At 66.5% G+C, this 55,222-nt stretch carries 47 protein-coding genes; 26 read left to right on the forward strand and 21 right to left on the reverse strand.

Features of this window, described 5'->3' with window-relative positions:
• The 5 genes from VJ897_RS13635 to bchF form a co-directional block, all read right to left on the reverse strand.
• The coding region (locus VJ897_RS13635; protein WP_414706761.1) for an AAA family ATPase at window positions 1-466 on the reverse strand (466 nt) is incomplete at its 3' end.
• A gap of 124 nt (window positions 467-590) precedes the next feature.
• Window positions 591-4,169, reverse strand: a complete 3,579-nt coding sequence (locus tag VJ897_RS13640) for a magnesium chelatase subunit H (RefSeq protein WP_324056245.1) — start codon at window positions 4,167-4,169, stop codon at window positions 591-593.
• Window positions 4,159-5,685 carry a ferredoxin:protochlorophyllide reductase (ATP-dependent) subunit B gene (gene bchB / locus VJ897_RS13645; protein ID WP_324056246.1) on the reverse strand — a complete coding sequence of 509 codons (1,527 nt, stop codon included), beginning with the start codon at window positions 5,683-5,685 and terminating at the stop codon, window positions 4,159-4,161. Before bchB ends, VJ897_RS13640 begins: the two co-directional genes overlap by 11 nt.
• Window positions 5,682-6,968: a ferredoxin:protochlorophyllide reductase (ATP-dependent) subunit N gene (locus VJ897_RS13650; RefSeq protein ID WP_324056247.1), complete on the reverse strand. Its 1,287-nt coding sequence runs from the start codon at window positions 6,966-6,968 to the stop codon at window positions 5,682-5,684. The genes bchB and VJ897_RS13650 overlap by 4 nt, the downstream gene beginning before the upstream one ends.
• Window positions 6,965-7,453, reverse strand: a complete 489-nt coding sequence (gene bchF, locus VJ897_RS13655; RefSeq protein ID WP_324056290.1) for a 2-vinyl bacteriochlorophyllide hydratase — start codon at window positions 7,451-7,453, stop codon at window positions 6,965-6,967. The genes VJ897_RS13650 and bchF overlap by 4 nt, the downstream gene beginning before the upstream one ends.
• Window positions 7,454-7,814: 361 nt before the next feature.
• Here bchF and VJ897_RS13660 point away from each other — a divergent pair, with 361 nt between their 5' ends.
• From VJ897_RS13660 to bchJ, 7 genes are all read left to right on the forward strand, one after another.
• Entirely contained in the window at window positions 7,815-8,621 is an 807-nt protein-coding gene (locus tag VJ897_RS13660; RefSeq protein WP_324056248.1) for a cobalamin B12-binding domain-containing protein, read from the forward strand.
• 33 nt (window positions 8,622-8,654) lie between these two features.
• Window positions 8,655-10,082, forward strand: coding sequence for a transcriptional regulator PpsR (ppsR, locus tag VJ897_RS13665; protein ID WP_324056249.1), 1,428 nt, complete (start codon window positions 8,655-8,657; stop codon window positions 10,080-10,082).
• 68 nt (window positions 10,083-10,150) lie between these two features.
• Complete coding sequence (gene chlG / locus VJ897_RS13670; RefSeq protein WP_324056250.1) at window positions 10,151-11,059, forward strand: chlorophyll synthase ChlG; 909 nt, start codon at window positions 10,151-10,153, stop codon at window positions 11,057-11,059.
• The gene (locus VJ897_RS13675) at window positions 11,059-12,351 is read left to right on the forward strand and encodes a BCD family MFS transporter (RefSeq protein ID WP_324056251.1); all 1,293 of its coding nucleotides are present in this window, start codon (window positions 11,059-11,061) and stop codon (window positions 12,349-12,351) included. The genes chlG and VJ897_RS13675 overlap by 1 nt, the downstream gene beginning before the upstream one ends.
• Before the next feature lie 3 nt (window positions 12,352-12,354).
• Window positions 12,355-13,539 carry a geranylgeranyl diphosphate reductase gene (locus VJ897_RS13680; protein ID WP_324056252.1) on the forward strand — a complete coding sequence of 395 codons (1,185 nt, stop codon included), beginning with the start codon at window positions 12,355-12,357 and terminating at the stop codon, window positions 13,537-13,539.
• A gap of 282 nt (window positions 13,540-13,821) precedes the next feature.
• Window positions 13,822-15,471: a magnesium-protoporphyrin IX monomethyl ester anaerobic oxidative cyclase gene (bchE, locus tag VJ897_RS13685; protein WP_324056253.1), complete on the forward strand. Its 1,650-nt coding sequence runs from the start codon at window positions 13,822-13,824 to the stop codon at window positions 15,469-15,471.
• Between the two features lie 2 nt (window positions 15,472-15,473).
• Window positions 15,474-16,073, forward strand: coding sequence for a bacteriochlorophyll 4-vinyl reductase (bchJ, locus tag VJ897_RS13690; protein ID WP_324056291.1), 600 nt, complete (start codon window positions 15,474-15,476; stop codon window positions 16,071-16,073).
• 47 nt (window positions 16,074-16,120) lie between these two features.
• On the opposite strand, the gene VJ897_RS13695 is transcribed toward bchJ, so the two are convergent.
• From VJ897_RS13695 to VJ897_RS13745, 11 genes are all read right to left on the reverse strand, one after another.
• Window positions 16,121-17,239 (reverse strand): alanine racemase, encoded by a 1,119-nt coding sequence (locus tag VJ897_RS13695; RefSeq protein WP_324056254.1) that lies wholly within the window; start codon window positions 17,237-17,239, stop codon window positions 16,121-16,123.
• 2 nt (window positions 17,240-17,241) lie between these two features.
• Window positions 17,242-18,399 (reverse strand): amidohydrolase, encoded by a 1,158-nt coding sequence (locus VJ897_RS13700; RefSeq protein WP_324056255.1) that lies wholly within the window; start codon window positions 18,397-18,399, stop codon window positions 17,242-17,244.
• A 10-nt stretch (window positions 18,400-18,409) separates the two neighbouring features.
• A complete protein-coding gene (locus tag VJ897_RS13705; protein WP_324056256.1) occupies window positions 18,410-19,585 on the reverse strand; it encodes an acetyl-CoA C-acyltransferase in 1,176 nt (391 codons plus the stop codon).
• Between the two features lie 3 nt (window positions 19,586-19,588).
• The gene (locus tag VJ897_RS13710) at window positions 19,589-20,881 is read right to left on the reverse strand and encodes an ArgE/DapE family deacylase (RefSeq protein ID WP_324056257.1); all 1,293 of its coding nucleotides are present in this window, start codon (window positions 20,879-20,881) and stop codon (window positions 19,589-19,591) included.
• A gap of 6 nt (window positions 20,882-20,887) precedes the next feature.
• Window positions 20,888-21,541 (reverse strand): 3-oxoacid CoA-transferase subunit B, encoded by a 654-nt coding sequence (locus VJ897_RS13715; protein WP_414706759.1) that lies wholly within the window; start codon window positions 21,539-21,541, stop codon window positions 20,888-20,890.
• The gene (locus VJ897_RS13720) at window positions 21,528-22,220 is read right to left on the reverse strand and encodes a CoA transferase subunit A (RefSeq protein ID WP_324056259.1); all 693 of its coding nucleotides are present in this window, start codon (window positions 22,218-22,220) and stop codon (window positions 21,528-21,530) included. The genes VJ897_RS13715 and VJ897_RS13720 overlap by 14 nt, the downstream gene beginning before the upstream one ends.
• Window positions 22,217-23,569 (reverse strand): aminotransferase family protein, encoded by a 1,353-nt coding sequence (locus VJ897_RS13725; RefSeq protein WP_324056260.1) that lies wholly within the window; start codon window positions 23,567-23,569, stop codon window positions 22,217-22,219. The genes VJ897_RS13720 and VJ897_RS13725 overlap by 4 nt, the downstream gene beginning before the upstream one ends.
• Window positions 23,566-24,336 carry an amino acid ABC transporter ATP-binding protein gene (locus tag VJ897_RS13730; RefSeq protein WP_324056261.1) on the reverse strand — a complete coding sequence of 257 codons (771 nt, stop codon included), beginning with the start codon at window positions 24,334-24,336 and terminating at the stop codon, window positions 23,566-23,568. The genes VJ897_RS13725 and VJ897_RS13730 overlap by 4 nt, the downstream gene beginning before the upstream one ends.
• A gap of 15 nt (window positions 24,337-24,351) precedes the next feature.
• A complete protein-coding gene (locus tag VJ897_RS13735; protein ID WP_324056262.1) occupies window positions 24,352-25,008 on the reverse strand; it encodes an amino acid ABC transporter permease in 657 nt (218 codons plus the stop codon).
• An 18-nt stretch (window positions 25,009-25,026) separates the two neighbouring features.
• Window positions 25,027-25,674, reverse strand: a complete 648-nt coding sequence (locus tag VJ897_RS13740; protein WP_324056263.1) for an amino acid ABC transporter permease — start codon at window positions 25,672-25,674, stop codon at window positions 25,027-25,029.
• 148 nt (window positions 25,675-25,822) lie between these two features.
• The gene (locus VJ897_RS13745; protein ID WP_324056264.1) at window positions 25,823-26,599 is read right to left on the reverse strand and encodes a transporter substrate-binding domain-containing protein; all 777 of its coding nucleotides are present in this window, start codon (window positions 26,597-26,599) and stop codon (window positions 25,823-25,825) included.
• Window positions 26,600-26,740: 141 nt separating this feature from the next.
• Between VJ897_RS13745 and VJ897_RS13750 the strand changes: the two genes are divergently transcribed.
• Window positions 26,741-27,700 carry a LysR family transcriptional regulator gene (locus VJ897_RS13750; protein ID WP_324056265.1) on the forward strand — a complete coding sequence of 320 codons (960 nt, stop codon included), beginning with the start codon at window positions 26,741-26,743 and terminating at the stop codon, window positions 27,698-27,700.
• Window positions 27,701-27,750: 50 nt separating this feature from the next.
• On the opposite strand, the gene VJ897_RS13755 is transcribed toward VJ897_RS13750, so the two are convergent.
• From VJ897_RS13755 to VJ897_RS13765, 3 genes are all read right to left on the reverse strand, one after another.
• The gene (locus VJ897_RS13755; protein ID WP_324056266.1) at window positions 27,751-28,140 is read right to left on the reverse strand and encodes an MAPEG family protein; all 390 of its coding nucleotides are present in this window, start codon (window positions 28,138-28,140) and stop codon (window positions 27,751-27,753) included.
• Between the two features lie 82 nt (window positions 28,141-28,222).
• Complete coding sequence (locus VJ897_RS13760) at window positions 28,223-28,999, reverse strand: Bax inhibitor-1/YccA family protein (RefSeq protein ID WP_324056267.1); 777 nt, start codon at window positions 28,997-28,999, stop codon at window positions 28,223-28,225.
• 150 nt (window positions 29,000-29,149) lie between these two features.
• A complete protein-coding gene (locus VJ897_RS13765; RefSeq protein WP_324056268.1) occupies window positions 29,150-29,350 on the reverse strand; it encodes a DUF1127 domain-containing protein in 201 nt (66 codons plus the stop codon).
• A 114-nt stretch (window positions 29,351-29,464) separates the two neighbouring features.
• On the opposite strand from VJ897_RS13765, the gene VJ897_RS13770 reads away from it, so the two are divergent.
• Complete coding sequence (locus tag VJ897_RS13770) at window positions 29,465-30,370, forward strand: LysR family transcriptional regulator (RefSeq protein WP_324056269.1); 906 nt, start codon at window positions 29,465-29,467, stop codon at window positions 30,368-30,370.
• On the opposite strand, the gene VJ897_RS13775 is transcribed toward VJ897_RS13770, so the two are convergent.
• Window positions 30,315-31,280, reverse strand: a complete 966-nt coding sequence (locus VJ897_RS13775) for an NADPH:quinone oxidoreductase family protein (RefSeq protein ID WP_324056270.1) — start codon at window positions 31,278-31,280, stop codon at window positions 30,315-30,317. The genes VJ897_RS13770 and VJ897_RS13775 overlap by 56 nt on opposite strands.
• Window positions 31,281-31,589: 309 nt before the next feature.
• On the opposite strand from VJ897_RS13775, the gene VJ897_RS13780 reads away from it, so the two are divergent.
• From VJ897_RS13780 to VJ897_RS13795, 4 genes are all read left to right on the forward strand, one after another.
• Window positions 31,590-31,961, forward strand: coding sequence for a helix-turn-helix domain-containing protein (locus VJ897_RS13780; protein ID WP_324056271.1), 372 nt, complete (start codon window positions 31,590-31,592; stop codon window positions 31,959-31,961).
• A gap of 87 nt (window positions 31,962-32,048) precedes the next feature.
• Complete coding sequence (locus tag VJ897_RS13785; RefSeq protein ID WP_324056272.1) at window positions 32,049-32,846, forward strand: inositol monophosphatase family protein; 798 nt, start codon at window positions 32,049-32,051, stop codon at window positions 32,844-32,846.
• Between the two features lie 110 nt (window positions 32,847-32,956).
• Window positions 32,957-34,294: an 8-oxoguanine deaminase gene (locus tag VJ897_RS13790; protein WP_324056273.1), complete on the forward strand. Its 1,338-nt coding sequence runs from the start codon at window positions 32,957-32,959 to the stop codon at window positions 34,292-34,294.
• A 26-nt stretch (window positions 34,295-34,320) separates the two neighbouring features.
• The gene (locus tag VJ897_RS13795) at window positions 34,321-34,809 is read left to right on the forward strand and encodes a CAP domain-containing protein (protein WP_324056274.1); all 489 of its coding nucleotides are present in this window, start codon (window positions 34,321-34,323) and stop codon (window positions 34,807-34,809) included.
• Between the two features lie 47 nt (window positions 34,810-34,856).
• Here the strand turns inward: VJ897_RS13795 and VJ897_RS13800 are convergent, their stop codons facing one another.
• The gene (locus VJ897_RS13800) at window positions 34,857-35,867 is read right to left on the reverse strand and encodes a LacI family DNA-binding transcriptional regulator (protein ID WP_324056275.1); all 1,011 of its coding nucleotides are present in this window, start codon (window positions 35,865-35,867) and stop codon (window positions 34,857-34,859) included.
• A gap of 98 nt (window positions 35,868-35,965) precedes the next feature.
• On the opposite strand from VJ897_RS13800, the gene VJ897_RS13805 reads away from it, so the two are divergent.
• From VJ897_RS13805 to VJ897_RS13865, 13 genes are all read left to right on the forward strand, one after another.
• The gene (locus VJ897_RS13805; protein WP_324056276.1) at window positions 35,966-37,054 is read left to right on the forward strand and encodes a carbohydrate ABC transporter permease; all 1,089 of its coding nucleotides are present in this window, start codon (window positions 35,966-35,968) and stop codon (window positions 37,052-37,054) included.
• The gene (locus tag VJ897_RS13810) at window positions 37,051-37,884 is read left to right on the forward strand and encodes a carbohydrate ABC transporter permease (protein WP_324056277.1); all 834 of its coding nucleotides are present in this window, start codon (window positions 37,051-37,053) and stop codon (window positions 37,882-37,884) included. The genes VJ897_RS13805 and VJ897_RS13810 overlap by 4 nt, the downstream gene beginning before the upstream one ends.
• Before the next feature lie 25 nt (window positions 37,885-37,909).
• A complete protein-coding gene (locus tag VJ897_RS13815) occupies window positions 37,910-39,184 on the forward strand; it encodes an extracellular solute-binding protein (RefSeq protein WP_324056278.1) in 1,275 nt (424 codons plus the stop codon).
• A gap of 68 nt (window positions 39,185-39,252) precedes the next feature.
• Window positions 39,253-40,359 carry a glycoside hydrolase 5 family protein gene (locus VJ897_RS13820; protein WP_324056279.1) on the forward strand — a complete coding sequence of 369 codons (1,107 nt, stop codon included), beginning with the start codon at window positions 39,253-39,255 and terminating at the stop codon, window positions 40,357-40,359.
• Window positions 40,360-40,477: 118 nt separating this feature from the next.
• Window positions 40,478-42,073, forward strand: coding sequence for an alpha-glucosidase (locus tag VJ897_RS13825; protein WP_324056280.1), 1,596 nt, complete (start codon window positions 40,478-40,480; stop codon window positions 42,071-42,073).
• A gap of 32 nt (window positions 42,074-42,105) precedes the next feature.
• Window positions 42,106-44,262: a 1,4-alpha-glucan branching protein GlgB gene (gene glgB / locus VJ897_RS13830; RefSeq protein WP_324056281.1), complete on the forward strand. Its 2,157-nt coding sequence runs from the start codon at window positions 42,106-42,108 to the stop codon at window positions 44,260-44,262.
• Between the two features lie 14 nt (window positions 44,263-44,276).
• Window positions 44,277-45,536 (forward strand): glucose-1-phosphate adenylyltransferase, encoded by a 1,260-nt coding sequence (glgC, locus tag VJ897_RS13835; protein ID WP_324056282.1) that lies wholly within the window; start codon window positions 44,277-44,279, stop codon window positions 45,534-45,536.
• Window positions 45,533-46,966, forward strand: coding sequence for a glycogen synthase GlgA (gene glgA, locus VJ897_RS13840; RefSeq protein ID WP_324056283.1), 1,434 nt, complete (start codon window positions 45,533-45,535; stop codon window positions 46,964-46,966). The genes glgC and glgA overlap by 4 nt, the downstream gene beginning before the upstream one ends.
• Entirely contained in the window at window positions 46,966-49,098 is a 2,133-nt protein-coding gene (gene glgX / locus VJ897_RS13845) for a glycogen debranching protein GlgX (protein ID WP_324056284.1), read from the forward strand. The genes glgA and glgX overlap by 1 nt, the downstream gene beginning before the upstream one ends.
• Window positions 49,095-50,726, forward strand: coding sequence for an alpha-D-glucose phosphate-specific phosphoglucomutase (locus VJ897_RS13850; protein ID WP_324056285.1), 1,632 nt, complete (start codon window positions 49,095-49,097; stop codon window positions 50,724-50,726). Before glgX ends, VJ897_RS13850 begins: the two co-directional genes overlap by 4 nt.
• Window positions 50,727-50,861: 135 nt before the next feature.
• On the forward strand, window positions 50,862-53,036 hold the full coding sequence (locus VJ897_RS13855; protein ID WP_324056286.1) for a sensor histidine kinase: 2,175 nt from the start codon (window positions 50,862-50,864) through the stop codon (window positions 53,034-53,036).
• Between the two features lies 1 nt (window position 53,037).
• Window positions 53,038-53,682: a response regulator gene (locus tag VJ897_RS13860; protein ID WP_324056287.1), complete on the forward strand. Its 645-nt coding sequence runs from the start codon at window positions 53,038-53,040 to the stop codon at window positions 53,680-53,682.
• 328 nt (window positions 53,683-54,010) lie between these two features.
• Window positions 54,011-55,162: a Swt1 family HEPN domain-containing protein gene (locus tag VJ897_RS13865; RefSeq protein ID WP_324056288.1), complete on the forward strand. Its 1,152-nt coding sequence runs from the start codon at window positions 54,011-54,013 to the stop codon at window positions 55,160-55,162.
• The last annotated feature ends 60 nt before the right edge of the window (window positions 55,163-55,222 follow it).

The raw sequence follows: 55,222 nt of genomic DNA on the forward strand, positions 1-55,222 counted from the left end.
CTTCCAGCAGGTGGTGTTCCTTCAGCTGCTTGACCGTCTGGCCGACCACGTAGCCGCCGCAGCCGGTGCCCGCCGGCGGGCCGCCCGCCTCGACGCACTGCACACCGTTATAGCCTTCGTAGACGAAGTCCTCGACGCGCAGCTCCTCGGGGTGGAAATCGACTTCCTGCAGCTTGTCGATCACCGTGGGCACCAGCGTCTTGGTCAGGGTGAAGGTGCTGTCGTGCTTGGGATCGCAGCCGATCTGCAGCACGCGCTTGCCCATCTTCGCGAAGGCCGCCGAGAGGTTGGACGAGGTGGTGGATTTGCCGATCCCGCCCTTGCCGTAGACGGAAAAGACCTTGGCCCCCTCGATCTTCATCGACGAGTCCTGGTGCACCTGCACCGACCCTTCGCCGTCCTGCCCCTTGAGCACCGGCGGCGTCTCGACCTTGCGGCGGGCCTCCAGGCCGGCGGCCTCGCGCATGCTGGCCCGCGCCGAGGGCGGTTGTTTGGTGTCCAGTGGACTCATGATGTGGTCCTCCCTTCATGGGTGGTGGGCCCGTCGCCCGGGCGCGGCTTGGTGCAGCGTATGTTCTTGCTGAGCACTTTCATTCGGCGGCCACTCCTTCGAGCCGGTCTTCCAGCGCGTCGGCCGCGTCGCGCAGCGCGGCCAGAGTTGCATCGTCGGGTGCCCAGTAGGCGCGGTCGTGGGCTTCCAGAAGGCGATTGGCCATGCGCGAGGAGGCCACAGGGTTCAGATCGCTCATCCGCTGGCGCATCGTCTCGTCCAGAACGAAGGTTTCCGACATGCGCTGATAGACCCATGGGTCGACCTGGCCCGTGGTGGCCGACCAGCCCAGGGTGTTCGTCAGGTGGCTTTCGATCTGGCGCACGCCCTCGGCGCCATGGCTCAGAAGGGCCTCGTGGAATTTCGGATTGAGCGAGCGCGACCGGGTCTCCAGCGCCACCTGGTCGGCCAGGCTGCGCACCTTTCCCGCGCCCCGCGTGGTGTCCGAAATGTAGACGGCTGCCTCCTCGCCCTGGCGGGCGCGTTTCACGGCGCGGGATATCCCGCCCAGGGTGTCGAAGTAATGGTCGACCGTGGTCACGCCCAGTTCCACGGATTCAAGGTTCTGGTAGGCGACGTCCACCTTGCTCAGGGCTTGTTGCAGCAGCGCGGTCTGTTGCGCGGGCTTGCCGTCCATGCCGTAGGCAAAGCTCTTGCGGGCCTCGTAGGCGTCTGCCAGCTCGTCCTCGTCGCCGAAGGCGGAACTGTCGACCAGCTGGTTCACGTTGGAACCGTAGGCGCCCTCGGCATTCGAAAAGACGCGCAGGGCCGCGGTGTCCAGGTCGCAGCCGATCTTCTCGGCATAGGCCAGGGCATTGGCACGGATAAAGTTCCGGTCCAGCGGTTCATCGGCATGGGCGGCCTTGTGTGCGGCCTCGGCCAGCAGCCGGGTCTGCAGGGGCAGCAGGTCGCGGAAGATGCCCGAGAGGGTCATGATCACGTCGATGCGCGGGCGGCCAAGGGTTTCCAGCGGGATCAGGTCGGCCCCGGACAACCGCCCGAAACTGTCGAAGCGCGGCTGCGCCCCGATCAACGACAGGGCCTGCGCCATGGGCGCGCCATCGGACTTGATATTGTCGGACCCCCAGAGCACGAGGGCCACGCTGCGCGGCAGGCTGGCGTGCGTTTGCAGCAGAAGATTCGCCTGCTTTGCGCCCTCTTGGCAGGCAAAGGCAGTGGGCATCCGGAAGGGATCGAAGGCATGGATGTTGCGGCCCGTGGGCAGGACCTCGGGCGCACGGATCAGGTCGCCGCCGGGGACTGGCGGGGTATAGCGACCGTCAAGCGCGTGCAGCAGGGCCGGGATCTCGCTGTCTGTCCGAAGATGGGCATCAACGCGGGCGCGGGTCTCGGGATCGCGTTCGGCCATCAGGTCCAGGTAGTCGGCGCGGGCGTCGTCGCTCATGGGGCGGCCCAGTACGTGCAGACCTTCCGGGATCAGCGCGTCCTCGGTTTCTAGCAGCCGCAGCCAGAGCGCCTCGGGCGGTTGCCCCCCCAGGTCGACCGCCTCGGCCTGGTCGGCGATCAGCGCCTCCAACTCGCCGCGCTCGGGCGCATCGGGTGCCATGCCGCGCCAGCGGGTCAGGCTGTCCTTCAACTCGGCCAAGGCCTTGTAAAGACCCGAGGCCGCCAGCGGCGGTGTCAGGTGACTGACCGTCACGGCGCCCGAGCGGCGCTTGGCGAGCGTCGCCTCGGAGGGGTTGTTGGAGGCATAGAGATAGACGTTCGGCATGTCGCCGATCAGCCGGTCGGGCCAGCAGGCCGCACCCGGACCTGCCTGTTTGCCCGGCATGAATTCCAGCGCTCCGTGCATGCCGAAATGCAGCAGGACGTCGGCCTGGAACGACTGCCGCAGCCACAGGTAGAACTGCGCGAAGGCATGGGTGGGGGCGAAGCCGCGCTCGAAAAGCAGCCGCATCGGGTCGCCCTCGTAGCCGAAGGCCGGTTGCAGCCCGACGAAGACCTTGCCGAACCGCGCGCCCAGCACGAAGACGCCGCGCCCGTCGGATTGCACGCGACCGGGGGCGGGGCCCCACTGTGCCTCGATCTCGTCCAGCCAGGGGGTGTTGGCGACCATCTCGTCGGCCCCGACATGGGCGGCAACATTGGCCTCCTGCCCGTATTGCTGGGCACTGCCTTGCAAGACAGCGGCCCGAAGCGCCTCGACGCTTTCGGGTGGGGTCAGGTCGTAACCGCGCGCGGCCATGGCGTGCAGCGTGTTGTAAAGAGAAGCGAAGACATCGAGATAGGCCGCTGTCCCGGCCGCGCCGGCGTTGGGCGGAAACCCGAAAAGCACCACGCCGACTCGGCGCTCGGCCACCCGGCTCCGGTGCAGCGCGGCCTGCCGGGCGACGCGGGAGGCCAGCACCTCGACCCGTTCGGGGCAGGGGGCCATTTCCTTGACCATCGAGGTCTCGGCGCAGTCACGGGTGCAGCCCGCGCAGCCGCCCGGCCCGTGCCGTCCGGCAAAGACCGTGGGCGTGGTCGCGCCGTCCAGTTCCGGCAGGGCGATCAGCATGGTTGTCTCGATGGGGCCAAGGCCCCCGGCCGAGCCGGCCCATTGGCCCAGCGTCTGGAATTCCAGCGGATGCGCGGCAACGTAAGGCACATCCAGCGCCTTGAGCGTCTCGACCGCCGCGTCGGTGTCGTTGTAGGCGGGCCCGCCCACTAGGCTGAACCCTGTCAGCGACAGCAGCGTGTCGATGGTCGCGCCATAGCTGTCGCGAAAGAACGCCTCGATCGCGGGGCGGCCGTCCAGCCCCCCGGCATAGGCCGGCAGCACCCGAAGGCCCTGGCCCTCAAGTGCGCGGATCACCGCGTCGTAATGGGCGGTATCGCCGGCCAGCACGTAGGAGCGCATCATCAGCAGTCCCACAGTGGCCCTCGGGGTCGCGGGCGCAGGCAGGGCGTCGGTATCGGTGGTGATCCGCTCGGCCAGGTCGGGATGGTAAAGCCCGGTTTCCGGGTATTCCAGAGGGGCCGGGGCCTCGGCCCCGCGCCAGTCGCCGCGGTTGGTGTAGCGCGAGATCAGGAAACGGACCATCGCCTCGATGTTGTCGTCCGAGGCGCCCAGCCAGTACTGCATGGTCAGGAACCAGGCGCGCAAGTCCTGTGCCTTGCCCGGGATCAGCCGCAGGATGCGCGGCAGGCGGCGCAGCATCTTCATCTTGCGCGCGCCGTCGTCAGTCTTGGACCCGGACTTGCCGCCGCCGCGCAGTTTTTTCAGTAGCTTGGCGGTTCCGCTTTCGGGCGCGGCCATGTCGAGCGTGCCCATGCGGGTGCATTTCACGATCTGGCCGTCGGCGATCAGCCCGGCCATGGCGTCGCAGGTGTCGCGGCGGGCCTGAAGGTCGGGCAGGATCGCCTGAACGTGTTCTTCCAGGAACAGCAGGTTGGCGATGACGATATCGCCGGTGGCGATGGCGCGGCGGGCCTCTTGCAGGGCCGCATCGCTTTCGCCCCATTCGGCGGCGGCATGAACGCTCAGTTCCAGGCCGGGGAAATCCGCGGCCAGGCGCTCGGCCACCCGCGCACAGGGGCCGGCGGCGTGCGAGTCCAGCGTCAGGATCACCACGCGGTAGGGGGCATGCCCCGGGTTCATTGCCACGTCATCGCGCATAATGGGCCTTGGCCTCGTAAAGGGTGTCGACGCTGATCTCTCCCAGCCCGCGTTCGCTGGCAAAGGCCTCGGTGTTGCGCTTGGCCTTGCCGCGCACGAAGAACGGGATCTTCCTCAGTTCCCGTTCGGCGGCGTCCAGCCAGATCACGTTGCCGGCCTTGGCGGGGGCCTCCTGGCCGGGCGCGTCCGCCGCATCGCGGGGAACATGGGCCCCGCCATGATGGCTGGGGCCGGCCGCGTCATGAAATTCGAAATCCTCGCGGAACATGGTCAGCAGGTGCTCTTCCAGCCCCATGACAAGCGGGTGCACCCAGGTGTCGAAGATGACGTTCGCGCCCTCCAGCCCCATCTGCGGGCTGTAGCGGGCGGGGAAGTCCTGCACGTGCACGGGCGCCGAGATCACGGCGCAGGGAACGCCCAGCCGCTTGCCCGTGTGACGCTCCATCTGGGTGCCCAGGATCAGTTCCGGCGCGGCCTCGGCGATCGCGGCTTCAACGTCCAGGTGATCGTCCGAGATCAGGGCGGCCACGCCGAACTCCTTGGCCAGCGCGCGGATCTTGCGGGCCATTTCGCGGTTGTAGCAGCCCAAGCCAACCACCTCGAAACCCATCTCGTCGCGCGCGATCCGCGCGGCGGTGGCGACATGGGTGCCGTCGCCGAAGATGAAGACCCGCTTGCCGGTCAGGTAGGTCGAGTCGACCGAGGCCGAGTACCAGGGCAGCCGCAGGCGGCTTTCGTCCAGGCGCGGTTCGAGCCCGGTGATATCTGCCACCTCGGCCACGAAATCGCGGGTGGCACCGACGCCGATGGGCACGGTCCGGGTGAAGGGCTGGTCAAGTTCCCGTTCCATCCAGCGGCAGGCGGCTTCGCCGGTTTCGGGATACATCAGCACGTTGAAATGCGCGGCTCCCAGCCGGGCCAGGTCCGCGGGGCTGGCTCCGTAAGGCGCGCAGACATTGACCTTGATACCCATCCCTTCGAGCAGGGCGGTGACCTCGGGGATGTCATCGCGGTGGCGAAAGCCCAGCGCGGTGGGGCCGATCAGGTTGGCGGTGATCGTTTCGGTCCGCGCCATCGGTTCGGCCAGGCGGCGGACCAGCTGGAACAGGGTCTCGTCGGCGCCGAAGTTCTCCTTGCGCTGGTAGCTGGGCAGCTCCAGCGGGATGATCGGGATCGGCATGCCCATGGTCTCGGCCATGCCGCCGGGATCATCCTGGATCAGTTCGGCGGTGCAGGAGGCCCCGACGATCATCGCCTGCGGCTGGAAACGCTCGTAGGCTGCTTCGCAGGCGGTCTTGAACAGGTTGGCAGTGTCAGCGCCGAGGTCGCGGGCCTGAAAGGTGGTGTAGGTCACCGGCGGGCGGTGGTCGCGCCGCTCGATCATGGTGAACAGAAGGTCGGCATAGGTGTCGCCCTGGGGCGCGTGCAGCACGTAGTGCAGGCCGGTCATGGCCGTGGCGACACGCAGGGCACCGACATGCGGCGGGCCTTCGTATGTCCACACCGCGAGTTTCATTCCGCCGCCTCCAGCCTGAGCCTGTCCCGGCGGTGCAGCGGGCGCGAGAAGAGCCCGGCAAGATCCCCGGCCTGTTCGTAGAAATGCACCGGGGTGAAGACCAACTCGATGGCCCACTTGGTCGTCATGCCTTCCGCCTCAAGCGGATTGGCCAGCCCAAGCCCGCATACCGTCAGGTCAGGACGCGCGGCGCGGCACCGGTCCAGCTGCTTTTCGACATCCTGCCCCTCGGCGATCACGGGTCCCTCGGCCAGAAGCTCCAGATCGGGGTCGACCAGCGCCTTGTGGATATAGGGCGTGCCGACCTCGACAGCTTCCATCCCGCATTCGCGGGTCAGGAACCGGGCCAGCGGAATCTCCATCTGGCTGTCGGGGAAGAAGAAGAGCGTCTTGCCGGACAGCGTTTCGGCGGCCTTGGCCACGGCCTTGCGGGCGCGTGCGCGGGGCGCGTCGATCACGGCATCGACACGCGCCTGGTCGATCCCGAAGTCCCGCGCAACGGCGCGAAGCCACGCGGTGGTGCCCTCCTCGCCGAACGGGAACGGCGCGGGAATGTGACGCGCCCCGCGTCTTTCCAGGGCGGAATGGGTGCCACCCAGGAAAGGCTGTGTCAGGGCGAAGCTGGTGTTGGGGCCGACTCCGACCTGCGCATCGGCGTGGCGGGCGGGCAGGACGGTGACGTTGTCGATGCCGATCCGGGCCAGCAGGTCCAGCGCCTGGTCCTCGGCCACGTCTGGCAGGGCGCCGACCATCATCAGCTGTCGGGCGTCGGTATCGGGCAGGGCCGGCACCATGGCGGCGAGGCAGGCATCTTCGCCCTCGGTGAAGGTCGTCTCGATACCCGAGCCGGAATAGTTCAGCACCCGCACCTTGGGCGCGTGGCGCGCGCTCAGCCGCTCGGCGGCACGCGACAGGTCCAGCTTGATGACCTCGGAGGGGCAGGAGCCCACCAGGAACAGCTGGCGAATGTCGGTGCGGCGCGCCAGCAGGCGGTCGACCTCGCGTTCCAGCTCTTCTTGCGCGTCGGCCAGGCCGGCCAGGTCGCTTTCCTCCAGGATCGCGGTGCCGAATCGGGGTTCGGCGAAGATCATCACCCCGGCGGCGCTTTGCAGCAAATGCGCGCAGGTGCGGCTGCCCACGACAAGGAAGAAGGCGTCCTGCATCTTGCGATGCAGCCAGATGATTCCCGTCAGGCCGCAAAAAACCTCGTGCTGGCCGCGTTCCTTGAGGACCGGGGCATTGTTGCATCCCATGGCGGGGGGCGGGGGGCTGTGGTGGGTCATGCCGGGGCCCCGGATTGCAGGCGCGCGGCGCGCAGCTTGAGCAGGAATTGCCCGGCATTGATGACGTAGGCGGCATAGGCGGCCAGCGCCAGCCACATCAGCGCGACCGGCGCCATTGCCCCGGCGAACAGCGCCCAGACATAGGCGGTGTGCAGGCCGATGACGGCAAAGCTGAAAACGTCTTCCCAGAAAAAGGCCGGGGCGAAAAGATACTGGCCGAAAACGACCTTTTCCCAGATCGCCCCGGTCACCATGATAAGATACAGCAGGCTGGTCTTGGCCAGGACCGACCAGGTCGCCGCCTCGTAACCGGTGCCGGCAACAAGGTAGCGCACCACCAGCGCAAGCGAGACCAGGAAGACCACGAACTGAAGCGGCGCAAGAATCCCTTGCACCAGCGTCCAGAGGCTGGCGTCGCGTCTTGCGCGCTGCGCCGGCGTGTAGAGTGCGGCGGCGTCGGATTGTGTCTGCGCCGAGGGCGTCATCTGATCCCCTGATCGGAAGTTTGACATGGCACGATGCTAGGGGGCGCAGGGGCAAAGTGTCAATTAAAATTTACAGATTTTGAGAGCCGAGCATGTCCAAATATACTGTCATCTCCGATGCGTCAGCATGGCGTGCATGGCGTTATTGTTATATGTTATCACCTTGGCCTTTCGAGTGCCAGCGCCCGTGCCTGGCTGACAAATTCTTGCGGTTGCTCAGCTTGTTGGCTCTTCTTCCAGAAGGACGCATGTCAATTAAAATTGACATTGGAAATCACCGCCAGCAAACTAGCTTCGTCCCATGCGTGAAAGCGCGGGCTACACAAGCCGGACACCCATGGCAGCCAACGGGAGGGGGCACATGGAACAGGACGATGAATTCAGGAATGCAGGTCAGTCGGACGGCGAGTCGCCATCCATCAGATACCTCGTGGAATCCGCGCTTCGATCAGTCGCCTCGACATCGCAAAGCGAGAAACCGTCGACGCGCGACGAATGGATCGCCCACCTTGCGGCGACGATGGTTTCGGACAGCGAGACCAGCCACAGGGCGGCGATCTCGTCGCTCATCGCCAGCGGCGTGAGGAGCTCGGAGGTCTACCAGAGTTACATTCCCGCTGTGTCGCGCTACCTTGGAGAGATGTGGGTAAACGACCGGGCCAGTTTCGTCGATGTCTCGCTCGGGTCCGCACGTCTGCAGGCGCTTCTGCGCGAGGCGGGCGAACCGGCCGAGGTCAGCCTGCTCGACCGCAGCATACCGCTTGGCCAATCGGTGCTTATGGTGATTCCGCCCTATGAGGACCACGCGCTGGGCGCTTTCGTGGCCGCGGACCAGTTCCGCCGGCACGGGCTGTGGGTGCATATGGGAATCGGGTTGAACCGCGACGAATTGGTCGAGCTGATTGCATCAAGCCGCTTTTCCCTTGTGGGTTTGACGGCCGCAACATGGAAATCGGTTGAAAAGGCCGGTGATTTTGTTGATTACATAAGACAGGGGCTCGACCACTGTCCGCCGATGGTGATCGGTGGGCGCGCGGTAACGGAGCCTGCGAAGGTAGAGCGATTGACCGGGGTGGACTTCGCCGTGAAAACCGTGCGTGAGGCGGTTGATCGGGCAGGATTGATGTCTATCTCGCAAGAAACAGGACTGGACAAGCTGAATACCTAGACGCCGACTTGTCCGACATGGCGGAGATACCGAGTGAGCAGGCAAGGTCGAGCACGCGAGACGATGACTGCCGGGCGATTGCCGGAGGTCGCGACGGTAGGAAATCTTGTCGAGAAGGCCTCGGACATCGCGGTCATGCTGGACCAGGCCGGCGAAATCCAGGGGATAACGGTCAATCCTGACAGTGCATCGCTGGGCTGCCTCGATCATTGGGTCGGTCGGCGGTTCGACAGTTTCCTGACCAACGAAAGCGCCGAGAAGTTTTCGAACAGGTTCTACGCCATGACGGCGGACCCGGACCTGGAACCTCGGTCGATGGAATTGAACCACAAGGACAACGCGACGTGGGAATTCCCGGTGCGTTACACGATGCACCGCGTGGCCGATGGCGGGATCCTCCTGTTCGGACGCGACATGCAACCGCTTGCCGAGGTCCAGCAGCGCCTTTTGCGCGAACAGCTGGCCCGGGAGTCCGATCATCAAAAGCTGCGCGCCGGGCAGACCCTGTTCCGAATCGTTTTCGAGGAATCCGAGACACCGCTGGTCGTGGTCGACCCGGAAAAGGCTCGCATCAATGAAATCAACTCGGCGGCGGCGTCCCTTCTGGGCAGCACCGCCGAGACTCTGCGGGGTAACATCCTGCCGCAGGCCTTCGACGGACGCCGCCGGGGTGAATTCATGGATGCGCTGCGCACGGCCGCGACGGCCGATGTGGACTGTGGGATCGAGGCCGTGTCGCGCCGCAACGGCCGCATCCTCAACCTGCGCCCCCGGTTCTTCCGCGTGGCGGGTGACCTGGTTCTTCTCTGCCGCCTCGACGTGGTCGATGACGGCGCCTCGGCCGGCCCCGAATTCTCGAACCTGCTGCTCTCGCTCTACGGGGCGACCTCCGACGCGGTCGTGCTGACCGATGCCAGGGGCAGCATCCGGGAAGCCAACGATGCCTTTCTGACCATGGCCGACGCCATGCAGATCCGCGACGTGCAGGACCAGTCCATGGCGGACTTCCTGCTGCGGGGTTCGGTTGATCTCAAGCTCATGCTGGATAGCGCGGCCCAGAAGGGCCGGATGAGCCACTACGGCGCGCAGGTCAAGAGCGCGATCGGGACCCGCACGCCGGTGGACATTTCTGTCACGCGGCTGCGTCAGCAGGGCGGCGATACGGGATTCGGCCTGATCATTCGCGATGTCTCGGCCAGCCAGGTGCCCGAGGCCGAACGGTCAAATGTCATGGTCAGTGACGAGGCCATGCAGAACGTCATGGATCTTGTCGGCACGCGGTCGCTCAAGGAACTGGTTTCGGCCACCTCCGAGGTGGTCGAGAAGCTGTGCATCGAAACCGCCGTCCAGTTGACCGACAACAATCGTGTGGCCGCCGCCGAGATGCTGGGCCTGTCCCGTCAGAGCCTTTACGTGAAGCTGCGCAAGTACGGGCTGCTCAAGTCCGCCGACGGCGACTAGACGGCCCGAGTGGCGATCGCGACAAGAAAACTCTTTCAAGAATCTTGATTGTATAGTTTAGTTGACACATGAGTGTCAGCGAAAGTTTACGCACACCCCGGCGTTGGCCGCAGCCGCGGTCCGTTCTGACCCTGCTCAAGCCGGTGACGTGGTTCCCGCCCATCTGGGCCTATCTCTGCGGCGTTGTCGCTTCGGGGGTGGCACCGGCGACGGCGCCAGTTGCCGTGCTGGTGGGCATGGTGCTGGCCGGTCCGGTGGTCTGCGGCATGAGCCAGGCCGCCAATGACTGGTGCGACCGCCACGTCGATGCCATCAACGAACCCGACCGCCCCATCCCCTCGGGTCGGATTCCCGGGCGCTGGGGGCTGTGGATCGCGCTTTTCATAAGCGCGCTGGCGCTGGCGCTGGGCACGGTGCTGGGGCCTTGGGGCTTCGGGGCGACTGTCTTCGGCGTTGTCGCGGCATGGGCCTACTCGGCCGAGCCCATCCGGCTGAAGCGGTCCGGGATCTGGGGGCCGGGTCTGGTCGGTCTGTGTTACGAGGGGCTGCCCTGGTTCACCGGGGCGGCCGTTCTTGCGGCCGGTGCCCCGCCGCTGACCACCGTCGTGGTGGCGCTGCTCTATGCACTGGGGGCGCATGGCATCATGACGCTCAATGATTTCAAGGCCCTGGAGGGCGACCGCCAGACTGGCGTGAACTCCCTTCCGGTCACGCTTGGCCCGGAACGGGCGGCGCGCGTGGCCTGCTGGGTCATGGCGCTGCCGCAACTGGCGGTGATCGCGCTGCTGCTGACCTGGGACCGGCCCTGGCACGCGCTGGTCATCGCGGCGCTTCTGGCGGCGCAGGTCTTGGCAATGCGCGTTCTTCTGACCGATCCGAAGGGCCGCGCGCCCTGGTACAACGCGACAGGCGTGAGCCTTTACGTCAGCGGGATGATGGTGGCCGCCTTCGCCCTGCGCAACATGGAAGGGATGTAATGAACCTGAGCTGGCTATCCATCGTCCGCCTGGGACTCGTGCAGATGGCACTGGGCGCGGTGGTGGTGCTGACCACCTCGACGCTCAACCGCCTCATGGTGGTGGAACTGGCGCTGCCCGCCATTCTGCCCGGGTTCCTGGTGGCGCTGCACTACGGGATCCAGATCACACGGCCCAACTGGGGCTTCCTGTCCGACACCGGCGGGCACCGGACGCGTTGGATCATCGGCGGCATGGGGGCGCTGGCCCTTGGCGCCTATGGCGCGGCGCACGGGGTTGTACTGCTCGAGGGCAATTTCGCCGCGGGGATGGCCCTCTCCATCGCCGCCTATGCGCTGATCGGGGTGGGCGTGGGGGCCTCGGGCACCTCGCTGCTGGCTCTGCTGGCCACCGCGACTGCGCCGCGTCGCCGCGCTGCCGCCGCCACGATCACCTGGCTGATGATGATTGCCGGGATTGCCGTGACGGCAGGCACCGTGGGCGCCTTCCTGGACCCCTATACACCGCAATTGCTGCTGCGCATCGTCGGGATCGTGACCTTGGGCGCCGTGGTGCTGACCACGCTGACCGTCTGGGGCATAGAGGCGCGGGTGGCCGCCGCCGAACCGGAACCCATCCCGCAGGGTTTCGTTGCCGGGCTGCGCGAGGTCTGGGCCGAGCGGAAAGCGCGCAATTTCACCATCTTCGTCTTCCTCTCCATGACCGCCTATTTCATGCAGGAACTGATCCTCGAACCCTACGCCGGGCTGGTCTTCGGCTTCACGCCGGGGCAGTCCACCTCGCTCAGCGGGGCGCAGAACGGCGGGGTTTTTCTGGGCATGCTCACGGTGGGGATCGCCGCCACCGGGTTCCGCATCGGCTCGCTTCGGCATTGGGTCGTGGCCGGGTGCCTGGGGTCGGCGGCCAGCCTGGCCGCGATCTCGGCGCTGGGGCCGCTGGCACTATCGGGGGCCCTTATCGGCGCGGTCGTCACGCTGGGGTACTTCAACGGCATGTTCGCCGTGGCGGCCATCGGGTCGATGATGGCCCTGGCGGGTGAGGGTCGTGGCGCGCGCGAGGGCACCCGCATGGGCCTGTGGGGCGCGGCGCAGGCCGTCGCCGCCGGGTTCGGCGGCCTGTTGGGCGCAGCGGCCGTCGATGTGATGCGGCTTTTGCTGGTGCAGGATGCACAGGCTTTCGGCGCGGTCTTCCTGTTCGAGGCAGCGCTTTTCGTGCTCGCGGCCCTGATGGGCCAGCGGGTGATCGCACATACCCAGGGCCGCCGTGCGCCCCTGGCCGTTCCGGGGGAATGATCCATGCCTGACGTCGATGTTATCGTGGTGGGGGGCGGGCCCAGCGGCGCCACCGCCGCCGAGGACCTGGTCCGGTCGGGGCACCGGGTCGCGCTGCTGGACCGGGCCGGGCGGATCAAGCCCTGTGGCGGGGCCATCCCGCCCCGGCTGATCGCCGATTTCGCCATTCCCGAGGACCTTCTGGTGGCCCGGATAACCACCGCTCGGATGATCGCGCCCAGCGGACGCCGGGTGGATATCCCGATCGACAACGGCTTTGTCGGCATGGTCGACCGCGAGGATTTCGACGACTTCCTGCGCAATCGCGCCGCAGACGCCGGGGCGACGCGCCTGACCGGCACCTACCAGTCCATCGACCGCGAAGGCGGCAACCCTCGGGTCCATTACCGGGACCGAGACAGCGGTGAGACCCGCAGCCTTTCGGCCCGGCTGGTCATCGGGGCGGACGGGGCGCGGTCCAACGTGGCGCGTGACGAGGTCGAGGGCGGTGATCGGATTCCCTACGTCATCGCCTACCACGAGATCATCGAGGCCCCCGGTCCGGTTGGCGACTATCACCCCGACCGCTGCGACGTGGTGTATGACGGCCGCATCTCGCCCGATTTCTACGGTTGGGTCTTTCCGCATGGCGGCAAGGCCAGCGTGGGCATGGGCTCGCTCGTGAAGGACGTGAACCTCAAACAGGCCACTGCCGACCTGCGCGCGGCCAGCGGGCTGGCCGACTGCCCGACGATTCGGCGCGAAGGCGCGCCGATCCCGCTGAAACCCCTCGATCGCTGGGACAACGGGCTTGACGTGGTGCTGGCAGGCGATGCCGCCGGCGTCGTTGCCCCCAGCTCGGGCGAGGGGATCTATTACGCCATGGTCGGCGGGCGCGTGGCCGCCAGCGCCGCCGCCGCCTGTCTGAAAACCGGGCGCGCGCGTGATCTGCGCCTCGCCCGACAGCTTTTCATGCGTGAACACAAGACGGTCTTCCGCGTGCTGGCCAGCATGCAGAAGGCCTATTACCGCTCGGACGAACGGCGCGAACGCTTCGTGTCGCTGTGTCACGACGTCGACGTGCAGCGCCTGACCTTCGAGGCCTACATGAACAAGGCGCTGGTGCGCGCCCGGCCCATGGCCCACCTGCGGATCGGGCTGAAGAACCTCGCCCATCTGACCCGCCTGGTGCGCCCCGAGTTTACCTGACAGCGCCCGGCGCCGGGCAAGTATTGCACGCCGGGCCTCTATGCCTGTTGCACGCATCCACCCCGGGGCGAGGCTGCCTTCGACTGTGCCACACGGGAGGATGGGCGGGGACCCGGCCCTGAGCGACCCCCGAAAACCACACCCCCTGGCTGCGCATCTGGCCGGAGCGGTAGGCGGGCCAGGACTTCGCCTGACCCCGCGGAGCTGAAGGGCGTCACCTTGACCCATGTCAATTAAAGTTGACACAAATGATGTCATCGTTGTCCCAGACAAGGAGGCATCATGCGACTGGTCCTGATTCACCCGAACTATCACTCCGGCGGCGCCGAGATTGCCGGCAACTGGCCGCCAGCCTGGGTCGCCTACCTGGCCGGCCCACTCAAGGCCGCCGGCTACACCGACATCCACTTCATCGACGCCATGACCCATGACATCGACGAGGCCGAGCTGCACGTGCGCATTGCTGCGCTCAAGCCCGACATCGTCGGGGCCACATCGATCACGCCCTCGATCTACAAGGCCGAACGCGCGCTGGAGATCGCTCGCGTGGCCGCGCCGGAGGCCGTGACGGTGCTGGGCGGGGTCCATGCCACCTTCATGTACAAGCAGGTGCTGTCCGAGGCCCCGCATATCGATGCCATCGTGCGCGGAGAGGGCGAGGAGGTGTTTCTCGATTTCGTGCGTGCGGTCGAGGACGGGCGCTGGCAGACCGAGCGCAAAACGATCAAGGGCATTGCCTATGCCGAAGGGTCGGAAATCATCGCAACACCGGCCGCGCCAACGGTCAAGAACCTGGACGCCATCACCCCGGACTGGTCGATCCTGGACTGGGAGAAATACATCTACATCCCGCTGAACACCCGGCTGGCCATTCCCAGCCTGGCGCGTGGATGCCCCTTCACCTGCTCGTTCTGCTCGCAATGGAAGTTCTGGCGCGACTACCGGGTGCGCGACCCGCAAAAGGTCGTGGATGAAATCGAGGACCTGGTGAACAATCACGGCGTCGGCTTCTTCATCCTTGCCGACGAGGAACCCACCATCAACAAGAAGAAATTCACCGAGTTCTGCGAGGAACTGATTCGCCGCGGCCTGCCCGAGCGGGTGAAATGGGGCATCAATACCCGCGTGACGGACATCCAGCGCGACAAGGACATGCTGGGACTGTGGCGCGAAGCCGGGCTGGTGCATATCAGCCTTGGCACAGAGGCCGCCGCGCAGATGAAGCTTGACCTGTTCAACAAGGAAACCAAGGTCGAAGAGAACAAGGAGGCCATCCGCCTGCTGCGCGAGGCCGATATCTTTACCGAGGCGCAGTTCATCGTCGGGCTGGACAACGAGACCGAGGAAACGCTGGAAGAGACCTATCGCTTTGCACGCGACTGGAACCCGGATCTCGCCAACTGGACGATGTATACCCCCTGGCCCTTCACCCCTCTGTTCCAGGAGCTGCGCGACAAGGTCGAGGTCTTCGATTTCGAAAAATACAATTTCGTGACCCCGATCATGAAACCCGAGGCGATGGATCGTGCCACCCTGCTGGACAGGGTCATGCACAACTACCGACGCTTCTACATGATCAAGGCGCTGTTTCATTACCCGTGGCGGGGGCGGGGGTTCCGGCGGAAATACCTGCTTGGCTGCCTGCGGGCCTTTGCCAAGGCAGGCTTTGCGCGCACGTTCTACGACCTGGGCAAGGTCGGCTACTGGGGGCCGCAGTCCAAGGACAAGGTCGATTTCCAGTTCGATGACAGCCGCCAGATCGCCGAGGCGCAGATGGCCGACTGGGACGCCATGGCCGACCGCAAGGCCAGGGCCGCGGAACGCAAGGCCAGCGTGCGCGCCCAGATAAAGGCCGAGAAGGCCCGGATCGCCGGGCAGAACGTCCAGGAGGTCAGCGTGCCGAGGTTGAACCACACCACGCCGGCGCAATAGTGATGCAGCCCCGTGCGGCCCACCATGTCGGCCCCAACGCGATCCTGCAGACAGTCGAAGCGGTGCAGGCCCTGGCGGGGCAGGGCGCGCTGACCCGCGTGTGCCGGGCCGCCGCGATGCCGGGGCTTGTCGGAAACCTGCCCCACGCGATGGTGCCGGCGCAGGACGCCCTGCGCCTGCATCAGGCCGTGGCCCGGACCCTGCCCGGGCCGTTGGCCGGGCAAGTGGCCCGTGACGCGGGCCGAAGGACGGGCGACTACATCCTCGCCCATCGTATCCCTGCCCCGGCCCGGGTGCTGTTGCGGCTCATGCCGGGCCGCCTGGCGGGGCCGGTCCTGCTCAAGGCGATCGGCCACCACGCCTGGACGTTTGCCGGTGATGCAGAGGTGACATGCATTCGGCGGCCTGAACTGGAACTCGTCGTCCGGGACAATCCGCTGGCGCTGCCCGGCTGTCCCTGGCATCGCGCGGTGTTGGAGCGGCTGTTCCAGCGGCTTGTCGATCCCTGTGTCAGGGTCGAGCATACCGCCTGTTGCGCCATTGACGGCTCGGAGTGCCGTTTCGTGTTTCACGCGGCATCCGTGCCATACCGGGGCGGGTAATACGGGTCGGTGCCCCGACGGGCAGGGGCGCACTTGTCCAGCAGGGCTCAGCCGTAGTGGCGCGCGTTGCGCAGGCCCCAGTCGGTAAAGAGATCGGCCAGGATCGTTCCGAAGTGTTCGGCCGCCGCAGCCGGTCCGATCGCGGCGGCGCCGTCTCCGCCGAACAGGGTGGCCTCGTCGCCGATCTGCACGTTGTCGATCCCGGTGACATCCGCCACGATCGAATTCATTGAAACCTTGCCCAGGACGGCCGCCAGACGGCCCCGGATCGCGACCATGCCGCGATTCTGGGCAATGCGGCCATAGCCGGCGGCATATCCGATCGAGATGCAGGCCAGGCGTCGATCCTCCGACAGTCGATGCGCGCGGTCGTATCCCACGCTCGCGCCGCGCGGATAGTCGCCCAGGTGCACCACGCGGGATTTCAGTTCCATCGACGGCCGGAACCCCAGTTCCGGGTTCACGATGCCGTAGAGAATCGCCCCGCATCGGTACATGTCGGTTGCCACCGGCTGGCCCGACACCAGGGTCAGCGTGCTGCCCGCATGGGCCAGGATGCGGGACCGGTCCAGCCCGCCGGTGTCGCAGACCCAGTCGACCTGTTGCCGGAACAGCTCCGATCCGTTGTGCAGGGCCGCGGCGTCGTTGCCGGGAAAATGCGTGCATATGCCGACGATGTCCGGGGCGAGGATATCGAGGATCGCGCGGCCCTCCTGTTGGCCTGCCCTGGTCGCCACCTCAAGTCCGTCGCGGGACATGCCGTCGCTGTTCAGCGCAAGGTGCACCCCCGCGCCGGCCCGCCGCGACCCCGGCCGCGCGGCCAGCGCGCGCGCCGCCGCGAGCGATCCGACCTGTTCCTCGACCCTGTCGGGCAGGGCATCTTCGACCTCGGGTGCGGACGCGGCGCGCAGGCGGATCAGTCGGCCCGCGAAACCCGCTGCCCGCACCGCGTGCGCCTCGGCGTTCGAGGTGATGCCGATGCAGGATATCCCCTGCTCCATCAAGAGCGGGACCACGCGCGATATGCCGTGACCATAGGCGTCAGCCTTCATGACCGCGCAGAAGGCCACCCCGGTCGGCAACAGGTCCAGCGCCAGTTCCAGGTTCCGCGAAATCCGGTCCAGGTGAATATCGCACCAGGAACTGGGAAGGGGGCCTCGCGACATGGTCAGGCCGGTGCCGGTCCAAGGATGCGGTCGACGACACCCGAAAGAAGATCTGTCACGATCGGGATCAGCGCATCGGGGAAATCGTAGTCGGGATTGTGCAGTTGCGGACGGTCCGTCCCGGCCCCGACATAAAGCAACGCGGCCCTTGCCCCGTCATCGCCGATAAGCCCGAAGTCCTCGGACCAGCGCATGGGCCGGGACAGGTCGGCAATGTCATGGCCGCCGGCCAGGGCCGCGTCGCGGACGACGGCGGTGGCCTCGGCGTCGTTGACCACGGCGCGGAAGACGTCGTGCCAGTGGACCTCGACTTGCAGATCGTCGGTCGCGTCCTCCACCAGCGCCTGTGCCTGGGCGATCAGGGCATCCATGCGCGCATTGGTCATGGTGCGCAGCGTCACGCGCAGTTCACCGTCCGCGGGGGCGATGCCGAAGGTCGGTGCGCCGAGGCAGGCATGGGTCAGGGTCGCGAGCGCGAAATCCGCGGCGCCGATGGTGCCTTGGGACAGGCGCGGCAACGCCACCATGAGCCCGGCCATGGCCGCCGCCGGGGACAGGCCGTCCTCGGGCACGGCGGCATGAGAGCTTTTGCCCCGCAGCAGGATCTGCATCCCGCGCGAGGCGCAGTTGCCCGGCCCGGGGCGCAGGCCGATTTCGCCCAGCGGGTGCCCGGGCACGTTGTGATAGGCGAAGGCGAAATCGGGGCGCAGTTCCGGCCAGCGCGGGTCTTCGAGGACCGCCCTGGCGCCCGCGCCCGTTTCCTCGGCCGGTTGGAACAGCAGGATGACCCGCCCGCGCGCCGGGCGCCGGGCCAAGTGCCGGGCCACGCCCAGCAGCGTCACCATGTGCCCGTCATGGCCGCACAGGTGGCCCTGGCCCTCGGTCGCCGAGCGATAGGGCAGGTCGCTGATCTCGTGGATCGGCAGCCCGTCGAGCTCGCAACGCAGCAGGACGGTCGGCCCGGACCCGGCGCCGCGGAATTCCGCGGCAACGCCATGGCCGCCGAGGCCTTGCCAGATGCGATCCGCGCCAAGCGCCTTCAGCTCCGAGGTGATGCGCTCTGCGGTCGCGCGTTCCTGTCCCGATACCTCGGGGTGGCGATGCAACTCGTGCCGCAGCGCGGTCAGTTGGGCGATGTGATCGTGGGTAAGCGGCTGCATGATCTCCTCCTCAGAAAACCTCGAAGAGGCCCGCGGCGCCCTGCCCACCGCCAACGCACATGGACACGACCGCCCATTTCGCGCCCCGGCGACGGCCTTCCAGCAGGACATGCCCTGCCATGCGCGCGCCCGACATGCCATAGGGGTGGCCTATGGCGATCGCACCGCCGTTCACGTTGAGTTTGTCGTCGGGGATTTGCAGCGCGTCACGGCAATGGACCAGTTGCGCGGCGAAGGCCTCGTTGATTTCCCACAGGTCGATATCCTCAATGGCCAGGCCCGCGCGTGCCAGAAGCCTGGGAATGGCGACCACCGGGCCGATCCCCATTTCATCCGGGGCGACACCGGCAACCGCGAATCCGCGCAGCGCCCCAAGCGGCGACAGGCCGCACCGGGCGGCCTCGGCGGCCTCCATCACCACCAGCGCGGCGGCGCCGTCGGACAGCTGGCTGGCATTTCCGGCGGTGACGGTCTTGCCATCGCCCTGCACGGGGGCCAGCGCGGCCAGCCCCGCGGCAGTGGTGCCGGGACGGTTGCACTCGTCTTGATCCAGCCGCACGGCTTCTTCGCGGGTCTCGCCGGTGGCCTTGTCGGTCACCTGTTTCACCGCCTCGACCGGCACGATCTCGTCGGCGAAACGCCCGGCTTCCTGCGCCTGCGCCGTGCGCTGCTGGCTTTGCAGGGCATAGGCGTCCTGCACGGCGCGGGTCACGCCGTAGCGCGCGGCGACGATTTCGGCGGTGTCGAGCATGTTCAGGTAGTAGCGGTCGGAAACGGATGGGTCGCGGTAGCGGTGCCCGTTCCAGTGGTTGTTCTGGACCAGAGAGATGGAGTCCAGCCCCCCGGCCAGCGCCACGCCCACTCCTTCGCAGCCCACCATGTGCGACGCCACGGCGATCGCGTTGAGACCCGAGGCACATTGCCGGTCCACGGTGGCCCCGGCCACGCTGTCGGGCAGTCCGGCGGCCTGTGCGATGTGGCGGGCGACGTTCACGCCGGACGTGCCCTGTGTCAGGGCCGATCCGAACACGGCGTCCTCGACCTCGTCCCCGGTCAGTCCCGCCCGCGAAAGGGCGGCCGTGACCGCCGGCGCGGCCAGGCTGGGCGCGGTGAGGGTGTTGAACGCCCCGCGATAGGCCTTGGCTATGGGCGTCCGGGCGGTGGAAACGATGACGGCGTCGCGCATGTGCTATACCTCTTGCGTGCCGCACCAGTCGGCGATGAACATGGCAGTGGCCTTGGTGACGCGGCGCAGGCTGTCCAGGTCGACACGTTCGTTGAAGCCGTGGATGGCCTCGGCGCGCGGCCCGTAGACCAGCGCGGGCGTGTCCGCGTAAAGCCCGAAGAACCGTGCGTCGGTGGTTGCGGTAATCGCCGTACGGGTCAGCGTGTCGCCGGTGATGTCGTGATGCGCCCGGTCCAGCGCCGAGATCGCATCGGCCGCGCGGGCCGACCCATCCTGCGACAGCGCGTAACCCTCGGCGTGGAAGCCGTGGTAGACGATCTGTGGCAGGGAATCGCGCAGGAAGGCGTTGCCTTGCGCGGCCTTCAGGATCACCTGTTCGATCTCGGACTTGGCCGCGTCGATGGATTGGCCGGGGAAGAGCCCCATGCGCACGTCGAAGACGCACCATGCGGGCACGGAACTGGTCCAGTCGCCGCCTTCGATGCGGCCTACATTGAGGTTCAGGGCGTGGTCCATGTGGGCGTAGTCCGCCGGGCGGTGTCCGGCGGCGTTCCAGCGGTGTTCCATCTCGTGCAGGGCCTGGATGAGCGGGATTGCCGCCTCGATCGCGTTCGACCCGGTGCCGGCATAGGCCACGTGGGTCGGCAGCCCCTTGAGGTGCACCTGGAACCAGATCACACCCAGTTGCGCCATGACCAGTTTTTCGGCAAAGGGTTCGGGGATCAGGGCCGCATCGGCGGTGTAGCCACGGGCCAGGCAGGCCAGCGCACCGTTGCCCGTGCATTCCTCTTCCACGACTGACTGGTAGAACACGTCGCCCGCGGGGGCCAGGCCGCAGGCCGCCAGCGCATCCAACGCGAACAGGTTCGAGGTCAGGCCCGCCTTCATGTCGCCGCCCCCGCGCCCGTAGAGCCAGCCATCCGCGACCCGAGGTTCAAAGGGTGGACTGTTCCACATGTCCGCGGGCCCGGCGGGCACAACGTCGATATGGCCGTTCAAGATCAGCGATCGGCCGCGGCCGGTGCGGGCGCGGTGGGTGCCCACCACGTTGACCGCGTCTTCGTAGGGGCCAAGCACGGGCGAGAATCCGGGCAGGTGCCGGATCTCGGCAAGGTCGATTTGCCAGCGGTCGATCTCGTAGCCTCGCGCGCCCAGTTCGCGAGCCATGAAATCCTGCGCAGATCTTTCGTTGCCCCGGGTAGAGGGGTGCGAGGTCAGCTCGGACAGGAAGTCGACCTGCCGGTCGAAGGCGGCATCCACGGCGGCGCACAGGCGGGTTTTCAGGTCAACGCTCATGGGGCCTCAGAAGGTCGGAACGGGGCTGTCGGGCAGGGCCAGCGGCGCGCCCGTGGCCTCGGCCACCTCCGTGACGCTGATCCCTTCGGCGGTTTCGAGCAGGGCAAAGCCTTCCCCGGTCACGTCGATAACAGCCATGTCGGTGAAGATCCGCGCCACGCAGCCCCGCGCGGTCAGGGGCAGGGCACAGGCCTGTTTCAGCTTGGGATTCCCGGCCCGGTCGCAATGGGTGGTCACGACCACGACGCGCCGCGCCTTTTGCGCCAGTTCGATCCCGCCGCCCGCGCCGGGGCTGAACTTGCCGGGTATTTTCCAGTTGGCCAGGTCGCCCGTGGCGCTGACCTCGAAGGCACCCAGCATGGTCAGGTCCAGCCGCCCGGACCGGACGATGGCGAAACTGGTGGCGCTGTCGAAACAGGCCGATCCCGGCACGGTCGAGACATAGGCCCCGCCGGCGTCGATCAGGTTGCGGTCGGCGCTGTCCTGGCCCTTGGCCGGGCCGATGCCCGTCAGGCCGTTTTCCGTGTGAAGGCAGACCGGGAAATCCGCGGACAGGTGATCGACCACCCTGGTTGGCAGGCCGATCCCGAGGTTGACCACCATGCCCGGCGTGATCTCGCGCGCGGCGCGGGCCACAATACGATCCCTAGCGTCGGACAACGGCATATTCCTCGGACAGATCCCCCAGGGCCACGACGTGATCGACGAAGACGCCGGGGGTGTGGACCTGGTTCGCACCCAGCTGGCCCAGCGGCAGGACCGTTTCGGCCTCGGCGATCACGCGCGCGGCGGCCATGGCCATGAGCGGGTTGAAATTCTGTGCCGTTGCGACATAGGCAAGGTTGCCGAAAGGATCGCCGCGATCCGCGTGGATCAGGGCGGCATCGGCGCGCAGCGCGGGTTCCACGAGCCAGGTTTTGCCGCCCATCTCGACCACCTGTTTGCCTGCCGCCAGCTCGGTGTCGATCCCGATATCGCTGAGCACCGCGCCCAGCCCCGCGCCGCCCGCGCGGATGCGTTCCGCGAGGATGCCCTGCGCATTGAACTCGACCGTCAGCGCGCCGGCGTTCATCAGCTCGATGGCATGGTTGTTCAGCCCCAGGTGCGTGGTGATCAGCCGCGCGACCTGGCCCGATTGCAGCAGGTGGTCGATGCCCATGCCCGGCTCGTTCGCGTCGTTCTTGACCAGCGTCAGGTCCCGCGCGCCATGATCGACCAGCGCATGGATCAGGGTCATGGGCGTGCCCGGCACGCCGAAGCCGCCCACCATGACGGTGTCGCCGTCCTTGATTCCGGCAATTGCCTCGTCCATCGCGGCGGTCTTGTCGGGAAGCCTCATGCCGCGCGCTCCACCGGCAGGCCGACCTCCTGCGCGAAGGCATCCAGTGCATCGCGCAGGATCGTCATCATCTCGCCGATCTGGGGCCCGGTGATGATCAAAGGCGGGGCGACCAGGAAATGATCGCCCGATGTGCCGCCGCGCGTGCGGCGGGAATAGATGATCAGCCCGCGTTGATAGGCCAACTCGACCAATCGTTCATGGGCGTTGAGGGACGGCACCAACGGCTCCATCGTCGCGCGGTCGGCCACGAATTCGAAAGCGGTCAGCAGGCCCTTGCCGCGCACGTCTCCGATGAAGGGGTAGCGGTCCATCAGCGCGCGCAACTCGGTTATCAGCACATCACCCATGCGGGCCGCGTTGCCGATCAGATCCTGGTCTTCCAGTTCTTCCAGCACCGCCAAGCCGGCCGAACAGGCAAGCGGGTTGCCCGCGTAGGTGAACCCATGCAGGAACCCCCCCGCGTCCAGCACGGGTTCGACCAGCCGTGCCCCGGCGACGATGGCACCGAGCGGCGCATATCCCGCGCCGAACCCCTTGGACAGCGCCACGATATCCGGCGTGACGCCCCAGTGTTCCGAAGCCAGGAACCGCCCCGTCCGGCCCGCCCCGGTCATGACCTCGTCATGGATCAGCAAGACGCCGAATTCGTCGCAGATCTCGCGCACGCGGGAGTAATAGCTGTCGGGTGCCACCAGTGCGCCCGTCGAGGCGCCGCCGACAGGTTCCATCAGGAAGGCCAGAACAGTGTCGGGGCCTTCGGCGATGATCTTGTCGCGCAGAAGCTCGGCGTATTTCAGGCCCCGCTGGTCCTCGGTCAGGTTGTCGCGGTCGAGGTATGTCATGGGTGCGGGGATCTTCGGCATGCCCTCCAGCATCGGCGCGAAGGGGTCGCGCAGCGGGGCATAGCCGGTCAGGTCCAGCGCGCCGAAGGTGCAGCCGTGATAGGACGGAAAGCGCGAGATCACCTTGTGCCGCGCGCCCTGGCCCTGGGTCAGCGCGTATTGCCGGGCCAGTTTCACCGCGCTTTCCACGGCCTCGGACCCGCCAGAGACGAAGAACACCCGGTCCAGTCCCTCGGGCGTCATGTCCACGGTCTTGGCGGCCAGGTCCTCGGAGGGATGGGTGCGGAAATGCAGGCGGTAGCCGAAGGTCGCCTTGTCCATCTGCGCCTTCATCCTGGCGAGCACACGCGGGTTGGAATGACCGATGTTGGACACCATCGCGCCCGAGGACCCGTCGATGTAGCGCTTGCCGGTCTCGTCGAACAGGTAGATTCCCTCGCCCCGGTCGAGGAAGGGGCGGGGGTTGCGCGACTGGTAGAACAGGTAGGAGGCGGCGTCGGTCAATTTGCCCCCGCCAGGTGCTTGCGCAGAAATTCGCGGGTGCGGTCCTTGGTGGGATTCTTGAAGACGACGCTGGGAGGACCTTCCTCGACCACCACACCCTGGTCCATGAACAGGACCCGGTCACAGACCGAGGCGGCGAAATCCATCTCGTGGGTGACGATGATCATGGTCATGTGTTCCTCGGCCAGCGTCTTCATGACCATGTTGACCTCGTCCACCAGTTCGGGGTCGAGCGCCGAGGTCGCCTCGTCAAACAGCATCAGCTTGGGCTTCATGGCCAGGGCGCGGGCGATGGCCACGCGCTGTTTCTGGCCGCCTGACAGGCGCGAGGGATAATAGTCGATCCGGTCGAGCATCCCGACCTTGTCGAGTTGCTCCTCGGCCAGGGTATCGGCCTCGGTCTTGGACAGGCCCTTGAGCAGCATGGGTGCCATGGTCACGTTCTCGCGCGCGGTCATGTGCGGGAACAGGTTGAAGTGCTGGAATACCATCCCGATGTGCTGACGCATCTGGTTGATGTGCTTTTCGTACTGGCGGTGCGGCATGTCCTTGTTGACCTGCACACCGTCCAGCCAGACTTCGCCCCCGGTCAGGGAATCCAGTTCATTGATCGCCCGCAGCAGGGTGGACTTGCCCGATCCCGAGGGGCCGATGATGGCCACGATCTGGCCGCGTTCCACGTTCAGGCTGATGTCCTTGAGAACTTCGAGCGGCCCATAGGACTTCTGGGCGTGGCGAATCTCGACGAAATGGCTCTTGTCGCTCATGGTCGGTCTCCTGGATCAGCGAGAGATGGCGATGCGGCGTTCGATCCGGCGCTGCACAGCTTCCATGCCAAGGTTGATGACGTAGTAGAACAGGGCCGCGACAAGGTAGAACTCGAAGGGCCGGTAGGTCGCGCCGATGGCCCGCTGGGCGGAAAGCGTCAGCTCGCTCACCCCGATCACCGAGACCAGCGCGCTGTCCTTGAGCAGGGCGATCATGTTGTTGCCGATGGGCGGGATCACGTCGCGCACCGCCTGCGGGATAACCACCTTGCGCAGGGCCTGCCCGCGGCTCAGGCCGACGGTGCGCGCGGCCTCCATCTGGCCCTTGTCCACCGACAGGATCGCGGTCTGGATCAGTTCGGAATTGTAGACGGCGAAGTGCAGCCCCAGCCCGATGATCCCCGCCACGAAGGCGGGCAGATCAATCCCGATCTGCACCAGCCCGAAGTAGATCAGGAACAATTGCAACAGCAGGGGCGTGCCCATGAAGACCCATTCCAGCAACCGAAAGGGCTGGCGGATGATCCAGGGGGCGTAAAGCGCGATGACCGCGAAGACGATGCCGCCGAAGAAGCTGAGCAGCGCGGCAGCCAGCGCGATGCCGATGGTCCAGGCGCAACCCAGCAGGATGATGTCAAGATGGCCGGGAACGACCGTGAAATCGAGGCCCATGACTCTAGTCCTTCCCCATCATGTTATCTGCACCCGGCGATCCAGCCAGGCCACGGCGCGGCCGGTCGCATAGATGATGATCATGTAAAGAACGCCCGCCAGCAGGAACATCTCGAAGGGTTTGTAGGTCGATCCGATGTAGCGCTGCGCGGTATAGGTCAGTTCCACCACGGAAATCGCAGCAACCAGGGCCGTGGCCTTGATCAGCATGTTCAGGTTGACACCCAGCGGGCGCACCATCAGCCGCGCGGCCTGCGGCAGCACGACTTTGTAGGTGGCCTGCCACTGGCTCAGGCCCAGCGTGCGGGCCGCCTCGCGCTGGCCCTTGTCGATCGAGATGATGGCGCCGCGGATGGTTTCGGTCATGTAGGCGCCGGCATTGATCCCCAGCCCGATGACACCTGCCTCGAAGGCGTCCAGCTGGATGCCGATCTGCGGGCCGCCGAAATACAGGATAAACAATTGGATAAGCGCGGGCGTGCCGCGGAACAGGCTGACATAGGCCGCGCCGATGAACCGCAACAGCGCAAACCGAGACAACCGGGCCGAGGCCCCAAGCGCCCCCATGGTCAACCCCAGCAGCGCGGTCAGAACCGAAAGCTGGATGGTCGTCCAGGCCGCTGCCAGGAAGAACGGATAGACCCGCATCATCAGGTCGATGTCCATGTCACGCCCCCTTTGATGGTCCGGCCGGCCGGGCGCGTCGCGCCGGCACTCGGGAAAAGGCCCTCACCCGGTCATGGTCCGACATGCGAATGCCGGGCCGAACAGGTCAGAAAGGCCCCCGCCGCAAAGGCGCCGGGGGCCGGCTGGTTCAGCGGATGTCGTCGCCGATCCACTCTTCGGCGATTTCAAGATACGTTCCGTCTTCCATCATGGAATCCAGCGCCGCCTGCATCTCGGCGGCCAGATCGGGGTTGCCCTCACGGATGGCGATCCCGGCCCCGAAGGGTTCGGTGGTCGGATCGGCGAACATCTCGTACTCCTGACCCTTGGCCGTCATGGCGAGGATCGCGGCGATGGAATCGTTGACGATGGCGTCGACACGGCCGTTCTCCAATTCGAGCAGAAGCTCGGGCAGGCCCTTGTAGGTGTTGATGTCGTAACCGCGCTCGCGGGCCCATTCCTCGTGGGTCTCGCCCAGGGTCAGGCCGACCTTGACGCCTTCAAGGTCCTCCAGGCTGTCGATGCCCGCGCCGGGGTTGGAGAAGATGGCGCGCTTGTCGGAATAGTAGGGTCCGACGAAATCGACAACTTCGTCGCGCTCCTCGGTGATGGTCATGGACCCGACGATGGCGTCATACTTGTTGGCCAGAAGGCCGCCGATGATCCCGTCCCAGGCGGTGGTGACGATCTCTGCTTCCAGGCCCATGCGGTCGGCGATCTCAGCGCCGATGGCCGGGTCGAAGCCCACGACCTCGTTCTGGTCGTTGACGAAGTTGAACGGAGGATAGGCCCCGGACATCGCGATGCGGATGACGCCCTCTTCCTTGAGGGTTTCCAGTTCGTCGGCCGAGGCGGCGGTCAGGCCGGTTGCAGCAAGGCCAGCGGCAACGACTGCGGTCTTGAGGATCATGCGGCGAGAATTCATTTCGGTCTCCATGTTGGGTTCGTACGGGCGCCCGGGCGCCCGGGCGGATCAGGCGGATTTGCCCCGCTCTGCGAAAAAGAGTTGCATGCCAAGCCACATCGCGCAAATAAATATGAGCTACCGTGAATATAGAGATTATCTATGGGCCTGCCGCAACACCAGAGATTTCCCTGGAACCTCGACTGGAACCTGCTGAGGACCTTCATGGTCGTCGTCGAACAGCGCGGCATCTCGAAGGCCGCGGATTTCCTGGGTCTTAAGCAACCGACCGTCTCCGCGGCCCTCAAGCGGCTGGAGAAGGCCACTGGCAAGAAACTGATCATCCGCAAGCCGAACGAGTTCACGATCACCCGGCCCGGCGAGGCGCTCTATACCGAGTGCGCCAAGATATTCGGGTCGATTTCGCAGCTTCCCTCGCTTCTCGACGTCGACATGGCCGAGTTGCGCGGGCATCTGTCCTTCGCGATCGCCAGCTCCGTCGCGTCGGAACATTTCGACGAGATCCTGAACGGGTTCTGCAAGGCGCACCCGCATGTCACCTATTCCTTCTCGGTGACCGAGAGCGACGACATAGCTACGATGATATCACAGAATCGGGCCAGTTTCGGAATATGCCTTTTGTCGAAGGTTCCCCAGAACCTCGATGCCCGAATCCTCTACCGGGAATACTTCGGGCTTTACTGCGGCACCCGCCATCCCTTGTTCGCGGCTGAAACCATCACGCCCGAGGACCTCGCGGGCGAATCCTTCGTGGCCTTCCAGACCGAGGCCGAGGGCCGCCCGTTGGAGGCCATATCGCGGTTGCGCGCGCAACTGGGCCTGGCCAACAGCTGGCGGGGCGTTTCGGCCAGTCTCAACGAGATACGGCGCATGATCACGGCCAACATCGGCATCGGAGCGCTGCCCCTTCACGTTGCGAAACAGGATGTCGCGGCCGGCCGTTTGCGCCAGCTGCCGCCGCATGACGATCTGCCGCTCGTCAACATCTACCTGATCAACAACCCCGCCCGCAGCCAGTCCGATGCCGAGGCGACCTTCCTTTCGGCCTGCAGCGCGGCCCTCGCGGAAACCGAGATCACCGAACGGACCTATGGCGGGTAGGCGACATGGCACGACCGGGCCCGAACCCCTTGGCCCCGGTCCAGCCTTCTTCAGAGCACAGAGAGCCCGACAAGGACCAGGAACAGACCCTGGGCGATCAGCGTGGCCAGCATGCCCCAGAACCGCAGCCGCCAGTGCAGACCGTGCAGGGCAAAATAGGCCCCGTGCATGTAGCGGCCCAGCGTGAAGAGGGCGGCCGTGGCCGCCAGTGGCGCGGCGGGCGCGGCCTGAAGCTCGGCCAGCGCACAAAGGATCAGGGCGACGGGAACCTGTTCGGCGGCATTGGCCTGGCCTCGAATGGCCTTGGTCAGCACCCTGTCGCCATTGTCGCCCAGCACGATGCCGTTGCGCCGCCGATGGAAGATCACGCGCGCCGTCAGCGCCAGCAGAAGCGCCCCGTTCAGCAGGGCTGCGGCAGAGGTGACGGGCAGATCGGTCATGGCGGAAGGCTAAGATACCTTGGGCAGAAATGAAAAGGGCCGCCCCGAAGGACGGCCCCTGGACGTTGCGTCGGACCGGCGGCTATTCGCGCCCGCCCATCAGTTGCAACAGGAACATGAACATGTTGATGAAGTCCAGGTAGAGGCTCAGCGCACCCATGATGGCAGCCTTGCCCAACCATTCCTGGTCGCCCTGCGCGGCATGGGCGATGTAGGTGTTCTTGATGTTCTGCGTGTCATAGGCGGTCAGGCCCGCGAAGATCAGCACGCCAATGATCGAGATGGCGAGGGACAGGCCCGGCATCGGCCAGATCAGGTTGACGATCATCGCCCCGATGAGGCCGATCACGCCCATGATGAGGAACGAACCCCACCCCGAGATGTCCTTCTGCGTGGTGTAGCCCCAAAGGCTGAGCCCGGCGAAAGCGATCGAGGTGATCAGGAAGACCTGAATGATGGAATAGCCGGTGAAGACCAGGAAGATCGAACTGATCGAGACGCCCATGGTCAGCGCGAAGGCATAAAAGACCAGTTGCGCCGTGGCCGCGGACATGCGGTTGATCATGGCCGAAAAGCCGAAGACAAAGGCCAGCGGCGCAAGCATGATGACCCACCGCAGCGGCGACGCGTATATCGCGGACCCGAGCCCGGTCAGCAGCGTGCCGTTTTGCATCTGCGCGGCGGCTTGGGACGGGTCGGTCGTGACCGCCAGCCCCGAGATCGCCCATGCGGCGGCAAAGGTGATGAGCATGCCCACGGACATGGTGCCGTAGACCTTGTTCATGTGGGCGCGCAGGCCCTTATCGATCTCCGCCGTCCGGACACCAGCGCCGGCGCGGACAGTCTGATAGTCAGCCATTCGTTTCCTCCAACGGTTCAACCCGAGAGCCCGTTCACCGGTTTGGCGCGAGCTTTCACCATGAATATCGGTGCTGGGAGGGCGCTTTTCAAGGGAAACCGGCGTCGGAACGCAGTGTTTCTGTCAGGAACTGCGGCGATGGCCCTGCGATCAGCGCGGCAGGTCCCAGGCCGGGCGGCTGGATTCGCGCAGCACCTCGGCCTCTGTCAGGCCCAGGTCGGACAGCCGCGCGGGATCAAGCGCGGCCAGCGCACGACGCTGGCGCCAAACCGCGACCATGCTCGCAAGTGGCAAAACAGGGCCGCGCGGCGCGGCCGAGGGGTGGGTTGTGACGTGGGACAGGGTCGCCATGACACGTCCTTTCGTGATGTATAGTGCAGTATGAATCAGTGTGGTTGATATATGCCGCGAGTCGCGTCATGTTTGAAATGAATGATTGACCGATAATACATAACGGAACGTGATATGCCCCGGAACCTGGACCTCACCGCCCTGCGCTCTTTCGTGACCGTGGCGGATTCGGGCGGCGTGACCCGCGCCGCCGGCGTGTTGCATCTGACCCAGTCGGCGGTCTCGATGCAGCTCAAGCGGCTGGAAGAGGGGCTCGGCCTGCGCCTGCTGGATCGTTCGGCGCGCCAGATCGCCCTGACCGGCGAGGGCGAGCAGCTTCTCAGCTACGCCCGGCGGATGCTGGCGCTGAACGACGAGGCGGTGGGGCGGCTGACGGCTTCTGACTACGAGGGCGAGATCACGCTGGGCGTGCCCCATGACATCGTTCCGGGCTACATCCCGCAGGTCCTGAAGCGGTTTGCGGCGGATTTCCCCCGGATGCGGGTGAATTTCCTGTCCTCGAACACGCGCGCGCTGCTGCAACAGTTCGATCGCGGCGAAGTGGACATGATCGTGACCACCGAAGAAGGCTGCGGCCCGGGGGGCGAGACGCTGGCAGAGGTGCCCCTGGTCTGGGTCGGAGCACCCGGTGGACGGGCCTGGAAGGAACGCCCCCTGCCAATCGCCCTTGAGACCCAGTGTATCTTTCGGCCCAGTGTCCAGCGGCGCCTCGATGCCGCAGGTATCCCGTGGCTGATGCGTGTCGAGACCGGCTCGACACGGACGGTCGAGGCCACGGTCAGCGCCGACCTGGCCGTTCATGCCATGCTGTCGGGGTTCTGGGTTCAGGGCACCGAACCGGTCGACCACGGCGGCGCTCTGCCTGACCTCAAGACCTACTGCATCAACCTGTATCGCGGCCCCGCCGGGCTCGGCGAGGTGGAACAGGCGCTGGCCGGCTACCTGCGCGATGCCTACGGCGCGCTCATGCAGGTTCAGGCACAATCACGACCTTCCCGGTCGATCGCCGCGACCGGATAAGCGCCAGCCCGTCGGCCGCGCGCTCCAGCGGCAGCACGTGGCTGACGTGGGGTCGCAGGCGCCCGTCGGCATACCAGCCCATGAGGTCGGCCAGGCTGTCGGTCAGGGCCTCGGGCGCGAAGGCAAGGTAGCCGCCCCAGTAGAAGCCGATCACGTCGATGTTCTTGACCAGCAGACGGTTGGCCGGAACCTGCGGTACATCCCCGCTGGCAAAGCCGATGGCGATGATCCGCCCCTCGCGGTTGGTGGCCTTCAACGCCGCCGTGAAGGCGCTTCCACCCACCGGGTCATAGACCACGTCTGCCCCGCCGAGGGCCTTGACCCGCGCGGTCACGTCGTCGCCAGCGTCGATCAGGTGATCGGCCCCGGCCCTGCGCGCGGTTTGCAGCTTATCGGCCCCGCGCGCCACGGCGACGACCCGCGCGCCCATCGCCTTGCCGATCTCGACCGCCGCCAGCCCGACTCCCCCGGCCGCACCCAGCACCAGGAGGGTTTCGCCCGGTTGCAGGCGCGCCCGGCGGGTCAGGGCCAGGTGCGAGGTGCCGTAGGCAACCTGGAACCCGGCGGCCTGTTCGGACGGCATCGCAGCGGGCACGGGACGGCACAGCGCGGCCTGAAACACGCCCTGTTCGGCCAGCCCGCCCTGGCCGCCGAAGACCACGACCCGGGTGCCGACGGCCGGGGCGCGGACCCCGTCGCCATGGGCGCGCACGGTGCCGCAGACTTCCATCCCAAGCGTGAAGGGCGGGTCGGGTGTGTCCTGGTATTTTCCCTGCGCCATCAGAATGTCGGCGAAATTCAGGCCGCAGGCGGCGATGTCCAGAAGCACCTCTCCCGGGCCGGGCGAAGGCGTCGCCATGGTCCGTATCTGCGGCGGCGCGTCGAAGCCGGTCACTCGGAATGCGTGCATGATGAGCCTTTCGCGCGGGAATCGTGGCCCGGGCAGCCTAGAGTGCGGCGCGGGTCAGGCCAACATGGCGCACAAAAATGCCCATGTGAAACAGAGAGCTATACTTAAGTATAGGCAGTGGGGCGGTCCGACCTGTCTTTAAGGGCAGGGTTGGGGATGCAACCCTTGCGTGTTCAGGGCGGCACGGGCTTCTTCGTCTCCATCACATGCGGATCGAAGGGTGCCGCGTCTTGCCTGAAGGGGATCACACCTGGTGGTCCCGGCGCAGGCAGCGCCCGTGGTCCGCACCAAGGTAACAAGGACAAGACGATGAAGCACCCCGTTGACGTGCATGTAGGCAAGCGAATCCGGCATCGCCGCTGGATGACCGGCACCACCCAGCAGAACCTGGCCGACAAGGTCGGGATCAAGTTCCAGCAGATCCAGAAATACGAGACCGGCATGAACCGTGTCAGCGCCTCGCGGCTGTGGGACATCGCCCATGCACTTGGGGTCGACATCGCCTTCTTCTTCGAGGGCTACGACGGCGACCTGAACGACATGCCCGGGGCAACCGGCCTGCCCGGCGACGTGCTTGCCGACAAGGAGGCGCTGGACCTGCTGCGGTCTTACTACGCCATCCCCGAGAACCAGCGCCGACGCCTCTTCGACCTGGCGCGGGTCCTCAGCGACGCGGCCTGAGGGCGCATCGCCGGCCGGGGCCGGTTTGACTTGACCGGCCGGCCGGGGTCCCGTTAGGCCCGCGTGCAGACAGGCGGGCGGGGGCACATGCAACTGGAAGCATCCGAGATCGAGCAACTATGGGCCTGCGCCCGGGCGATGGCCGATGCGGCGCGGGTCGAAACGCTGCGCCATTTCCGTATCGGCGTGGCCAGCGACAACAAGCTCGTGGGCGGCTTCGATCCTGTGACCGAGGGCGACCGGGCCGCCGAGCGCGCCATGTGCGCGGTCCTGGCCGAGCGCCGCCCGGACGATGCGATCCTGGGCGAGGAATACGGTGCGAAAGCCGGCACCACCGGCCTGACCTGGGTGCTGGACCCGATCGACGGCACGCGCGCGTATATCTCGGGCACGCCGACCTGGGGGGTCCTGATCGCGGTCAACGGCACCGAAGGCCCCATCATGGGTCTGATCGACCAGCCCTACATCGGGGAACGCTTCGAAGGCGGGGCTGGGCTGGCCGCGATGACCGGGCCGCTGGGCACCGCGCCGCTGCGCACCAAGCCCACGCGCTTGCTGGCCGACGCGACGATTTTCACCACCTTTCCAGAGGTCGGCAGCGAGGCCGAGGGGGCCGCCTTTCACGCCGTGGCCCGGCGCTGCAAGCTGACGCGCTACGGGCTGGACTGCTACGCTTATGCCCTTCTCGCCGCTGGTCAGATTGACCTGGTGATCGAGGCCGGCCTGTCCTCTTACGACATTGCCGCGCCCATCGCGGTGATCGAGGCCGCGGGCGGGATCGTGACCGACTGGCAGGGCGGCAAGGTCCACGAGGGCGGCAACGCCCTGGCCGCCGCCACGCCCGAGTTGCACGCCGCGGCGCTGGAGATCCTGTCGGGCGGGTGACGGGGCTTGGCCCCTGTCGCACCCTGCGCTACGTTGTCGCGGCGGCCGCGTCCTTCCCCCTTCTGGCGGCGTCTTTCATCCACCGAAGGGGTGGCTGAAAGGACACCGAAATGGCCGAAATCCTGATCCGCAACGCCGAGGCTGTCCTGACGATGGACGATGCCCGGCAGGAGATGTCCGGGGCTGATATCCTGGTCCGCGACGGTGTCATCGCACGCCTGGGGCAGGGGATCGACGCCCCGGAGGCGCAGGTGATCGAGGCGGGTGGCTGCCTGGTCACGCCCGGCCTGGTGAACACCCATCACCACCTTTTCCAGACGCTGACCCGCGCGGTGCCCGGCGGGCAGGACGCGCTGCTGTTCGGATGGCTCCAGACGCTTTACCCCATATGGGCCCGCTTCGGTCCCGAGGAGATGTTCACCTCGGCCCGGATCGGGTTGGCGGAACTGGCACTGTCGGGCTGCACGCTGACCTCGGACCACCTTTATCTTTTCCCCAATGGTGCGCGTCTGGACGATACCATTGCCGCCGCCGCCGAGGTGGGCCTGCGTTTTCACCCGACCCGGGGCGCCATGAGCATCGGCGAAAGCGATGGCGGCCTGCCGCCCGATGCGCTTGTCGAGAGCGAGGCGGCGGTCCTGGAGGACTGCATTCGCGTCATCGACGCCCATCACGATGCCGCCGAAGGCGCCATGTGCCGGGTCGGCGTGGCGCCCTGTTCGCCGTTTTCCGTCAGCCGCGACCTGATGCGGGAGGCCGCCATCCTGGCCCGCGACAAGGGGGTGATGCTGCACACCCACCTTGCCGAGAACGCCGAGGATATCGCCTACAGCCAGCAGATGTTCGGCTGCCGCCCGGGCCAGTATGCCGAGGACCTGGGCTGGACCGGCCCGGATGTCTGGCACGCCCACTGCGTGAAGCTCGACCACCAGGAGATTGACCTTTTTGCAAAAACCCGGACTGGCGTGGCCCATTGCCCTTGTTCCAACTGCCGGTTGGGATCGGGGATCGCGCCGGTGCGGGCCTTGCGCGACGCCGGTGTGCCGGTCGGGCTGGGCGTGGATGGGTCGGCCAGCAACGATGCCGGCAACATGGTGGCCGAGGCGCGCCAGGCGATGCTGTTGCAACGTGTTGCGCAGGGGGCCGACGCCATGAGTGCCCGCGAGGCGCTGGAAATCGCGACGCGCGGCGGAGCCGATGTGCTGGGCCGGTTCGACTGCGGGCGGCTGGCACCGGGCAAGCGCGCCGATATCGCCATCTGGGATGTCTCGCGGGTCGAGTCGGCGGGCAGTTGGGACAAGGCCGCGCTGCTGCTGGCCGGGCCGACCCGCGTGCGCGACCTGCTGGTAGAGGGGCGCAGGGTCGTGGCCAGCGGGGCCTTGGTCAGCCTGGATCTTCCCGCCGCAGTTGCCAGGCAGGCCGAACTGGTGCAAGATTTGATGCAGTGATTTCCAGAACGGGATGGCCCCGGCACATGAAAATGGCATTTGCACTGGTCGCCGCCGCCTTGCTGGCCGGATGCACGACGACGACCATGACCGCGACCACGACCTCTGACAATGTGATCCCCATCACGATCAGCGCCCCGGCGGAAACGTCCGGGCCGACGGACGTGGCGGCGACGCTCAACCGGCTCCGGGCCGAGAACGGCCGTGCCCCGCTGGCCGAGGACCTGCGCCTGAGCACGGCGGCGCGCGACTATGCCGCCCTCATGGCACGGACCGGGCATTTCTCGCACACCGGCCCCGCGGGCAGCAGCTTTGGCCAGCGTGCCCGCGCCGCTGGCTATGACTGCCCAAGGGCCGAGAACATCGCCTTCGGTCCCATGAGCGATGCCCAGGTCATCGCGAACTGGATGACCTCGCCCGGCCACCGCCGAAACATCCTGCTACGCGACGCGCGCGAATTCGGATACGGCCATGTGGGCGACAGGTTCGTTCTGATCCTCGGGCGCGGCTGCTAGAGCCCCCTTTCCGGCGGCTGCACTGCGCCGTCTCGGCATTTCCGCGCCTAGCCCGCGTGAGAACCGCGCAGGATCAGGGGGCATTCCATCCGGTCCGAAACGGGCGCGTCGTGGCCCGACATCAGGGTCTCGACGCACCATTGGCCCATTTCCCGGTGGGGCAGGAGCACGGTCGAAAGCGGCGGTGACAAGTGCTGGGCAATCTCCTGGTCGTCGTAGCCCATGACGGCGATGGTCTCTCCCGGGCGTTCGCCAAGTTCCTTGAGCGCCTCGTAGCAGCCGACCGCCATCAGGTCGTTGGCACAGAAGATCGCGTCGGGGCGGCGGTCATGCGCCATGAGTTCCAGCGTCGCGCGTCGCCCGCCCGAGGGCAGGAAGTTGCCCTCGACGATCAAGGACGGATCGACGGGGATGCCGGCGGCGCGCAGGGCGCGCTCGTAGCCTTCCATGCGCTGATCCGACGCCTCCATCCAGGGTTCGCCGGAAATGAAGGCCACGCGCCGGTGCCCTTCCGCGACCAGGGCGGCGGTGGCCACCTCGCCGCCGCGCCGCTCGGCAGGCACGATCGAGCTGTACCGTCCTCGGGTATCGTGGCAGTTCAGCAGCACGGCGGAATGCCGTGCCAGGCCCTCTGGCGGGGTCAGCGCCCGGGTGAGGATCGAGCCGTAGATAACGCCCATCGCGTTGTCCCCGGCCCATTTGCGCAGCATCGCGGCCTCGTATTCGGCATCGCTGCCGGTCATGACAACCTCGAGCAGGACATTGTGCTTCCAGGCTTCTTCCTGGGCCCCTTCGATCGAGATGGCGGCAAAGGGGCTGGTGGCGATCTCGTCGATGATCAGACCGATCACGCCCCGGCCGGCGGACTTGGGCGGGCGGCCCGCGCCGCGGGGGCGATAGCCAAGGTCCTCGACCGCGGCCATCACTCGCTTGCGGGTGTCGCGGCTGATTCGCATGTCTTCAAGCCCGTTGAGCACGAAGGACACTGTCGATTGCGATACGCCCGCGCGCAGCGCGACGTCCTTCATGGTGATCCGGGTTTTCTTGTCTTTTGCCAAGGGCCCGCGCCCCTCTTCGTTGGGGATTGCTTTTAGCTAAATAATATTGCTAATATTTTTAGCACAAGGAGAATCGCACTCGGATCGGGGAGGAGACGATGCGCGAACGACGCCCCAGACAACTGAGCCAGAGGCAGGCGGCCCTGCTGCTTCTGATACCTTTCCTGGCCACCTATGTGTTGTTTCTCGTCTATCCGTTCTTCCGCGGCGTCTGGATCAGCCTGCACGACTGGAACCTTCTGGCCGTGGCCTTCAATCCCGATGCCAAGGACTTCGTCGGGTTGCGCAACTACGAGCGCGTCATGTGGGGCAGTAATATCGAATGGGGCTTCGCGGCCCCTCTGTGGCAGGGCCTCGGGCTGATCGGCCTTGCCCTCACCGCCTTCCTTCACCGGACGGGCCGCGTGAGCCGCTTCAACGCCATCGCCATGGGCGTGGTGTCGCTGCTCTTGGTTGTCCTCCCCGGTTTCCATCCCGGTGAAGGGGGGCGGTGGTATGATCGCCGGTTCTGGCCGACCGTCGGCAACACGATGCTCTTCGTGGGGCTGACCGTGCCGGGAGTGACGATCTCGGCGCTGCTGCTGGCGGCCGGAATGAACCGTGAAACCCGTGCCATGGGCATCCTGCGGACGCTGTTCTTCCTGTCGCAGGTCCTGTCCGTCACCGTGGTCACACTGATCTGGCAGATCATGTTCTCGCCGCGCCAAGGCCTGATCGCCAATATCACCGAGGTGGCAGGCGGCACGCCGATCAACTGGCTGACCGATCAGCAATTCGCCATGGCCGCCATCGTGATCGCCACGATCTGGTGGTCGCTGGGCATCGCCATGATCCTGTTCCTGGCCGGGTTGCAGGACATTTCGTCCGAAATCTACGAGGCCGCGGCGCTGGACAATGCCCGCGGCCCGCGCGCCTTCTGGTTCATAACGCTGCCGAACCTGCGGCGCACGATCACGCTGGTCGTGGTGTTGCAGATCATCCTGCATTTCCAGGTCTTCGGGCAATCGCACCTGATGACCCAGGGTGGCCCCAACGACACCACTCAGGTCCTGGTTCGTTACATCTACCAGACCGGGTTCCGCGACAGCGAGCTGGGCCGGGCCAGCGCCATGGCGGTCTTCCTTTTCGTCATCATGGGGGCCTTCTCGGTGGTCCAGTTCATCATCGGACGGGAGAAGGACGAATGAACCGCGGTTATTCCTGGCTTGTCTTGGGTCTCTCTCTTCCGGCCTTCATCTGGCTGGTGCCGACGCTGTGGATGGTGTCCCTGTCGTTCCAGCCGAACGACGTGCTGGCGCGCACGACCTCCAGCACCGCCTTCGGGCTGGTGCCGGTCCCCTTCACGGCAGAGAACTACGCCGACCTCTTCACGTTCGGGCAGACGCCCTGGTGGTTCCTGAATTCGCTGATCGTTTCGCTGGGCATGACCCTGGGGGTGCTGGCTGTGTCCACGACGGCCGGATACGCGTTGGCCCGGCTGGACTTTCCCTTCAAGCGGACGGTGATCGCGGTCTGCCTCGTGGGCCTCATGGTGCCCGAACAGGCCGTCTTCATCCCGCTCTACACGATGTTCGCCGATTTCGGCTGGCACAACAGCTATCACGCGCTGATCCTGCCGCGCATGGCGGTGCCCATCGGGGTCTTCCTGATGCTGCAATTCTTCCGCGCGATCCCCCGCGACATCGAGGAGGCCGCGCGCCTTGACGGTGTCGGCTGGCTGCGCATCTTCTGGTATATCATGCTGCCGCTGGCCCGCCCGGCGATGATGACGCTGGCGATCCTGACATTCCTTTACGCATGGAACGATTATCTCTGGCCGCTCGTCAGCGCCCAGCAGCGTGAGTATTTCACGATAACGCTGGGGCTGGCCTCGATCCAATCCAACTTCGCGCAATCGGAAGGGCTGGGCCGTGTCATGGCCTCGGGCGTCATCGCCTCGCTTCCGGTCGTCATACTGTTCCTGATCTTCCAGCGCTACGTGGTGCAAGCCATGACCGCTGGCGGGTCCAAGGGCTGAACCGCACATCAAAGGGAGGAAACCAATGAAACATGTGCTACTCACCGCGGCGGCCGCCGCAACATTCGCCAGCGCCGCCCCGGCGCAGGAGGTGACGCTGGCCCGCTTCTTCGGGGCCTGCGAGGACGCCGGCACCGACACCACCACCAGTGTCGGCGAACCCTGCATCATCCAGTCGATCATCAACGCCGCCAGCGCCGAGATCGACGGCGTCACGATCAACACGCTGCCGACGGACTGGGGCAACTACTATGACCAGATCAAGGCGGCCTTTGCCGGCGGCACCCCGCCGGATGTCTTCGTGATGCACCGCCACCGGATCCCCGAATTCGCCGGGATCGGCGCGCTGGCCGAGATCTCGGACGACCTCGAGGCCGTGGGTATCGACCCGGCCGACTGGTCCGGGAACGCGCTTGAGGCCGTCAGCTACGAGGGCGGCATCTACGGTGTGCCGATGGATTTTCACGCCAACCTCTGGCACGTCAACATGGACCTGATGGCCGAGGCCGGGCTGGTCGAGAATGGCGAGCCCGTCCTGCCCAGTTCACCCGAGGAGCTGATGGAACATGCCCAGATGGTCAAGGACGCCACAGGACAGGATTACCTGGCCGCCGATTTTGCCCAGTTCCCCATCGGGGTGCGGCTGGTGCTGGCGTTGATGTGGCAGCAGGACGCGAACATCTTCACGGAGGACGGCACGGCCACCATCGATACCGAGGCGGGCGCCAATGCCGTGACCGCCATCACCCAGCTCTTCGATGCCGGGTTGGCCAATCCGCAGCTCAACTACGCGGACAGCCAGCAGTCCTTCCTCAACGGCGAGGCGGCGGTGCTGGTCAACGGGACCTGGGTCGTGGATTTCTACGATGCCGAGGCCGCCAAGGAAGAGGTCGGGCTGGACAACTACTATGCCGCCGACTTTCCCACCCTGTTCGACACCGGGGCAACCTGGGCCGACAGCCACATGTGGGCGATCCCCTCGACGCTGGAGGGTGACACGCGGGATGCGGCGATGCAGGTCCTGGCCTTCATCAACGACCACAACATCGACTGGGCCCGCACCGGGCACATGGCAGTGCGCAAGTCCGTTGTCGAAAGCGATGCCTACAACGCGCTGCCCCACCGCGACGAATACACCGGAACCGCGGCCATCGCCCGCGACACGCCGCCGTCGCCGCGCTACGGCGCCATTCAGGACGTGCTCAACCGCGAGCTTCAGGCGATCTGGCTGACCGACAAGCCGGTCGAGGCCGCGCTCTCGGATGCCGAACTCGAAGTCCAGGATTTGCTGGACCGCTGATAGCAACAGCGACAGGCCCCGCCCCAGGTTTGGCGGGGCCTGTCTGTCTTCACGGAACGGAATACGACATGGACCGCTGGAGCGAAGCCCGCGCGAAAGACTGGTGGACGGCCCGCCCCTGGGTGTGCGGGATCAATTTCCTGCCCTCGACGGCCGTCAATTTCATCGAGATGTGGCACCCCGAAACCTTCGATCCGGCGACGATCGACCGCGAACTCGGCTGGGCCGCAGGGATCGGCTTCAGCGCCATCCGCGTCAATCTGCCCTTTCACGGCTGGCTGCACGACCGCGACGGGCTGCTGGACCGGCTGGACCGGGTCATGGGGATCGCCGCCCATCACGGGCTGGATACCGTGCCTTGCCTGTTCGACGACTGCGGCTTCGGCGGGGCGGAGCCTGTCTGGGGTCCGCAGGCGGACCCGGTGCCGGGGGTCCACAACAGCCGCGCCGTGGCCTCGCCCGGCCGTGCGCTGGTGATTTCGGGTGACAAGGACGCCGAGCTGGAAGCCTACGTCAGGGACGTGGTGCGCAGCTTTCGCACCGATCCGCGGGTGTTGTTCTGGGATCTCTACAACGAGCCGGGCAACCGCATGGATTTCGCCGGCGCCGACTACGGCAGCTTCGACAGCGCGCTGGGCGACCATGCGCTGACGCTGATGGAGAATTGCTTTGCCTGGGCGCGGGCCGAAGATCCCGCGGCGCCGCTGACGGTGGCGGCCTGGACGACGCCGTTGCCGGGCGACGACGCGCATCCCTACCAGACCGAGATCGACCGCAGTGCCTTGCTGCATTCCGACATCATCACCTTTCACGCCTATTGGGACAGCCGCCGTGTGGCGCAGTTCATCGACTACCTCGAAGTGCTGGATCGTCCGATCCTCTGCACGGAATGGATGGCCCGCGCCGTGGACAGCCGCATCTCGGACCAGTTGGCGCTTTTCCACGCGCGCGACGTGGGCTGTTTCCAGTGGGGGCTGGTCAAGGGCAGGACCCAGACCTGGCTGCCCTGGCCCGATGACCTTGTGCGTGCGCATGGCGGACAGCCCGACCGGGCGACCTGGTTCCACGATCTTCTGCATCCCGACGGATCCCCCTACGACCCGGACGAGGTTGCCACGATCCGGGGCCTGGCCGGGCCGTCCACGGCCCGAAGGCGGCGCGCGCCCGGCGCGTGATCCCGGCGCGCTGCGGTTGCTCCGGGCGATGGCGACGCCTATAGAGGGGTGCATGTTAGGGCTAACACGGGGGTGCTCTGGCACGTGGCTCTGACAGCTTTGAAAAAGGGGATCGCGTATGGCAGACGGGCAGGACTGGTGGCGCGGGTCGGTGACTTATCAGATCTATCCCCGATCCTTCATGGATGCGGACGGGGACGGTATCGGCGACCTGAAGGGCATAACGGCGCGGCTCGATCACGTGGCCGGGCTGGGGGTGGATGCGATCTGGGTCAGCCCGGTCTTTCCCTCGCCGATGGCCGACATGGGCTATGATGTCTCGGACTACTGCGACATCGACCCCACCTTCGGCACGCTTGAGGATTTCGACGAGATGGTGGCCCGGGCACATGACCTCGGGCTCAAGGTCATCATCGACCAGGTGCTCAGCCATGCCTCGGACCAGCACCCCCATTTCATCGAAAGCCGCGCCAGCCGCGACAACGAAAAGGCCGACTGGTTCGTCTGGGCCGACCCGAAACCCGACGGCACGCCGCCGAACAACTGGCTGGCGATCTTCGGCGGGTCGGCCTGGCAATGGGATGCGCGGCGGCGGCAGTATTACTTTCACAATTTCCTGCCCGAACAGCCCGACTGGAACTTCCATAACCCACAGGTGCAGGATTACCTGCTGGATTGCGTGCGGTTCTGGCTGGACCGGGGCGTGGACGGCTTCCGGCTGGACACGGTCAACTTCTACGTCCACGACCAGATGCTGCGCGACAACGCGGCCAACCCCGCGCCCGGGGCGCAGGAGGCCAGCCGCCCCTTCGAGATGCAGTATACCCTGTTTTCCAAGAACCGGCCCGAGAACCTGACGTTCCTTGAGCGGTTGCGCGCGCTGCTGGACGAATACGAAGGCCGCGCCATGGTGGGCGAGGTCGGCGACAGTCACCACGCGATCGAACTGATGGGGCAGTATACCTCGGGGGGCGACCGCCTGCACATGGCCTACAGCTTCGAGATGCTGGGACCGGATTTCTCGCCCGGGCATTTCCGCGAAAGGGTCGAGTCGTTCTTCAGGCATGCCCCCGACGGCTGGCCCTGCTGGGCCTTTTCCAACCACGACGTGCCGCGCCATGTCGGGCGCTGGCTGGACCATGGCGCCGACCAGGACGCATTGGCCAGGCAGGCCGCGGCGTTGCTGCTTTCCCTGGAGGGGTCGATCTGCCTCTACCAGGGCGAGGAACTGGGCCAGGTCGATACGGTGCTGGCCTTCGAGGAACTGACCGACCCCGAGGGCATCAACTTCTGGCCGGAACGGACCGGCCGCGACGGGTGCCGCACGCCCATGACCTGGGAGGCCGAGGCGCCCAACGGCGGGTTCTCGACGGCCGATCGGCCCTGGCTGCCGGTCAAGGCGCCCCAGCAGGCCAGGGCGGTCTCGACCCAGCGGGACAATGACAGCGTGCTGGCCTTCTATCGCGCCATGCTGGCCCTGCGCCGGAGCGACCCCGATCTGCGCCTTGGCAAAACGGAGTTTTTGAATCACGACGATCCGGTGCTAGGCTTCCGCCGTGGAGAGGCCATGATCTGCATCTTCAACCTTTCGCCCGAGACGGTGTCGCTGCCGCTGGAGGAACCGATCGTGCCGTTGCTTGACCAGGTGGCCGAGGTGTCCGGCCGCGACCTAACGCTCGGGCCGAACGGTTTCGTCATCGGGCGGGTGGCATGACCGGCCCGGCGCCGCGCCGCCTGCCGCCGCACATGACCGAGGGCGATGTCGCCGCCCTGCTTGCCGCACGTCATGACCGGCCCTTCGATGTGCTGGGGATTCATGTGGCCGAAGCGGGCGCGTGGTGCGTCGCATTGGTGCCCGAGGCCACTCGGGTCACGGTGATCCAGGCTGGCAGGACGGTGCCTCTCGCCCGCTTGGACGGCCCACTCTTCGCCGCGCCGGTGCCCGATGCGACGGCAACCTATCGGCTTTCGGCGAACTGGCCCGATGGCACGGAACTCGATTTCGAGGACCCCTATCGATTCGCCCCTGTCCTGGGCGACATTGACCGGCACCTGATCGGCGAGGGCCGGCATCGCAAGCTCTGGACGGCGCTTGGGGCCCATGTGACCGAGGTCGAAGGTGTCACCGGCACCCATTTCGCGGTCTGGGCCCCGAATGCCACGCGCGTTTCGGTCGTGGGCGATTTCAATTTCTGGGACGGGCGGCGCCATGCGATGCGCCGCGTCGGAGAGACCGGCGCGTGGGAAATCTTCCTGCCCGGCCTGGGCGATGGCACGCTTTACAAGTACGAGATCGCCTCGCCCGAGGGTGCGCCGCTTCTCAAGGCAGACCCGGTGGGATTCGGCGCGCAATACCGGCCCGAGACGGCCTCGATCGTGCGTGACATTTCCGGGCACCGCTGGGCCGATGATGCCTGGATGGCCCGGCGGGGACAGGTGCAGCGGCACGATGAGCCGATCTCGGTCTACGAGGTGCACCTTGGGTCGTGGCGGCGCGGCGCGGAGGGCGAAAGCCTTGGCTACGAGGCCCTGGCGAGCGAGCTTGTCGACTACGCGTCCTGGATGGGCTTCACCCACCTGGAATTCCTGCCGGTCAGCGAGTACCCCTTCGACGGGTCCTGGGGCTATCAGCCGCTTGGCATGTATGCGCCGACCAGCCGCTTCGGCCCGCCCGGGGCCTTTCGCGCGCTGGTCGAGGCGGCGCACGCGGCGGGGCTGGGGGTGCTTCTGGACTGGGTGCCGGGGCATTTCCCGGCGGATGCCCACGGGCTGGCGCGCTTCGACGGCACGCATCTCTACGAACATGCCGACCCGCGCGAGGGCTATCACCCCGACTGGAACACGCTGATCTACAACTTCGGCCGCGCCGAGGTGCGCAATTTCCTGACCGCGAACGCGCTCTACTGGCTGGAGGAATACCATGTCGACGGGCTGCGCGTGGATGCCGTGGCCTCGATGCTCTACCGCGATTATTCGCGCACGGACGACGAATGGATTCCCAACCGCGACGGCGGCCGCGAGAACTACGAGGCCATTGATTTCCTGCAGGAAATGAACACGCTGTGCTATGGTGAGGCCGAGGGTGCCATGACCGTGGCCGAGGAATCAACGGCCTTCCCGGGCGTTTCGGCCCCGGTCCATGAGGGTGGGCTGGGCTTTGGCTTCAAGTGGAACATGGGGTGGATGAACGACACCCTGCGCTACATGCAGACCGATCCGATCCACCGGTCCCACGATCACCACCTGCTGACGCATCCCATCGACTATTCCTTCTCCGAGAACTTCATCCTGCCGATCAGCCATGACGAGGTCGTCCATGGCAAGGGCGCGATGATCGGCAAGATGCCCGGCCCGGAATGGGAGAGATTCGCGAACCTGCGCGCCTACTACGGGTTCATGTGGGGGCATCCGGGCAAGAAGCTGCTCTTCATGGGCTGCGAGATCGCGCAGGAGGCCGAGTGGAACCACGACGCCGCGCTGGACTGGGTCGCCGCGCAGGCAGGCCCCCGGCGCGGGGTGCAGCTGCTGGTGCGTGATCTCAACCGGCTTTACCGTCACACGCCCGCCTTGCACCGCCGCGATTGCGACCCGTCCGGCTTCCGCTGGATCGCCAATGATCCCGAGCGGTCGTTGACGGCCTTTGCCCGCTTCGGTGACGACGGTGACGCCCCCGTTGTCATCGTCTGCAACTTCACACCGGTCGAGCGGCGCTGGCACATCGGGCTGCCCCGATCCGGCACCTGGGACGAGGTGCTCAACACCGATGCAGCGGTCTATGGCGGCGGCGGCCGGGGCAACCACGGTACCGTCCGATCCCGGGAGGGGGATCGCGACGGACTGGCGCAGTCGGCCGAGATCGCGGTGCCGCCGCTGGCCGCGCTGATGCTGCGCCACAGGACATGAGGGAGGAGAGGACCATGGTGGAAAAGAAACGGCTGACGCAGAGGTCGATGGCATTCGTGCTGGCCGGCGGGCGCGGATCGCGGCTCAAGGAACTCACCGACAGGCGTGTGAAACCGGCGGTCCATTTCGGCGGCAAGACCCGGATCATCGACTTCGCCCTGTCGAACGCGATGAACTCGGGCATCCGCCAGATCGCCGTGGCCACGCAGTACAAGGCGCATTCGCTGATCCGCCATTGCCACCGGGGCTGGAACTTCTTCCGCTCCGAACGCAACGAGTTCCTCGATATCCTGCCTGCCTCGCAGCGCGTGACCGGGGATCACTGGTATCGCGGCACCGCCGACGCGGTCACTCAGAACATCGACATCATCGACAGCTACGACATCGAATACATCGTCGTGCTGGCCGGCGATCATATCTACAAGATGGACTACGAGATCATGCTGTCCCAGCACGTTGAGTCCGGCGCGGACGTCACCGTGGGCTGCCTGACCGTCCCGCGCGAGGAGGCCTCGGCCTTCGGCGTGATGGCGGTGGATTCCGACAGCCGCATCACCTCGTTCCTGGAAAAGCCCGCCGATCCGCCCGCCACCCCAGAGGACCCGGACAAGGCGCTGGCCTCGATGGGGATCTACGTTTTCCGCTGGTCCTACCTGCGCGATCTTCTTTTAGCCGATGCCGAGGACCCGGACTCGGCGCATGATTTCGGCGGCGACCTGATCCCCGGCATCGTCAGCGGCGGCAAGGCCGTGGCGCACCGCTTCGACGACAGCTGCGTGCGGGCCGAGGGCGCGCCCAGCTACTGGCGCGACGTGGGCACCCTGGATGCCTTCTGGGAAGCCAACATCGACATGACGGATTTCACCCCCGAGCTGGACCTCTGGGACAGGACCTGGCCGATCTGGACCTATTCGGAGAACCTGCCGCCGGCCAAGTTCATCCATGACCAGAAGGACCGGCGCGGGGTTGCCATATCCTCCATGGTGTCGGGGGGCTGCATCATCTCGGGGACCGAGGTGCGCAATTCGCTGCTGTTTTCCAAGGTGCACACCAATTCGTATGCCGTGCTCGATCATTCGGTCGTCCTGCCCGAGGTGGTCATCAACCGCTCGGCCCGGCTGCGCAAATGCGTGATCGACCGCGGCGTGGAAATCCCCCGCGGCCTCGTCGTGGGCGAGGACCCGGCCGAGGACGCCCGGTTCTTCCGCGTCACGGACAAGGGCACGACACTGATCACCCAGCCCATGGTCGAGGCGTGGCGGGCAGCGCAGTGAGCGATCCGGCGATACGGGTTCTTTCGGTCACGTCGGAATGCGCGCCACTGGTCAAGACCGGCGGCCTCGCCGATGTGGCCGGTGCGTTGCCCGCGGCGCTGGCCGGGCAGGGTGTCGAAATGCGAACGCTGCTGCCCGGCTACCGGGCGGTTCTTGAGGCCCTTGACGGGGCGACGCCCGTCGCCCGCATCCCGACGCTCTTTGGCGGGCCGGGGCGGCTGCTGGCGGGGCGCGCGGCGGGGCTGGATCTGCTGGTGGTCGAGGCGCCGCATCTCTTTGATCGGGCCGGCGGCCCCTACCTGGACACCGACGGCCACGACTGGCCCGACAATCCCGAACGCTTTGCCGCGCTGGCCCGGGTGGCCGCGGATATCGCGGCCTGCCGCCTTGGCGACTGGCGCCCCGACCTGGTTCATTGCCACGACTGGCAGGCGGGGCTGGTGCCCTACTACCTGCGGCGCGACAAGACCGGTGTGCCCAGCGTCCTGACAATCCACAACATCGCCTTCCAGGGGCTTGCCCCCATGGCGCGGGCTTCTGGCCTAGGGATCGTGGGTGCCGACCTCGACAAGGAAGGGGTCGAATACTGGGGGCAGGTCTCGATGCTCAAGGCCGGGCTGGTCTTTGCCGATCGCCTGACCACGGTTTCTCCCACCTATGCCGAGGAACTGATGACCCCCGACTTCGGCATGGGCCTCGACGGGGTGCTGCGCGCCCGGCGGGCCGACCTGGGCGGCATCCTCAACGGCATCGACCTTGACGCCTGGTCGCCCGGCACCGACCCCGAAATCCGCCCTTACAAGACCCCGCGCGGCAAACCGGCCAACCGCGCTGCCCTGCGCGCCGAACTGTGCCTGCCGGAGGCGCCCGGCCCGCTGTGCGTGGTGGTGTCTCGGCTGACCGAGCAGAAGGGGCTGGACCTGTTGCTGGAGGCCCTGCCGCGCTTGTTGGCGCGGGGCGGGCAACTGGCGGTGCTCGGCAGCGGCGCGGCGGCGCTGGAGGGCGCCTTTCGCGCCGTCGACGACCCGAACGTCGCGGTGCGCATCGGCTACGACGAGGCCCTGTCGCATCGCATGATCGCCGGCGGGGATGCCATCCTGGTCCCCTCGCGCTTCGAGCCCTGCGGGCTGACGCAGCTTTACGGGCTGCGCTACGGCACCCTGCCGCTGGTGGCCCTGACCGGCGGGCTGGCCGATACCGTGATCCCGGCGACACCGGCCACGATGGCACGGCGGGTCGCGACGGGCATCCAGTTCAACCCCGTGACCGCCGAGGCGCTTGGCAACGCGCTGTCGCGCCTGTGCGACCTTTTCGCGGCGCCCGATCTGTGGTCAAGGATGCAGCGCAACGCCATGGCGCACCCGGTTGGCTGGGGGCCCTCGGCTGCGGCCTATGCCGCGCTTTACGCCGACCTGACCGGGGAGACCTGATGACATCCTATCAACTCAGCGCCGGGCGGCCCAATCCGCTGGGGGCGACCTTCGATGGCGAAGGGGTGAATTTCGCCGTCTTCTCGCAACATGCCACCAAGGTGACGCTCTGCCTGTGCGACGAGACCGGCGAAGAGGTCTACCTGGTGGACCTGGCCGAACGCGAGGGCCACATCTGGCACGGCTACATCGCCGGGCTGCGCCCGGGCCAGAAATACGGCTACCGCGTACACGGCCCCTATGCGCCGGCCGAAGGGCACCGCTTCAACCCGCACAAGTTCCTGGTCGATCCCTATGCAAAGCAGCTGACCGGGCACCTGGAATGGCACGATGCGCTTTACGGCTACGAGATCGGCCATGCCGACGGGGACCTGAGCTTCGACAGCCGTGACAGCGCCCCCTACATGCCGCGTTCGGTGGTGGTGGACCCGGCCTTCACCTGGGGCCGGCAGGACCAGATGCGGCTGGACACGCGCTGGACGGACACCATCCTCTACGAGGCCCACGTCAAGGGGCTGACGGCCGGGCGCGACGACATCCCCCACGCGGGGCGTTTCCTGGCCATGTCGTCAGAACCGATGCTGCGCCACCTGCGCAACCTGGGCGTGACCGCGATCGAGCTGATGCCGATCCATGCCAGCGTCGACGACCGCTTCCTGGTGGACCGCGGCCTGAGCAACTACTGGGGCTACATGACGCTGGGGTTCTTCGCGCCGGACCCGCGCTTCATGAGCGGGCGCGACATCTCGGAGTTCCAGCAGATGGTGGCCCGGTTCCATTCCGCCGGGATCGAGGTCATCCTCGACGTGGTCTACAACCATACCGCCGAGGGCGACCACCGCGGCCCGACACTGTCTTTCCGCGGCTTCGACAACGCCAGCTATTACCGCCTGGCCGAGAACCCGCGCCACTACGTCAACGACACCGGCTGCGGCAACACGCTGGACCTAGATCACCCCTTCGTGCTGCGCATGGTGATGGATTCGCTGCGCTACTGGGTCGAGGTCATGCACGTGGACGGGTTTCGCTTCGACCTGGCCTCGACCTTGGCCCGGACGGGTGGGGACTTTGACCGCGACGGCCCCTTCTGCCGCGCGATCCGGCAGGACCCGGTGCTCAACAAGGTCAAGATGATCGCCGAACCCTGGGATGTCGGCCACGGCGGCTATCAGCTGGGGGCTTTCCCCTCGCCATTTGCCGAATGGAACGACAAGTACCGCGACAATGTCCGCCGATTCTGGCGCGGCGATGCCCACATGACCCGCAAGCTGGCCGGGCATGTCGCCGGATCGGCCCTTCGGTTCGATCACGACGGCCGGCCCGCCACCGCCTCGGTCAACTTCGTGACGGCGCATGACGGGTTCACCCTGATGGATACGGTCAGTTACAGCCACAAGCATAACGCGGCCAACGGCGAAGACGGCCGCGACGGGCACGATCACAACCATTCGGACAACTGTGGCCACGAGGGGCCGACCGGGGACGCGGATATCATTTCCCGCCGGGCGCGGCGGCGGCGCAACATGTTCGCGACCGTGATGCTCAGCCAGGGGACGCCGATGATCCTGGCCGGGGATGAACTGGGCAATTCGCAGGGCGGCAACAATAACGCCTATTGCCAGGACAACGATATCGGCTGGGTCGACTGGGAGGCCGCCGACCCGGATTTCCTGGCCTTCTGCCGCCGGATTATCGCCTTTCGCAAGGCCAATCCGATCCTGCGGCAGAAGCGGTTCCTGCATGCCGGCACCCGCGCGGTTGATGGCAAGCCGGATGTCTTCTGGCGCCGCGCCGACGGCCATGCCATGATGGAGGAGGACTGGGTCGATCCGGACCTGCGCTGCCTGGGCGTCGAGATGCGCATGGCCCGTGGCACCCCGGCCTATGAGCCGCGCTACGGGGCCGTCTACCTGCTGTTCAACGCCGGTGGCCAGACGCGGGCGGTGCTGCCCGAGGCCATGCCGGGGCATCGCTGGCAGCGGGTCATCGACAGCTCGGGCCAGTCCGCGGGGCCACCGGACCAGCGCGGTGTGGCCATTGCCGCGGACAGCGTCGTGGCGTTCGAGTTGTCCCCCATGACCGACAGCGCGGCCCGATCACGACCAGAGCACGCAGGGAGGGCAAAGGCATGACCCGTCAGACCGTCACAACCACCCCCGTCGCGGGGCAGAAACCCGGCACCAGCGGATTGCGCAAGAAGACCCAGGTCTTCATGGCACCCGGTTACCTGGAAAACTACGTGCAGGCGATCTTCGATGGCATCGGCGGGGTCATGGGCAAGACGCTGGTGATCGGTGGCGACGGGCGCTATTTCAACGACAAGGCCACCGTGACAATCCTGGCGATGGCGGCGGCCAATGGCGCGGCGCGCTGCATCGTCGGGCAGGGCGGGCTGTTGTCGACGCCCGCTGCCTCGCACCTGATCCGAAGGCGCGGCGCCGATGGCGGGCTGATCCTGTCGGCCAGTCACAACCCCGGCGGCCCGGACGCGGATTTCGGCCTGAAATACAACGGCCCCAATGGTGGCCCGGCCCCCGAGTCCGTCACCGGGGCGATCCACGCCCGCACGCTGGACATCACCGAATACCATGTCTTCAAGGGGGGCACGGTGGCGCTCGACCGTATCGGAGAGAATCGCTTGGGCGACATGGTGGTCGAGATCGTGGACCCCGTCGCCGATTATGCCGCCCTCATGGAAGAGCTTTTCGATTTCGGGGCCATCTCGGCGCTGTTGCGCAGCGGCTTCCGCGTCTGTTTCGACGCGATGCACGCCGTTACCGGGCCCTATGCGCGCGAGATCCTCGAAACCCGGCTGGGCGCCCCCGCGGGCACGGTCATCAACGCGGTGCCCGACCCTGCCTTCGGCGGCGGTCATCCCGACCCCAACCCGGTCTGGGCGGCGGAGTTGATGGCGCGGATGTATTCGGCGGATGCCCCGGATTTCGGGGCCGCCTCGGATGGCGATGGCGACCGCAACATGATCCTGGGCCGCAACTGCTATGTCAGCCCCTCCGACAGCCTTGCGGTGCTTGCCGACCGCGCCCACCTGGCGCCGGGCTATGCCGGGGGGCTGGCCGGGGTGGCCCGGTCGATGCCGACCTCGGCGGCGGCCGATCGCGTGGCGGAGGCCCGTGGCATGGCCTGCTACGAGACCCCGACGGGCTGGAAATTCTTCGGCAACCTGCTCGACGCAGGGCGCGTGACGCTCTGTGGCGAGGAAAGCGCGGGCACCGGGTCGTCCCACGTGCGTGAAAAGGACGGGCTGTGGGCGGTGCTGCTGTGGCTGAACATCCTCGCGGTGACCGGCAAGTCGGTGGCCGGGCTGCTGGCCGAGCATTGGGCGCGCTACGGGCGCAACTACTACTCGCGACACGACTACGAGGCCGTGGACAGCGCCGTGGCCGAAGCGATCATGGCCGACCTGGAGGCCCGCCTGGACGACTTGCCCGGCGCGCAGGCCGCCGGGCTGACCGTGGCGCGGGCGGATGTCTTTTCCTATCATGACCCCGTCGATGGGTCGGTGGCAAAGGCGCAGGGGCTGCGCATCTTCTTCGAGGGTGGCGCGCGGGTCGTGCTGCGGCTGTCGGGGACCGGCACCGAGGGGGCAACCCTGAGGGTCTATCTCGAACAGCTGGAAACCGACCCCGAGGCGCTCCACCAGGACCCCCAAAAAGCGCTGGCGCCTGTTATCGCCGCCACCGAGGAACTGGCCGGGATCGCCGCGCGCAGCGGGCGCCGCGCACCCGATGTCATCACCTGAGAGGCTCGCCCGGCCTGGGTCGGGGCCAGCGAGGAGCCACCGGCAAACAGTGTCGCGGCTACCCCTTTCGGGGGAGGTGATCGGCGCGCGAAACTGGCTATAGTCGGGGTCAATCCATGGCCGGAGGTCCCGCGAGTGCGCGCCCGTTACACCCCTGTCCTGATTCTCGCCCCGGCGCTGGTGCTGGCTGCGATTGGCGCGCTGGGTGCCGTGCTGCTGGCGCTGGATCAGCCCTGGGCGGGGATCGATCTGGCCGTCACCGTGGACGGGCAGGGGATTGTCCTGGCCGGTGTGGACCCTGCGGGGCCGAATGCCGACCTCGCGCCCGGTGACCGGCTGCTTGCGCTTGCCGCCGCCGACGACGGGACCCGCGTTGAATTTCGCCCGGCCGACCTGGCAGAGGAACCGGACGTGGCCGACAGCTTCGCCGCGCTGGACGGGGTGTTCTTTGCCCGGCAGGGCCAGATTCACGATATCCTGGAGGCCGGTCGGGTCATGGCGACGCTGGCCCCCGCCGATGGTCCGGAACGCGACGTCACGCTGGCCACAGTCCCCGCGCGCCCCGTCGGCGACCTGCCGGTCGTCTTCTGGGTGCAGGTGCTGGTGGGCGTCACCGGCCTGGTCATGGGCACATGGGTCTGGAGCCTGCGCGGCCGGGACCTGGCCGCTTTCATGTTCGCGCTGGCCGGCGCGGGGTTGGCGCTCTCGGCCCTTTGCGCCTCGGTCTACAGCACGCGCGAGGTGGCCATGCCCGAGGGGCTGTTCCGCGCCCTGTCCAACATGAACAATACGGGATCGCTGACCTTCGGGGCGGGCATGATCGGGCTGTTGCTGCGTTATCCCGCGAAATTGACCGGCGTGCTCGGCGCCTTCGTGCCGGCGGTGATCCTGGCCGCCGTCGTGGCGGCGGATGTGCTGCGCCTGGCGCCCGGTCCGGCCTACACCCGCTATTTGCCGATCCTGCTCGCCATGCTGGCCATTGTCGCCTGCCTGGGCCTGCAAATGCGCGCCACGCGGGGCGATCCGCGCGGCCGGGCGACCCTGCGCTGGCTTGGGCTGTCGGTCCTCCTCGGGACCGGGGCCTTCACGCTGACGATCATCGTGCCGCATCTGCTGGGGGCCGACGTCACCCTGTCTCAGGGGTATGCCTTCCTGTTCTTCCTGCTGATCTATGCCGGGCTGGCCGTCGGTGTGCGCCGCACCCGGCTGTTCAACCTGGAAAAGTGGGCCTTCCGCATCCTCTTCACCATGGTGGCGGTGATGTTGATCGTGGCCCTGGACGCGGTGCTGGTCCTGGCACTGTCGGTCGAGGCGGGCCCGGCGCTGAGCCTGTCCTTCGTCGTCGTGACCCTGGCCTACCTGCCCTTCAGAGAGGCGATATGGCGGCGCATCTTCACGCCGGTGGAGCCGCAGCGCCAGCGCCTGTTCAGCCAGATCGTGGACATCGCCCTGACGCCGCCAGGCGGCAGCCAGGCGGCGCGCTGGCGTGCCCTGCTCGAGAACCTGTTCCATCCCCTCCACATCGAGCAGGCCGGTCGTGACACCGGGCCAGGTGCGGAACTGGACGAGGGCGGGTTGGGCCTGACGGTGCCGGCAGCGGGTCGCGTACCGGCGCTCCGGCTGTCCTATGCGGGGGGCGGACGGCGCTTGTTCCGGCCCCGCGACGTCGCGCTGGTGGACGAGATGGTCGCCATGCTGGCCCATTCCGTCGAAACCGGCCGCGCCTATGAAAAGGGCGTGGCCACGGAACGGGCCCGCATCTCGCGCGACATGCACGACAACATCGGTGCGCAGCTGCTCAGCGCCCTGCACAGTGCCGACGCGCCCCGCAAGGACGGGCTGATCCGCGAGGCCCTGTCCGAGTTGCGTGCGATCATCAACGCCCCGGCGGCCGACGAGGTGCCGCTGGACGAGATCCTGGCCAACCTGCGTGCCGAGACGGCGGAACGGCTGGATGCTGCCGGCATGGCGCTGGGCTGGCATGTCACGGGCACGGCAGGCGCAGTGCTGGCGCCGCAACAGGCGCATGCCCTGCGCGCGGTCCTGCGCGAGGCCGTCAGCAACGCGATCCGCCATTCCGCGGCCGGGCGCGTGGACGTTGAACTGGCCGCGGACGATGCCGGGCTGCAGATCCGTGTGATCGACGACGGCACAGGCTTCGATGCCGGGCACCTTTCCGATGGGCACGGGCTGGCCAACATGCGCAGCCGTATCGAGGGTTTGGGCGGCGAGATCGAGATCGCCCCGGCTGCACGGGGAACCCGGCTGCGCGCCCGTCTTCCCGGCGCCGCCATGCAGGGGAGCAGCTGACATGAAACGAATCCTGATCGTCGAGGACATCACCGTGACCCGCGACTGGCTGGCCGGGATCGCGCGGGCGGCCTTTCCCGGTTGCGAGATCACCGGCGCGGGGACCATGCGCGCCGGTATCGCCGAGGTGGCCCGGCGTGACTTCGACCTGGCGGTGATCGACCTGGGCCTGCCTGATGGCTCGGGGATGGAAGTGTTGCGCAACCTGCGCCTGGTGCGCCCCGAGACGGTGGCCGTGGTCAGCACCGTGATGGGCGACGACGCACATATCGTGGCCGCGCTGTCGGCCGGGGCCGAAGGCTATCTTCTCAAGGAACAGCCCGAGGACCTGCTGCGCCACCAGCTGGGCCAGTTGGCCAACGGTATCCCTGCGCTGACCCCCTCGATCGCGCGGCGCATCATGGAGCATTTCCGTTATACCGGACCCGCCGAACAGCCCGAGGACGAGCTGACGGTGCGCGAACGCGAGATCCTGGCGCTGATCGCGCGGGGGTTGCGCAACGCCGAGGTCGCCGTCGAGACGGGTCTGGCCGTGGGCACCGTGGCCAGCCACATCAAGTCGATTTACCGCAAGCTGGGCATCTCCTCGCGCGCCGAGGCCGCCTGGCACGCCGCGCGCATGGGCCTGATCACGCCGGGCGGCTAGGGCGCGCCACGCGGCGACAGGCGCCCGCTCCGCGCCGGGGCGCGTCCGTGATCGCGCAGGGTAGGTCGAAAGGGCAGCTATAAGCGGTGAGCGGGGTTTGCAAACTTGGGTGTTCATCATTGCCCCTACAGGCATACTCGGCCCAGAGCGGTCATTCAATTTGATCGTTGATGCCGCATTGCATCTGACCGAAAGCGGACGCTGGCCAGCGCTTGTACAGAAGTGATTACTTGGACTTGTTAAAATCAGTTTTTGGCAGAAACGAAAGCTGGCAATCCAAGGACACGGACGGCAAAATCGAAGCCGTTGCGGAACCGGGAGGCAAAGCGTGACAGAGGGCAAATTTAAGAAGCTGACCGCGCAATTGCAGCCGCTTGTGGACATTGAACGGGCACTCGGTGGCAACAATGCGCTCGCCAGGATTGCAAAGGACATGGAGCATCAGAAGAACGTGCTGAGTGCGGCTTATGGGCCTGTGGAAGAACTCCGACGTAGCGGTGTCCTCGCAGCGTTAACCGAGCAAGGTGGCAACTTCGCAGAGCTGCAGAAACAACTCGCGCTATCGACCGATCGCTTCAAACTGCCGGAATTCAAGCTCGCGACGGAGCTGATGGAAGCCTACCGGGCCGACCACGCTTCCGAACTCGTCAAACATTTCAAAGATCATCAGGACTACCTTCGCCGGGCGACAGAGGCCATCCGAAGCCCCTGGCTCGACATGCAAGCGCAGATGCGCTCCGTCGGCGCCTTCGCCGACATTCAAAGCATGGGTTTTGCGCTACATAACATTCCGGCCTTCGACGATCGTCTGACCGAACTCTTGCGCCTCGATCTCGGAGACTGGCAGGACCGAATCAACTTTCCGAAAAAGATCTTTGATGATCCGCTTGCGCGTTCGGCGTTCTACCAAGAGCGTGGCTTTGACCCCGCGTTAACTGCGTTTCCGACGGACGCCTTCGGCGAGAGCCTTGATATTGCCGGACTGAGGGGCGCGCCAGCACCAATCATCGATGCCTACGACTACGAAGAGGTCAGGGAAGAAGACGAGCAAGAAGCAGAGTTCGCGCGGACGAATGCTGCCCATGGCCGGCTGCAGCGCTTTGAAACGCAGCTTCGCCAATTCATCGACGAGCAGATGACCAAGGCGTTTGGCGATCAGTGGATTAAACACCACGTCCCCGGCGACATGCGCAAGAGCTGGATCGACAAGCGAGAGAGGGCGCGTGCCAACGGCGAGGTTGATCACCCACTTATAGCCTACGCGGATTTCAGCGACTACGTGCCGATCATTACGCAGAAGAACAACTGGAACGAAGTTTTCAAACCGGTGTTCAGCCGTCCGACTTTCGTGCAGGAGTCGTTCCAGCGTCTCTATCCAATCCGGATCTGCACGATGCACGCCCGCATGATCACCCAGGATGACGAACTCTATCTCTATGTGGAAACCAAGCGGGTCCTCTCAGCAATCGGCATTGAGTGACCCCGCCAAGCCTCATGATGTGCCGTCAGGCGGTTCGCTTCCGCGCGTTGCCGTCGTTCG

Origin of the sequence: Salibaculum sp., from assembly GCF_035270045.1 — a bacterium.
Classification (GTDB): domain Bacteria; phylum Pseudomonadota; class Alphaproteobacteria; order Rhodobacterales; family Rhodobacteraceae; genus Salibaculum.

What these genes read in the sequence shown, in the direction of transcription:
- VJ897_RS13695 (WP_324056254.1), bottom strand. Translation starts at nt 17,239, where the DNA reads ATGTCGCGAGGCCCCCTTCCCAGTTCCTGGTGCGATATTCACCTGGAC.
- glgB (WP_324056281.1), top strand. Translation starts at nt 42,106, where the DNA reads ATGACCGAGGGCGATGTCGCCGCCCTGCTTGCCGCACGTCATGACCGG.
- VJ897_RS13675 (WP_324056251.1), top strand. Translation starts at nt 11,059, where the DNA reads ATGAACCTGAGCTGGCTATCCATCGTCCGCCTGGGACTCGTGCAGATG.
- bchB (WP_324056246.1), bottom strand. Translation starts at nt 5,685, where the DNA reads ATGAAACTCGCGGTGTGGACATACGAAGGCCCGCCGCATGTCGGTGCC.
- VJ897_RS13640 (WP_324056245.1), bottom strand. Translation starts at nt 4,169, where the DNA reads ATGCGCGATGACGTGGCAATGAACCCGGGGCATGCCCCCTACCGCGTG.
- bchE (WP_324056253.1), top strand. Translation starts at nt 13,822, where the DNA reads ATGCGACTGGTCCTGATTCACCCGAACTATCACTCCGGCGGCGCCGAG.
- VJ897_RS13860 (WP_324056287.1), top strand. Translation starts at nt 53,038, where the DNA reads ATGAAACGAATCCTGATCGTCGAGGACATCACCGTGACCCGCGACTGG.
- VJ897_RS13650 (WP_324056247.1), bottom strand. Translation starts at nt 6,968, where the DNA reads ATGACCCACCACAGCCCCCCGCCCCCCGCCATGGGATGCAACAATGCC.
- VJ897_RS13735 (WP_324056262.1), bottom strand. Translation starts at nt 25,008, where the DNA reads ATGGGCCTCGATTTCACGGTCGTTCCCGGCCATCTTGACATCATCCTG.
- VJ897_RS13700 (WP_324056255.1), bottom strand. Translation starts at nt 18,399, where the DNA reads ATGCAGCCGCTTACCCACGATCACATCGCCCAACTGACCGCGCTGCGG.
- VJ897_RS13825 (WP_324056280.1), top strand. Translation starts at nt 40,478, where the DNA reads ATGGCAGACGGGCAGGACTGGTGGCGCGGGTCGGTGACTTATCAGATC.
- VJ897_RS13810 (WP_324056277.1), top strand. Translation starts at nt 37,051, where the DNA reads ATGAACCGCGGTTATTCCTGGCTTGTCTTGGGTCTCTCTCTTCCGGCC.
- VJ897_RS13820 (WP_324056279.1), top strand. Translation starts at nt 39,253, where the DNA reads ATGGACCGCTGGAGCGAAGCCCGCGCGAAAGACTGGTGGACGGCCCGC.
- VJ897_RS13750 (WP_324056265.1), top strand. Translation starts at nt 26,741, where the DNA reads ATGGGCCTGCCGCAACACCAGAGATTTCCCTGGAACCTCGACTGGAAC.
- VJ897_RS13775 (WP_324056270.1), bottom strand. Translation starts at nt 31,280, where the DNA reads ATGCACGCATTCCGAGTGACCGGCTTCGACGCGCCGCCGCAGATACGG.
- VJ897_RS13660 (WP_324056248.1), top strand. Translation starts at nt 7,815, where the DNA reads ATGGAACAGGACGATGAATTCAGGAATGCAGGTCAGTCGGACGGCGAG.
- VJ897_RS13740 (WP_324056263.1), bottom strand. Translation starts at nt 25,674, where the DNA reads ATGGACATCGACCTGATGATGCGGGTCTATCCGTTCTTCCTGGCAGCG.
- glgC (WP_324056282.1), top strand. Translation starts at nt 44,277, where the DNA reads ATGGTGGAAAAGAAACGGCTGACGCAGAGGTCGATGGCATTCGTGCTG.
- VJ897_RS13850 (WP_324056285.1), top strand. Translation starts at nt 49,095, where the DNA reads ATGACCCGTCAGACCGTCACAACCACCCCCGTCGCGGGGCAGAAACCC.
- VJ897_RS13770 (WP_324056269.1), top strand. Translation starts at nt 29,465, where the DNA reads ATGCCCCGGAACCTGGACCTCACCGCCCTGCGCTCTTTCGTGACCGTG.
- VJ897_RS13785 (WP_324056272.1), top strand. Translation starts at nt 32,049, where the DNA reads ATGCAACTGGAAGCATCCGAGATCGAGCAACTATGGGCCTGCGCCCGG.
- VJ897_RS13780 (WP_324056271.1), top strand. Translation starts at nt 31,590, where the DNA reads ATGAAGCACCCCGTTGACGTGCATGTAGGCAAGCGAATCCGGCATCGC.
- VJ897_RS13795 (WP_324056274.1), top strand. Translation starts at nt 34,321, where the DNA reads ATGAAAATGGCATTTGCACTGGTCGCCGCCGCCTTGCTGGCCGGATGC.
- VJ897_RS13815 (WP_324056278.1), top strand. Translation starts at nt 37,910, where the DNA reads ATGAAACATGTGCTACTCACCGCGGCGGCCGCCGCAACATTCGCCAGC.
- VJ897_RS13680 (WP_324056252.1), top strand. Translation starts at nt 12,355, where the DNA reads ATGCCTGACGTCGATGTTATCGTGGTGGGGGGCGGGCCCAGCGGCGCC.
- glgX (WP_324056284.1), top strand. Translation starts at nt 46,966, where the DNA reads ATGACATCCTATCAACTCAGCGCCGGGCGGCCCAATCCGCTGGGGGCG.
- VJ897_RS13730 (WP_324056261.1), bottom strand. Translation starts at nt 24,336, where the DNA reads ATGAGCGACAAGAGCCATTTCGTCGAGATTCGCCACGCCCAGAAGTCC.
- VJ897_RS13790 (WP_324056273.1), top strand. Translation starts at nt 32,957, where the DNA reads ATGGCCGAAATCCTGATCCGCAACGCCGAGGCTGTCCTGACGATGGAC.
- bchJ (WP_324056291.1), top strand. Translation starts at nt 15,474, where the DNA reads ATGCAGCCCCGTGCGGCCCACCATGTCGGCCCCAACGCGATCCTGCAG.
- VJ897_RS13805 (WP_324056276.1), top strand. Translation starts at nt 35,966, where the DNA reads ATGCGCGAACGACGCCCCAGACAACTGAGCCAGAGGCAGGCGGCCCTG.
- VJ897_RS13760 (WP_324056267.1), bottom strand. Translation starts at nt 28,999, where the DNA reads ATGGCTGACTATCAGACTGTCCGCGCCGGCGCTGGTGTCCGGACGGCG.
- bchF (WP_324056290.1), bottom strand. Translation starts at nt 7,453, where the DNA reads ATGACGCCCTCGGCGCAGACACAATCCGACGCCGCCGCACTCTACACG.
- VJ897_RS13710 (WP_324056257.1), bottom strand. Translation starts at nt 20,881, where the DNA reads ATGAGCGTTGACCTGAAAACCCGCCTGTGCGCCGCCGTGGATGCCGCC.
- VJ897_RS13745 (WP_324056264.1), bottom strand. Translation starts at nt 26,599, where the DNA reads ATGAATTCTCGCCGCATGATCCTCAAGACCGCAGTCGTTGCCGCTGGC.
- VJ897_RS13755 (WP_324056266.1), bottom strand. Translation starts at nt 28,140, where the DNA reads ATGACCGATCTGCCCGTCACCTCTGCCGCAGCCCTGCTGAACGGGGCG.
- chlG (WP_324056250.1), top strand. Translation starts at nt 10,151, where the DNA reads ATGAGTGTCAGCGAAAGTTTACGCACACCCCGGCGTTGGCCGCAGCCG.
- VJ897_RS13765 (WP_324056268.1), bottom strand. Translation starts at nt 29,350, where the DNA reads ATGGCGACCCTGTCCCACGTCACAACCCACCCCTCGGCCGCGCCGCGC.
- VJ897_RS13705 (WP_324056256.1), bottom strand. Translation starts at nt 19,585, where the DNA reads ATGCGCGACGCCGTCATCGTTTCCACCGCCCGGACGCCCATAGCCAAG.
- VJ897_RS13720 (WP_324056259.1), bottom strand. Translation starts at nt 22,220, where the DNA reads ATGAGGCTTCCCGACAAGACCGCCGCGATGGACGAGGCAATTGCCGGA.